Genomic DNA, 55071 nt, shown 5'->3' with positions numbered 1-55071 from the left:
AAAGACCTCGGCGAGTGCCGCAGCGCGCCCACGGAGATGGCCATCGACCTCGTGCAGGTGCCGAACCTCCGCTACGTCGACGGCGGCTACGACTACGACGCCTTCTACGAGGAGATCGGCAACAACTACCTGATCCCGCTGGAGATCGTCTTCCGCAATACGGTCCCCGTCGGCTCCAGCCTCCGGAAGCGCGGCTCTCCGGCCGACTACGGGCTCGACGCCGACGAGTGGCCGGACGAGCCGGTCGATCTCCCCGCTCCCGTCGTCGAGTTCTCGACGAAGTTCGAGGAGCAGGATCGCTATCTGAGTCGCGAGGAGGCCGACGAGCTCTCGGGTCCCGCCTCCGTCGACCGACTCGAGGAACTCGCGCTCGCGGTCAACCACATCGTCACCGACCGCGCCGAGCGGACGGGGTTCGTCCACGAGGACGGAAAGATCGAGTGTTGCTACCACGACGGGACGATCAAGGTCGCCGACGTGGTCGGCACGTTCGACGAGAACCGCTTCAGCTACGACGGTCAGCAGGTGTCCAAGGAGGTCGTCCGCCAATACTACAAGCGCGAACACCCCGAGTGGGTCGACGCCGTCGCCGCGGCCAAGGTCGACGTCGCCGACTACGACGACGTCGCCGACTGGCGCGAACTCTGCGAGGTCGACCCCGAGCCGCTGCCCGACTCGGTCGTCGCCGCCGTCTCGAACCTCTACGCCGCCGGCGCGAACGCCTACACCGAAGACGAGTGGTTCGACGCGCCCGCGATCGACGACGCCGTCGACGCGGTCCGCGACCTGTAGTCGTCACTCGACGTACGTTCTGGTCTTCTCGACGCCCTTCTTCGCCAGTTGTAGTGTCCCGAGCGCCGTGAGCACGAAAGCGCCGGCGACGACGGTCTGATGAACGACGTCGAACCGCGGGAGTACACCGAGTTGCGCTCCGACGAGGAGGACGGTCGCGCCGATCCAGACGAGATACAGTCCGATTCCGATGCTGGTGAGCGACCGTCGAACGCGTGGGGAGGGCGACACGGCTCGTCGTTTTCGTCGAAGCGACAACTAACTGTCGACGACGAGTCCGCAGTCGACACTCGTCACCGTCTGATACCGCGACGCCGACCGAGAGAAGTCGCCGCCGGTCAGTCGTCGACGGGGACCGCCTCTTCGACCTGCTCGTCGCCGTCGTCTTCGTCCGACGCCTCGACTTCGGGGTCGTCGCCCCGAAGCACGTCTCCCTTCCCGTCGATGGGACGGTCCGGCGTCGCGTCGATCGCCGCTTGCGACAGACCGAGTTGGTACTGTCCCGGGCCGGTGTCGTCGCGCAGGTTCGTGCGGCCGCGGTGAACGGTCACGTCGCCGTTGAGGTGGAGTTGCACCGCCTCCAGCAGCGCCTCGGCCTCCAGCGGTTGGCCGCGCTGTTTGAGTTCGTCGCGTTCGATACCGTCGGGGACGTCGAGCGCCCGCTGGGTGATGATCGGCCCCTGGTCGAGATCCGTCGTCACGTAGTGGGCGGTGACGCCCGTGACGCGGACGCCCTCCTCGATCGCCTGCCGATAGGCGGCCGCGCCGGGGAACGACGGCAGCAGCGAGGGGTGGACGTTGATGATGCGGTCCTCGTACCGGAAGACGACGTTCGGGCCGAGGATGCGGATGTATCGCGCCAGGACGATGAGGTCGACGTCGTACTCTTCGAGGAGTTCGAGCAACTGGTCTTCGTCCGGCGACCCCTTCTCGTCGCCGACGTCGTGGAACGGCACGCCGTAGTGGTCGGCCAGCGGCTCCAGATGGTCGTGGTTGCCGATGACGACGCCGATGTCCGCACCGAGGTCGCCGTTCGCCCACGCCTCGAACAGCGCTTCGAGGCAGTGTGACTCCTTCGTGACGAGGACGGCGATCTGTTTCGTCTCGCGGTCGGCAGGGAACCGCACCTGAATCTCGACGCCGAGATCGTCGGCGAGCTCCGAGAGGGCGTCCTTGAGCGTCCCCTCCGTACACACCATCTCGGCGGTGTCGACGTGCATCGTCATCCGGAAGAGTCCCTCCCGGACGGCCTGGTCGATGTCCTCGATGTTGATTCCGCGCTCGAACAGCAGGCTGGTGACCTCCGCGACGATTCCAGTCTTGTCCCCTCCGATGACCGTAATCTCGGTTAGTTCGCGCGTCATGCCATCACCTCCGGCTGTTCGAGCCTGGACATATCTCTGCTGGAGTAGAGGGAGGGATAAACCGCTGTCGTTTGCTACATGATTCGCACGCGAAGCGATCCGAAAACAGACAGAAACGGCGTTCGGTCGACCGGACGACAGAACTGACGTTCTGCTGAACTATATCTCCGACGGCGATGTCCGGGAGGACGAACAGAGATGAACGCATACGCCGACTCCCCTGGTCCCGTCGACCCGAACCGTCGTCCGAACGTCGAAGCAATACTCGTGTCGACGCTGCTGGTCGCTCTCGTCGCCGCTGTCGGCGGCGTCGGTCAGTTCGCCGCCGCCGTGAGCGTGCTCTCGCTGCTCGGCGTCTGGTTCCTCGCACTCGCGTCGCTCGTCGGTTTCGCATTCGGTGTGGTCCGGGTCGTCGCGCTCGTCGCCTGAACCGGCGCGCATCGGTTATTACACCCGCTCGCGTACGTCCTGCATGACAGTCGACACGACGGCCCCCCCGGAGGAAGTGTTCGCGCTCCTCGGCAACGAGATTCGGATGCAGATCCTCCAAGCGCTGTTCGAGGACCCGTACACCCCACTCTCGTTCTCGACGCTCCGCGAACGCGTCGGCGAGCGCGACAGCGGGAAGTTCAACTACCACCTCGGCAAGCTCGTCGGCCGGTTCGTCCGCAAGACGGACGACGGCTACGAACTCACCCTGGCGGGGTGGCAGATCGTCGGCGCCATGCTCGCCGGCACGTACACGAGTTCGGGTACCATCGACCCGATCGACCTCGACGTGGTCTGCCCGGAGTGCGCGGGGACGGTTCGACTCACCTACGAGGACGAACGGCTGACTGTCGCCTGCGTCGACTGCGAGGAACAGCTCTCGTCGGCGGGTGTCCCACCGGGCGTCGTCGAGGGTTACGACCGGGAGGAGATTCCACACGTCTTCGAACAGTGGATGCGCGCGCTCGTCGAACAAGCGGAACGCGGGTTCTGCATCAGCTGTTCGGGCCGTATCGTTCCCGAGGTGCTCGTCGATTGCGAGGACGAACATCTCGGCCGTGTCGACGAACCCCGCGTCAAGTACACCTGCCAGCGCTGTCCGGAAGTCGTCTCGCTCGCGCTCGGCTCCGCCCTCCTCAACCACCCCGCAGTCGTCGGCTTCCACTACGACCACGACGTCGACCTCCGGACGGTACAGACGTGGTCACTCGATTGGGCTCGCCGCGGGGCTGCCGTCACCGAGTCGCGCGATCCGCTCCGGGCGCGCGTCGACATCACGCTCGGCGAGGACACGCTGAGTCTCGTCGTCGACGACACGTTCTCCGTCGTCGAAGTTCGCGACTCTCGGACTGCCTGAGCGGAGTGTTACATGAATGTGTATAACAGCGGCCATCCAAAAGTCCTATGATGCATGACCACGCACCGTCGACCGATGACCGCCTACACCGCGACGGTGACCGTCCGCCTGAAGCGCGGCGTCCTCGACCCGGAAGCGGAGACGACGAAGCGCGCGCTCGACCGACTCGGGTTCGAACTCCAGGGGTTACGAGCGACCGACCGCTACGAGATCGATCTCGAGGCGGCCGACGCCGGCGCGGCAGAGGACCGCGCGAGTGAGATGGCCGAACGCCTGCTGGCGAACCCGACCATCCACGACTACGAGGTCGAGGTCGAGGAAGCCGAGTAATGACGATCGCAGCATCTACGACTCCGACTCTCGGTCGTGACCACACGAGGTGGTCACTGTGACCTCACTCGCGACACAGTCGCTCTCTGCTCACGCTCGCCACCGGAGGTGGCTCGCGTGACAGTCGCAGTCATCCAGTTTGGCGGGTCGAACTGTGACCGCGACGCCGTCCGCGCGCTCGCCCACCTCGGCATCGACGCCGAGCGCGTCTGGCACGAGGACGGCCTCCCGGAGGACGCCAGCGGGATCCTGATCCCCGGTGGGTTCTCTTACGGAGACTACCTTCGCGCCGGCGCGATGGCCGCCCGCTCGCCCGTCATGGCGGAGGTCCGCGAAGCCGCCGACGAGGGCGTCCCCGTCCTCGGCGTCTGTAACGGCGCGCAGATCGGCTGTGAGTCCGGTCTGACCGACGGCGTCTTCACGACGAACGAGAGCGCTCGCTTCCAGTGTGAACACGTCTTCCTCCGCGTGGAGAACGCCGACACGCCGTGGACCCGCGCCTACGACGAGGGCGACGTCGTCGAGATCCCCATCGCACACGGCGAGGGACGCTTCGAGATCACCGCCGAGCGATACGAGCGACTCGTCGCCGAGGACCGCGTGCTCTTCCGCTACTGCGACGCGGAGGGGAACGTCACCGACGAGGCGAACCCGAACGGGTCGACCGGCAACGTCGCGGGTATCCTCGGCAAACGCGACACGGTCGCCGTGTTGATGCCCCACCCCGAACGCGCGACGCTCCCGGACGTCGGTGGCACCGACGGCCAGGGCGTGCTCCGCGGGTTCGACGGCGAGTAGCCGAACGCCCCGCGTCGTCGCCCGCTGTTTTCAGCTCTCGTCGATCTCGTCGGGTGGTGTCGCATCCTCGCTCGCACGCTCGAAGAGGTCGGTCGCCCATTCGACCGCGTCGGCCGTCTCGTTCGTGACGATCCCCCGGATCGCGCCGGTGTCGCCGTAGACGAGTAGCTGCACGGTCGTCTTCCGATCGTACTCGACGAGGTGGAGGCTGAACGGCGGCACGTCGCCGACGCGGAGATCGATGCCCACCTCGAGCATGGTCTCGACGTCGTCGGTGTGGTGATCGACGAACGCTCGCCAGAGCGACTGCGAGAGGATGCCCGCGACCGTCAGGTTCTCGGTCTTGACGCGTTCGACGACGGCGTCGAGATACTGGGGGTGGGGGAGTCCGTCCGACAGCGCCCGCAGTCGGTCGGCCCCCTCGAGACTCTCGACAAGACGCTCAATCACCTCGTATGGGGCGACGTCGTCGGCGCGGTGGACGGTCGCTCCGCGGAACGCCCGACCGTCGATCGGCGTGTCCAGCGGTAGCTCCTCGAGGAGGTCCTGTACCGCGACGGTGTCGTGTGTCGTCCGGATGAACTGTCGGTACTGTTCGGCGCTCATTCGTCCGGAGAGCGTCGTCACGTAGCCGTCTTCGGTCTGGTCGATCAACCCGGCGATCTGGAGGTCTCGGACGGCCCGGTCGACGGTCGACCGCGAGTACGGCAGTTCGTCGACGAGTCGGCGTTTACTCAGCGGCGCCGCGGCGAGCCGTTCGAGAAAGTCAAGCCGTTTCGTGACGAGTCTCACCGCTTCGGCCTCTCGTCCGTCCTCCTGCCATGTCATCTACGATCCTCTGTCGTTGGATAATGTCTTCTAGCTACATCAATCTAGCTACTGACATGCGAGTCTAGGTGACTCGCTTCGGCGGTTCAGCTCCGTTTCAGCGGGTTCGAGGGCTGTCGAGCGTGACGGACGCGCTCACAGCGAGGTTGGAGGGCGGGCCAAGCACCGTCGTTTCGGAGGGTCACACGGTGACGTCGTACGGCGTGTCGGTCGCGATCCACCCCTCCGGGTTCTCCTCCTCTCGGAGTTCGAGCCACCCGCCGGAACAGTAGATCGCCTTGCACCGAGTCGTGTTCTGCGTCATGGGGTCTGTCGACACGACCGGCACGACGCTCGTGTCCGCCGACCGTGTCTACGCTGCTCTACGTCGGCATCCCTCGTCACTACTCGCTGCCTTCCGTTCCGACGCGGTGTGTGTCGAACTGACACGCCGACGGTAGTGACGGCCTACCCGCTCGGCGACGGAGGCGTGAGACGACCACGGACAGACGGGAGAGGCGGTAGTCGCCCCCTACCGCTCTCTATCGGGTCAGCGGCGCGCTGAAACTGCTCTCCTCGCTCATCACGAACTCCCACGTCGCCTCGCACTCGCAGGAGACCTGCTCGAACACGCTCGGGTCCTGCCGGAGGTCGAAGTCCTTGATCGCCTTCTGGACGAGGTCGTCGCACTCTCCGCAGTTGTGGGGACCGCGCTCGGAGCCGTGACCGACGGGGTCGGAGACGACGATGGCGTCGACGTCGGCAGTGTCTTCCAGCACCTCCGCGACCGACCAGAGCCACGGCGGGCGGTAGCCGCCGCGGAAGAACAGGTCGTCGACCATCGTGTACCGCTGGACGTTACACGGGTTCATCGACACCGTGTGTGCGTACTCTGCACAGCGGCGGATCGAGCGCTTCATGTCCTCGACGGCCTCCGGTTCCGAGAGGAACGGCGGTTTCATCAGCAGGTACGCCTTGATGCCCGCCCCGGCGGCCTCCGCCTCTTCGCTCGCGGCGACGAAGTCCTCGAAGGCGAAGTACTTGTTCACGCAGTCCTTCCGCACGCGGTCCGTGGCGGTCTCCAGACCGACGGCGACGTCCGTCTTCAGCCCCTGCGACGTGAAGTCCGCCAACTTCTCCTCGCTGACGAAGTCCGGCAGCGACTCGACGACGATGCGGTCGCGGTCGCCGAACGTCTCGGCGATGGCCCGGCGACTCTCCGCACCGACCTCGCGCTCGTCGAGGAAGCTCCCCGAGGTGTAGATCTTGATGAGTCCCGCCTTCTTCTCTGCGTTCTCCTCCTCGTGGTCGAGACAGACCTCGATCTGATCCATCAGCTGCTCGTGGGTGACGCTCCCCCCCTCGACTGATTCGGAGACGTAGCCGCACATCGTACAGCCACCGGCGCGCGCCCACCGACAGCCGCCGGTGTTGAGGATGATGGTCAACGACTGGTAGACGCCGTCGGGCGTGTTGTCTTCGTCCAGCCAGACGCGGGTGGGTTCGTGCGGGTCGTACGTCTTGTCCTTCTTCGCTCGGATGTCGCGCATCACCTTGTTGTGCGCGTCCATCCCGCGCCCCTGTTCGTACACTTCGGGACTCGGCTTGCTCATTGAGGGTGGCTATCCGGTCGGCGGGTAAAGCGCCTTCGTCTCGGCAGACGTCTCGGCGTGTGTCACAATCACGCACGGTACTAAGCCCGTTCCGGACGTACTGGACGTATGCGACGGCGTACAGTTCTCGCCGGCGTCGCCGGGTTGTCGGGACTGACGGGACTCGCCGGATGTGCGCTGTTCCCTGTCGACGGGTGGAACCCGGAAGACGCCCGCACGACACGGTCGACCGAGGCGTTCGCGCCGCCAGAGGCTTCGACCCCGTACCGCGACAGCGACCCCGCCGACAACGTCTACCGAGCGCGAGCGGTCCGCGTCGAGAACCGGACTCGACGCGAACGGTACGTCACCGTCGCCGTCGACGAGGGCGACCGGATGGTCGCGCTCCGGAACGCCACAGTCCCGGCGGGGGCGACCGTCTCACACCCCGACCTCGTCGCGAAACGCGGCAGCTACACGCTGACCGTCGACACCGAAGCCGGTGCCACCGCCGTCCGAGAGTTCGTCGTCAGCGAGGGGGTGGGCGACCTCACCCTCGTCCTCGGAGACGACGGTATCGCCACCCGTCAGACGGCCCGTTGTCGGCCCGGATGTCCGCCGCTCTCGACCGGCGGGTTCGTCGCGGAGGTGCTTCGCCCGGAGACGACCGTCCGGCGGCGGGGGGTCGGACGACTCCTCGTCCGCAACGTCGGGACAGAGACCAGACGAGTGCGGGTTCGACTCTGGTCCGACCGCGAGCGACTGCTCGACTACCGGTACCGGGTTCCCGTCGGGTTACGACTCGTCCTCCCGATCGTCGCCGTCGGTGGACGGTACGAGGTCGCCGTCTCGGTCGACGACCGGACGCTCCGGCGACCGTGGCACGTTCCGGCGGAGTCGGCCGTCGAGTTCGAGGTGGGGACGGGAGTGTCGGCGGTCTGTGACGCCGTCAGCGGGTGGTCGACTCGAACCTACGGCCCGTTCCGCCTCGGGCGTCTCGTCAACGAGGACGACGTGGACCACCATCTGTTCGTCTCCGTCCACCACCGTGGCTCCGTCGCGCTCGACGACCACTACGTACTCGAGGCGGGTGAGACGGTCGACGTCGGGTTCGAGACGCCCGCGCTCTCCGACGTCGAACTGGTCGCACGCACCGGCGACGGGGAGGACCTCGTGGCGACGTGGACCCACTGCCCACCGCCGGGCGAACTCGTGTTGGTGGTCGACGAAGACGGCCGACTCCGGGCGTACACCGACTGTCAGAAGGCGGTCGACGCGTCGTGAGTGGTGGCGACGGGAGGAGGTGGACTTTTCATGGTTCGCTGTGCAACGTCTGTATGCGCCGCCGCGCCCTCCTCGCCGCTCTCACGGCAACCGCCACCGCCGGCTGTTCCGGTCTCACGGACTTCGGCGACGACACGCCCACACCGCCGCCGCGGTCGACGTCCGGGACGCCCGGCACGCCCGAGGGCACCGACACGTCCGACGACCTCCCGTACCGCGGCGACGACGACGCCCGGACGGTCGAACCGCAGGGGTTCTTCCTCCAGAACCAGTCCGACCGCGAGCGGTACGTCACCGTCGTCGTCGAACACGACGGCGAGACGCTGTTCGTCGAGAGCGAGACGATTCCTCCCCGCAAGTCCGAGTCGAACGGGCGGCGAGAGTACGCGAATCTGATCGCCGCCGCCGGCATCTACCGCGTCGTCGTCGAGACGGGCGACGGCGGCCGGACGGTCCACGACTGGGTCGTCGGCCGCGACGTCGGGGGACTGTTCGTCGTCGTCGAGGACGACTACGTCTGGAGCCGACAGCAGATCGGTTGCGATCCGACCTGCGGCCCCATCTCTCTCGGCGGCGAGGCCGTCGAGACGCTGCCGTACGTCCCGGAGTCCGACGAAGGCGAACGGACGCCCGACTACGGCACCAGCAACCTCGTCTTCGCGAACACCGGTGAGACGCCGACGGAAGTCCACGCGATCGCCGAGTTCGACGGGCAGACGCTGCTCGACTATCGGTACGACGTCCGACCGGGACTGCAGGTCGCCGTCCCGCTCGTGAACGGATCCGGCGTCGTCGACCTGACGCTCGAAGCGGACGGGACCAGCGAGCAGTACGAGTGGCACGTCCCCGAGGAGCAGTTCGTGTTCTCCGATCTCGCCGAAGGCGTCGGCGTGGACTGCCGTCTCCCCCGACAGTACCGAAGCGAGACCGACCAGCGAGGCGTCTCGCTGCGGAACGCGCGCAACCGCTCGACGGAGTCCCGGACGCTCACCGTCACCGCCCGCGCAGACGGCGAACGGACCGCAGACGAGGAGTTCGAGTTGGCTCCGGAGACGCGAACGCCGCTCGGCGTCCGACTGCAGGCCGACGACAGACTCGACCTGACGCTCGAACTGGCGACCGACGACCAAGCGACCGACGACCAGGTGACCGACGACCAAGCGACCGACGACCAGGTGACCGACGACCAAGCAACCGACGGCCAAGTGACCGACGACCAAGTGACCGCCGTCACCGCCCAGTGGACCGTCTGTCCGTCGCGGCCGCAGGAGTTCTCGGTCGACGTCGACGCCGACGGGGCGCTCGCGCTCCTGCGGTGGGACCGCCCCGTCGCGACGAGCGACGGGTGGACCGACGGTCGAGCGGAGACGGAGACGGACGAACCGACGCCGGTGACGACACAGCCGGACGATTCGACGTCGACGCCAGCGGGGACACCTGGGGGAACTCCCGAGTCTCCGTCGACCGGGACCCCCGAGGGGAACTCGACGGGAACGCCCGGAACGACCCCGACCGAGACACCCACGGACCGGTGACGCTCGGCACGGGACAACCGCTGACGCGACTCTTTTGTACGTCGGGACCGACACACGACCGATGCACCGCCGGCGACTGCTGACGACGCTCCCGCTCGTGGCTGGACTCGCCGGCTGTGGCGGACTCTCGCTCGACGCCGACGAACGGACGCCGACGGCACGACCGCCCGAGACCACTCCGCCCGTCGAGACGCCCACACGGACAGACACTGACTCGTCCTCGTCGACTGGACAGTTCGTCTCCGTGAAGAACAGCCGTCCGTCGACGGTCTACCTCACGCTCGTCATCGACGGCCCGGCGGCGGTCGTCGAGAGCTTCGAACTCTTCCCCGGCGAAGAGGTCCGTCTCGACGACGTCGCCGCCTCGGGCGCCGACCGCGATGTCGTCCTCGAGACGGCCGCCGGCGAACGCGCGAGCTTTCGGTGGCACGCTGACCCGGCGCTCGACGGACTCGCGACCTACCTGACGGCGGACGGCGTGGCGTTCTGGCGGCACGCTCGCTGTCGCCCCGACTGTGCGCTCGCGCTCTCGGAGCGCGTCGACGGAACCGACCTGCCGCTCGCCGGCGACGGAACGGGTCGGTGGTACGCTCCGGCGGGTGTCGTCGTCCAGAACCCGGCGTCAACGGCGCGGACCGTCGACCTCGGGGTGTCGCTCCGCGATCAGTCACTGCTCTCGACGCGCTACCGACTCCCGAGTGAGACACAGCTGTCGGTTCCAGTCGCGTACCGCAGCGGCGAGTACGCCCTCACCGTCGGCGTCGACGGGCGGGAGGTGACGGACGCGTGGCCCGTCCCGCAGGTACCGGAGCGACACGTCCTGCTGGGCGAGTCGGTCACGTTCGGTTGTGGCCCGGCGAACACCACGCTGACGCTGTCGAACCGCAACACCGTCGCACACACGCTGACGGTCGAGATCGTCCGCGCGGGCCGGACGGTGTTCGAGCGTCGACTGTCGGTCGAGGCGGGGACCGACCGCCGACTCGTACCGGTCGACGTCTCGGGGCCGTACGAGGTCACCGTCGAGGCGGCGTCGACGAGAGAGACGACGTCGACGGCGACGACCGCGACGTGGTGGGCGTGTCCGCCGCGGGGGCCGGCGACCGTGCTGATCGACGCGACGGGGAGCGTTAGACTCCTTCAGGGTGGGCCACAGCCGGGGTGAGCCGTGCTACTCGTCGCGCGCGTCGACGCCGGCGTCTCGACCGACGACCTCGCTCGCGTCGTCGGCGACGAACGGCGTGGACAGCCGACGCGCGAGGAGTCCCGCCAGTCCGCCGAGGCCGGCACCGAGCCCGTTCGCCAGGGCGTCGGCCGAGTCCGTGCTCCGTGCCGGGAGCGGTCCCTGGACGAGTTCGATGCCGACTCCGTAGACGGCTGCGAGGACGACGGCGGCGACGAGTGCCCGTCGGGGCCGTCGCAGCGGAACCAGCGCGAGAAAGAGGGTCGCTCCGAGCGCCGCGTAGGCGGCGGTGTGGAGCCACTTGTCGAAGCCGACGAGATCGAGCGGCCCGAGTGTGGGGACGCCGCTGCTCGGCGGCGTCACGACCGACGCGACGAACAGTCCGCCCGCGACGACGGCGACGGCCAGCCAGCGGAGCCACCGTGGGGGCGGCGGGAGACGAAGCACGTCCGGGGAGTCGAAACTGAGTCCCATAAACGGCGCGACACGCGTCCGACAGGTTTCGGAGGACGAGCGTCGTTCGCTCCCAGTAACCGATTTTGGTTACGCCACCGTGGCAACGACTAACGGTATTCGGAACCAACATAACCAACGTACATTACAATGACTTCACTGGGTGGCTTTCAGGACCACGTGGCACGGATCGACCTCACCGAAGGCGACGTGCAGTACGAGGGTATCGACGAGGAGGACGCGAAGAAGTACATCGGCGCACGCGGCCTCGGTGTAAAGTACGTGTTCGATCAGGGGGCCGACGTCGACCCCCTCGGACCCGACAACATGCTGGCGTTCATGAACGGCCCTCTGACGGGGTCGCAGGTGACGATGAGCGGTCGAATCGCGCTCGTCACCAAGTCGCCGCTGACCGGCACGGTCACCGACTCCCACCACGGCGGGTGGAGCGGTGCCCGACTGAAGTGGTCGGGTTTCGACGGACTGCTGTTCACCGGCAAAGCCGAAAAGCCGGTCTACGCGCTCATCGAAGACGGGAAAGTGGAACTCCGCGACGCCTCCGACGTGTGGGGGAAAGGCGTCCGCGAGACGATCGACACGCTCGGCGAGGAGGTCGACGGCGAGATCGGCAAGAACCTCAGCGTGATGGCCATTGGCCCGGCCGGCGAGAACGAAGTCCGCTACTCTGCGGTCATCAACGAAGACGACCGCGCCTCGGGCCGCGGCGGCACTGGCTGTGTGATGGGGTCGAAGAACCTCAAGGCCGTCGTCGTCAAATCCGGCACGAGTATGCCGAAGCCGCAAGACCCCGAGACGTTCAAGGAGGGGTACCAGCAGGCGATGCAGCTCATCCGCGAGTCGGACGTCACCGGCCCGAACGAGGGCGGTCTCTCGGTGTACGGGACGAACGTGCTGATGAACATCGGCGAGGAGATGGACGGCCTCCCGACGAAGAACGGGAAGTACACGAGCACGGAGGCCTACCACGACGCCGAGGGCGTCGACATCGACGCCGAGCGCGTCTCCGGAGAGAACGTCCGCGAGAACATCCTCGTCGACGAACCGACCTGTCACTCCTGCCCGGTCGCCTGTAAGAAGGAGGTCGAGGTGAACTACACCCACAAGGGCGAGGAGATGAACGTCCGGACGGAGTCCTACGAGTACGAGTCGGCGTACGCGCTCGGCCCGAACTCGGGACACACCGACCGCGACGCCATCGCCGTGATGATCGACCGCTGTAACGACCTCGGCATCGACACCATCGAGGTCGGCAACGTGATGGCCATGGCGATGGAGATGACCGAGGAAGGCAAACTCGACGGTCTCGGCGAGGGCCTCGAGTGGGGCGACCGAGAGGAGATGATCGACATGCTCGACAAGATCGCCGAACGCGAGGGCGATCTCGCCGACCATCTCGCCGGTGGCGCGAACCACCTCATCGAGGAGTTCGACGCCGAGGAGAACTCGCTGGCCGTCAAGGGCCAGACCATCGCGGCGTACGACCCCCGCTGCATGAAGGGGATGGGGATCGGCTACGCCACCTCGAACCGCGGTGCCTGCCACCTGCGCGGCTACACGCCGGCCGCCGAGATTCTCGGCATCCCCGAGAAGGTCGACCCCTACGCGTGGGAGGGGAAGGGCGAACTCACCGTCACCTTCCAGGACCTCCACGCCATCTCGGACTCCTTCGACATCTGCAAGTTCAACGCCTTCGCAGAGGGGATCGAGGAGTACGTGCTGCAGTACAACGGGATGACCGGCCTCGACGTCTCCGAGGAGGAACTGCTGGAGGCGGGCGAGCGCATCTACAACCTCGAACGCTATTACAACAACCTCGTCGGCTTCGACGGCGAGGACGACTCGCTGCCGGCGCGCTTCCTCGAAGGCGGCATCGCCGGTCAAGGTGCCTCCGAGGGCGAGTACTGTGAACTCCCCGAGATGAAAGAGGAGTACTACGAGACTCGCGGCTGGGTCGACGGCGTCGTCCCCGACGAGAAACTCGACGAGCTCAGTATCGACGTCGGCCCCGGTACGGGCGTCAGTGCCGGCGGCGACTCGCAGGCTCCGGCCGACGACTGATCCAATCCGGCCACCGCGACCACGATTTCTTTCGAGACGGCTACGCCAGCGGCACGACGAACCGAAGTAGCCACAGCGCTCCCATCCCGACGGCGATGGTCGCGAAGACGTTCTCCGTCCGCCAAGCGACGGTGGCGGCGACGAGACCGGCGAGCAGTCGGTCCTGTCCGAGCGTCCCGGCGAGCGTCGACTGCACCGCCACGAGTTCTGGGACGACGAGCGCCGCGAGGACGGCCGCCGGCACGTACGCGAGCGCGCGTTCGACGCCCGGCGGGATGTCGTCGAGTCGGCCGAACAGCGCGATGAAGGAGAGCCGGATCGCGTAGGTGATCAGGCCGATAGCGAGGATGACGCCCCACACCGCCGTCGGTCCGTAGCTCGTCGTCATCGCCGCGCCTCCGTGAACATCCCGACGGCGACGCCGACGACCGCGGCGAGGATCAACCCGAGGTTGAACGGGAGTCCCGCGCCCGCGACGGCGACGACGCCGGCGGCGACCCCGGCGGCGAGCGACTCCCTGCTCTTCAGTGCCGGCACCAACAGCGCGAGGAAGACGAGCGGCACCGCGAACTCCAGGCCCCACTCGTCGGGGACGCCCGTGCCGACGACGACGCCGACGACCGTCCCGACCTGCCAGACGGACCACAGCGCCAGCGACACGCCGAGATAGTACCACCGCTGACCGGTGTCGTCGTGGTCGTACCGGGCGACGGTGAGCGCGAACGCCTGGTCGGTGAGGAAGTACGCGAGCATCGCCCGCATGCGGCCGGCGGCGGCCCGGAAGTGCGGGGCGATCGACGCCGAGTACATCAACATCCGGAGGTTGATGACGGCGGCGGTGAGGACGACGACGGCCAGCGGCGCGTTCGACCCGATGAGGTCGAGTGCGGCCAGTTGGGAGGCACCGGCGAAGACGAAGACGGACATCCCCAGCGCCTGCAGCGTCGACAACCCGGCGTCGGCGGCGGCGACGCCCGCGACGAGCGCGAACGGGACGATGCCGAGGAGGAGGGGTAGCGAGTCGCGAACCCCCGTCGAGAACTCAGCGGAGAGTCGGTCCATAGCAGGAGAGGGACGTCGGCCCGTGAAACCACTGTCTATCCGGCAACTCCGTCCGCCGGTCGAGAAGTCGCCGAGGCTACTCCGCCTCGAGTCCGACGACGACGGCCGAGCGGATCTCGAGTGCTGTCTCGAACTCCTCGCGTCGGTCGAGTCGCTTGGCGACGCGCCGCAGCTGTTCGGTGTGCGCGCGCTCGACGGCATCGGTCTCCCGGCGGTCGAAGCCGAGCCGTTCGCCGATCTGCTCCCAGTGGTCGCCGGGGACGAGGAACGTCGCCCGTTCCCCGTTCTCGGCGACGAGTTCGAACTCGCGGCGGTAGTCGTCGAGTCGCGGGCCGAGCTCCTCCTGCACGCTTTCGAGCAGTTCCGGGAGTCGATTCGGCGAGACGCTCGCCTTCGCGGCCGTCAACACGAGCAGTTGCCCCTCGATCGGGATCGTCGTCACGTCAGCCTCCGGCGCGCATCGCTTTCTGGGAGAACCGCTCGACGAGGTCGTCGAGCGTCGCCTCTACCCCCTCGAAGATGATCGTCACCTCTGTCAGCGAGACGGTCGGACCGACGCCGACCTTCTCGCTGGAGAGGGAGGCCCGCCAGTCGTCGCCGGCGACGGTGTCCTCCTCGACCTGTTCGCCGCCGAGTTTCTCGAGGTAGTGGATCGCGAGTCGCTCCGAGATGCCGCGAAACGCCTTCTCTCTGGTGACGGTGTCGCTCATCGGCCACCCGCGACGGGCGGGAAGACGCTGAGTCTGTCGCCCTCTTCGAGCTCGGTCTCGATGCCGGCTATGTGGAGCACCTCGCGTCCGTTCTTCAACACGTTGATCTGTGGTTTGAGATCGCCGTTCTTGAGCAGTTGCCCTTCGAGCCCCTCGAACTCGGTTTCGAGCGCTCTGAGTACGTCTCCGACCAGTGCGCCGTCGTCGTACTCCCGTTCGATGGTCTTCGACCCGACGGCCTCCCGGAAGGTAGCGAAGAACCGCAGTTCCAGTCGCATACCAACTGATGGGTCCGCCTGAATAAAAAAGGGCGCGGCGTCAGCGGGTTTCGCGCACGACCGCCAGCGCGACTACGACAGCGACGGCGCCCGCCAGGAAGGAGACGGCGCCGCCGGTGACGCTGCCCCCGAGCACCGTCGTCCACACCGACGCGGTCGGCAGGGCCGTTCCGCCTGTTCGACCCGTCGACGGCATCGACGACTGCTGCGCCGCCGAGGCGGGCGTGCCGTCGGCGACGACGACCGTCGTCGTGGCGAGCGTCCGTCCGTCGAGCGACACCGACACGTTCAGCGTCGTCCCCGGTCGGACGTCGGCGAGATCGAGTCGTTCGTCGAACCGGCCGTCGGCGTCCAGTTCCGTCTGCAACGAGAACAACACGGGTCGCGGCCCGTCGTCGTGGAGTCGGACCGTGACCTCCGTCCCCGGGGGGAGGTCGACTCGTCCCGAGAGACGTCCGTCCTGCCGTCGCTGGAGGCGGGCGGTGTCGTCTCCGGTGGTACCGTCGAGACGAACGTCGACGTCGGCCGCGTCGTCCGTGACGGTCCAAGCGCACGACGAGAGGTTCGCCCCGGAGACGTGAGTCCCGAGCACCCCCGTCCCCTCGTCGACGGCGACGGCGTTGTCGTCGTAGACGAGCACGTACCGCCCGTCGAGCGACGCCGTCGAGATCCTGGCGATGCCGCTGGCGTCGAGCGTCACCGTCTCGACCGGCGGGCCGAGCGTCCCGTCCGCGTGGAGGGAGTGGACAGTGAAGTTCCGGTCGGTCCGCGAGATCTGTCGCAGTCCGGCGTCGAGCGACTCCTCGACGACGTGCGACCCGTCGAAGTAGAGCGTCTGTCCCTGCCAGGCGGCCCGATCAGAGTCGAGGCGGGCGTCGTGGGGGACGGTCGGTTCGACTGCGGTCGCGCCGCCGGCGGCGACGAGCGTCGCGAGGACGACGGCGGTGACGAGTCCGAGTGTGAGTGGGCGTGGTGGGCGTGGTGGGCGTATCATCGGGGACCAGCGTCGACTGTGTTGGGAGGTAGGGGCAGGGGCGGAGGGGTGGTTCGGGGAGTCTGTTCGTGTCGACTGGTCAGGTTCCCGTCACATAGCTGTTACTCCCTCCGTCGACGGGACGCAGAAAAGCGAACGGCGTGGCGATCTGCCGACGCAACGGCGTTCAGGCCGGTTGGTACGGCGGCGACTCCGAGCGGATGACCTCGCTCAGGTCGTGCATCTCGTCTTCCAGCAGCATGACGAGGTCGTCCAGTGTGATAATACCCGACAGTTTACCGTCCTCGACGATGGGCATCCGGCGCACGCCGTGTTCGCGCATCGCCTGACAGAGTTCGAAGACGCCGTCGTCGGCGTCGCAGGTAAACACGTCCGTGTTCATCACTTCAGAGGCGGGTGTCGTCTTCGGGTCCTTCCCGGCACCGACGGCGTTGAGGCAGATGTCGCGGTCCGTGACGATGCCGATCGGTTCGTCGTTCTCCTCGATGACGACGCTACCGACCGTCCGGTCGTTCATCAGTTTCGCGAGGTCCTGACAGGACGTGTCTCGGCTCGCTGTCACCAGTTCTTCCTTCGGTCGTACGATGTCCTTGAGGGGCATGGCTATAGTGGCGAGACTCCTCTCGCGGGGGGTCACGACGCGGCCGTCGTAACGCTAGAACTATCGCTCAAAAGAGGCAAATAGCTGAGTGCTCGAAACACGTCCTGTCGCGTCGAACAGTTCGAACGCGTCCGGCGTTCGGCAGTGGTCGACCCGACCGTCCGGGCGACCTCAGCGGTCGCCGAACCGGATGCCGTCCTCGACGAGGCGGGCGTTGCGCTCGCGGTCGAGGCGTTCGGCGAGCCACTCGACCTCGTAGAGCTGGGCGACGAGGTCGGCCTGCAGGTTGCGCCAGGCGATGGCGTAGATCGGCGACTGTCCCCACGCGCGCAGCTCCGGGACGAACTCGTCGTAGGTTTCGTAGTTCTCTTCGAGTTGTTCGAGCGCGTCGGCGACGGCCCCGACGGCCTCCTGTTCGTCTTCTGCCCCTTCTATCGCTCTGTTGATGCTCGCTTCGATCCCTCCGACCGCTCGCATCATGTCCTGCTCTGCGGCCTCGCTTCCCTCCGGCAGCGAGTCGAGAATCGGCTGTGGGACGCCGAGTGAGATCTCGTCCATGTCGGCGAGATTGGTCCCACCGGACAAAAAAGCGTGGGAGGGCCGACCGCTCGGCGTCGACGGTCAGACGCTGATCTCGGACGGCAGCCCTCTCGGGACGACCAGGAGACCGACGCCACAGAGCGCAAGCAGGTTTAGCGCGGCGAGCAGGAGGAACCCCCCGGTGTAGCTGCCCGTAACGTCTCTGAGCGCGCCGGTGACGGCGGGGACGACGAGCGCCGCCACGTTGCCGGCGGCGACCATCGTCGCGATGGCCGTCCCCTCGCGGTCGGTCGCGGCCGCGGCGAGCGCGTAGGTCGCCCCGAACGGCAGCGACACCGCGACCATCGCGAGCAGCGGGAGGACGAGCACGAGCGTCGTCCCCGACCCGACTGCGAGTGCACCGAACCCGAGCGCCGCGACCGCCGTCGACCCGGCGACGAGCCCCTCGTCACTCACGGGCCACGTCCACACCGCGGTGCCGCCGACGGTCCGGCCGACCGTCGCCATCACTAACACCACGGCGTTCAACGGGGCGACCACGCCTAGATCGGCGTAGTAGGCCGTGATGAACGTCGAGAGCGTGACGTACGAGGAAATGATCGCGACGTAGCAGAGCGAGGCGACGGCGACGACCGGATGGGTGAGGACGCTCCGGACCGATGCCGTCGCGGTCGATGTCGTCGCCGGAGCCGTCGCGTCGGTGTCCCGGTGCCGCCACACCAACGCGAGTCCGGGCAGCGCCAGCACCGCTCCGAAGGCGTTCAGCCCGAGCGGGAGGGAGACGAGCGTCGGCGCAGAGAGGAAGCCGAGGGCACCGCCGAGCGTGAGCATCCCGCCGTAGATGCCCTGCTCGCGCGTCGCCGTCCCGCCCGTCGCGAGTCGTGATATCTGTGTCGCCCCCACGCTCAGGACGAACCCGCCCGTCAGCCCCCACAGGAAGCGGAGGGCGAGGAGCGCCTCGAACGTCGCGACGAGGTCGAGCGCCACGGCGAGTATCGCGTGGACGACCGTCCCCCAGAGCAACAACCGCGTCGCCGACCGGCGGTCGAGCAGTCGACTCGTCGGGGCCTGTGCGACCACGAACGCGCCGAGCGCCGCGCTCATCAGCAGACCGAACGCGGTGAACCCCACGTCCAGCGTCTCCATGAGCGCGTCGGGCACCGCCGCGTAGGCGAAGAGCACGTAGCCGACGGTGCCGACGACGAGATGGGGCGCGAGTCGGAGGCCGCGGGAGACGCTCATCGGGAGACGACCTACTTCTCCTCGACGTGGCGGACTTCAGCGGCGATGCCGCGCGTCGACCCGGCCATCTCCGGGCCGGACATCTCTGCACGGCCGACGGCGAACGCCTTCGGCCCCTCGACGACCACCTCGTCGCCGACGCGGATGTCGGCGTCGGCGTCGACGACGCCCGGTGCGAGCACCGACCCGTGAGGCGCGAAGTTGTCGATCTCGACGCGCTTCGTCGGGGCGTCGCTCTCGACCCAGTGTCTCGCGCCTTTCAGCGTGAAGGAGAGCACGCCGTACTGTGGCACCATCGCGGCGAGCTGGTCGCCCTCCTGGTTCCTGATCTGCAGCTTCGGATACCGACTCGTCGTCCGAATCTCGCTGTCCTGCCAGAGGGCGTCGCCCGCACCGTCGCCGAACTGGTAGTCGGCGATGGCTTTGATCGTGTTGTACTCCCGCTCGCGCTTCGTGAACTTCAACTCGCCGTCGAGCGTCGACATCAGGTTGCCGATAGACTCGGTCGTCGTCGGATGGTCCTCGACGGTGTACTCGAACTCCAGCCCCAACTCGCTCTCGACGCGCTCGCAGATGTCGCGGTAGCCGTGCTCCGGCACGTGTGCGACGACACGCGGATACTCGTTGCGCTGGAGGTAGCGTTTCAGCACCTCGGCGACGAACTCCTTCTCGTCTTCCGACCAGCGACCCGTCACGACGGAGTCGTAGTGCTGCGCCGGGTAGGTGAGTTCGAGCTCCTGCGGGACGACGCCGATAGGCGACGTCATCGAGACGGTGTGGGCGCGGAACTGGATGGCGTCGTGGTACTGCGCGTGGCTCTGTGACTCGCTGTAGGGTTTCTTCGCCGAACAGGGGACGAGCACGAGCGGGTTCTGGAACCGATTCTTGTACCGGTTCGTCACGCGCTCGGCGAAGCGCTGGATCTCGACGCGGCGAACGGAGTCCGACGTCGCCGCGGCGAGTTCGGTGTCGCGGATGACCGGCGTGCGCTCCTCGAGATAGCCGTACTGCTGGTCGAGTTCGCGGAAGGCGGCGGTGAGCCACTGGTCGTGGCGGGCCTGCCCCTCGATGTAGTCGCGGAGGCGGCCGTCGCGGATGCGCCGCCGGACGACGGCGAGTTCCGTCCGCAGCGCGTTGGCGTTGTGTTCGGCGCAGTCGCGTCGCGTGAACTCCTCGCGCGACGTCTGACAGGCCGCACAGGAACAGGGCAGTTCGTCGAGGTCCTCGAGGAAGTACTCGTTCTCGCTGGTGAGGTACCTCCCTTCCAGCCCCTTCACGCGGGCGAGTTTGGCGTCGAGGAGGTCGACGCCGGCGTAGACGAGCGTCGCGGCGTTCAGCGGCGTCGCCACACCCGAGAGGTAGAGCGCGGTGTCCGCCGGGAGCGACTCCTTCGCTCGGACGATCGCGTCTTTGAACGCGGCGGCGTGGCCGACGAACCCCTGCGAGTCGGAGAGCACGTAGGCGTCGGTGCCGACGTCGCGAGCGGCGTCGCTGGCGACGACGGCGGCGCTCGGGTAGTCGACGTCCGGATAGTCGACCCGGAACGACTCCTTGACCTCGTCGGCGGTGCCGGCGGGGAACGCCCGGTGCGGGAGGACGGTGAGCACCGAGTCGTCGCCCGCCGGAACCTCGCGCTTCTCGCTCCAGAGACTGCCGGCGTCCTCGACGTGGTCGTCCGCGAGCGCCGGCGTCGTCACCGGCGACGAGAGGCGGAGTTCGCCGATGCGGGCCGCCCCGTCCCGCGAGAGAACCTCGAAATAGTCGGTCATATGGGGGAGTCGGCGACGAAGGGTGAATTATCTTCCCTTGTCGCTGCGACCGCCGCGGTCGTTCTCCGGTCGCCCGAGTGAGACTTTTGCATCGTCCGCGCGTAGAAGACTCATGGTACAACAGAGCACGGTCGAGTTCGCGGGCGTCTGGTCGCCCGAGGAGGTCGACCGATTCCTCACCGAGACGACCGTCCCGATTCGACTCGCCTGTCGGACGCCGCGCGACGACCTCTGGATGCTCTCGCTGTGGTACGAGTACGAAGACGGCGAGTTCCGGTGTGCGACGGGAGCGGACGCCGACATCGTCGAGTTCCTTCAGTCGACCGCCGACGTCGCCTTCGAGGTGTCGACGAACGAGGCCCCCTACCGCGGCGTCCGTGGCCGCGGGACGGCGTCGCTCGGCCCCGACCACGACAAAACGCAGTTGAAGACGCTGCTCGACCGCTATCTCGGCGGCACCGACAGCACGCTCGCCGAGTCGTTACTCGCGCCGGACCGCGAGGAGGTCAAGATCCGCATCACGCCGGAGAAGCTCTACAGTTGGGACTTCTCCCAACGGATGAGCGAGTTCGACGACGCCTGAGAGAACGGAAGACTTACTGTCGGATGAGAGACACGGCCACGCATGGCCCTCCCCCGTCCGCTCGCGCGTCTCTTCACACCCCACCGTGCGTTCGACGGTGACTCGACCCCGCTCTCGGTGGCCGTCGGCATCGTCCTTCTCGTCGCCGCCGCCAGCGCCGTCAGCCTCTCGATGGCTGCGACGCCCATCGCCGCCGCCGTCGACGGCACCGTCACCGTCGACAACCCGAGTCGACCGTCCGAGTTCGTCTGTGAGCCGAGCACCGACGACGCCATCGAGTGGAACGACGAGACGCCCGAGTCCTGTACGCAGCCGAAACAGCTCGAACGGCCGCTCGCCGGCTACGCACAGAGTGCAGTTTCCGGACTCGCCGTCCCGGCGTTCGTCTCGGTCGTCTCCGCGTGGCTGCTCTCGACCGCGTGGCTGTTCGCGTTCGGCGGCGACCGCGAGAACGGGTCGCTGGCGACGCTCGCCGGCGACACGTCGTGGGCGCTCGTGCCGTTGCTGGTGCCGGCGGCGGTCAGGCCGTTGCTCCTCGGACGGACGGCCGAACGCCACCAGTACGGTGGGACCATCGAGTCGGTCGAGGCGACCGCTCGGAGCGCCGCAGCCGGTGCACCGCTCGACCCGTTGTTCGTCGTCTCGGCGGTCGCGCTGCTCTGGAGCGGCGGCATCCTCGCCGTGATCCTCCAGCGACGACGCGACGCGACTCGCACGGAGGCCGCTGTCGTCGCCGCCGTCCCCGTCGTCGCCGTCCTCGTCGCCTCGTACGTCCAGAACCCGAGTCCGGAACCGGAGCTGACGGCGGTCGGATCGCTGTTCCTCCTGTTCGGGCTCCTCTACGCGCTGTTCCCGGTGCAACTCATCCGGTTCAACGCCCGGTTCGAACTCATCGGCTTCCGGGGCGACGTCGAACCCGAAGACTGGTACGTGGCACTCCACCGGTTCGGTGGCCTGCTCGCGGCGTGTGTCGGCTTTCTGATCACTGCTGCGCCGACGCTGCTCGTCTGAGTGCGGGGCGACGTCGTCCGGCCGCCGTCGCTCCCGCCACTACTGTCGCCAGCACGGCGTCACTCCTCGGCGTCGGCGTGACGGGGGCTGGCGAGATTTTCCAGCGCGACGCCGTCGGGGAGCGATTCGAGCGCGACGTCCGGCCAGTCGTCGTGTGCCAGCGTGACCGTCACGTCGGGGTTGGCGTCGACGAGGCGTGAGACGCCGTCGGCGGCGGCGAGATAGGCGTCGGTGTCGACGCGCTCTGGGACCTCGGCGGTGAGCGGGTAGGTCTCCGAGAGCGCGCGGGGGAACGGTCCGAACGGCGGGACGACCCGCCAGACGGCGTCGTAGTCGTGCTCCTTCGGCGTCCCGCCCTCCGTGAGCAGCACCGTCCCGTCGAGCGAGAGGCGGTCGAGTCGGTCGTGATGCCGAAGCACCTCGGGCCGGCGGGCGCTCTCGTCCGAGAGGTAGAAGAACGACCCCTTCGAGACGGGGTCCTCGCGTTCGAGCTGGTCGGCGTGCTCCAACAGCGCGCGGTAGCCGTCGAGCATCGCCGGGTGGCCTCGTGCGCGCGTCTCGACCAGTTCGAGTAGGTTGCCCGAGCGGATCGCCTGCTTGATGCGACGGATCTCCTCGAAGGTGACGTGGAGGTTGTGCTCGGCGAGCAGTCGCTCTCTCGTCTCCTCGTCGAAGCCGCGGACGTCTTCGGGCGTGTGTTCCGCACAGACCGGACACGAGCAGGGGAAGTAGTCGAGCTCTTCGAGATGTTCGGTGCTCTGGACGGTCAGATACCGGCCGTCGCGAGCGTAGAGCGCATACGCGGCGGAGTCGAACAGGTCACAGCCCATCGCGACGGCGAGCGCGAACATCATCGGGTGGCCCGCGCCGAACAGATGGACTGGACAGTCCGCGCCGAGCCCGCGCTTCGCGCCGGCGACGACGTCGACCATGTCGTCGTAGCGGTAGGCGTTCATCAGCGGGACGACCGCGCCGACGGGGAACACGTCGAGGTCCGTCGCGTCGGCGTGCCGCCCGGCGCGTTCGCGGAGGTCCGGATACGTCGACCCCTGGACGGGCGCGTTGACGAGCATGTCGCCGGTGTCGATGGCCTCGGCGTCGGCCAGCGCCTCCTGGGTGATCTCGAGATCCGTCTCGGCCTGTTCGCGGGCGACGTCCGGCGGCGTCGGAATGTCGACGGGCGTCCCGATGTCCGAGCCGACGTCCAGTTGGAACTGGATGATCTCCTCGGTCGTCACCTCGATCTCGCCGTACTCGGCGAGTTGGAACGATCCGGAGTCGGTCATGATCGCCCCCGAGAAGTCGAGCAGTTCGTGGAGGCCGACGTCGAGCGCCCGCTCGCGCAGGTCGTCGGTCTGGCGGATGATGTAGGAGTTGGTGATGAGGATCTCCGCGCCGAACTCGTCTTCGAGTCGGGCGGGAGAGATAGTCTGCAGATTCGGGTTGACGACGGGCAGGAGCGCCGGCGTCTCGACGGTGACGCCGGCTCGCGGGACGGTCAGCCGGCCGATGCGGCCGCCGACGTCGCCGTCGCGTATCTCGAAACAGTCGCGCATGGGCTGGATTTCCGGTCACGAGCGGTAAGAGTTGCGTTCGACCGGCACAGTATCGGCCGGGCGAAGGGTTGCGTTCGACCGGCACCGAAGCGCCCGGACTCGCTATCGGTCTGCCGACCCCAGCCGCCCGACGCCGTCCTCGGCCAGCCAGCGGAGGAACCGCTCGACGGTGTCCGGGTCGGGCGTCCGGTGGACGGCGGCCGTCTCCTCGTCGCCGACGTGGATGCTGACGCCGGTCGGCGCGATCGCGTGGAACGCGTCCTCGTCGGTGGTGTCGTCACCGAGGTACATCGTCGTCCACGTCTCGGGGACGTCCTCGCGGAACAGCGACACCGCCCGTCCCTTGTCCCACGGGACGGCCGGAGCGAGTTCGACGACCGCCTTCCCCGTCGAGACGTGGATGCGGTCCGGTGCGATCTCCTCGACGACCTCCTCGACCGCCGCCCGGATCTCGGGGACGGCGTTGAAGTCGGCCTGCCGGTGGTGAACCGTCGCCGTGACGCCTTTGTTCTCGATCAGACAGCCCTCGACGTCGCCGACGCGGTCCTCGACCGCCTCACAGACGGCCCGTATCTCCGAGGCCTGGCGCTCGGCGACGGGGTGGACGGTGGTCTCGCCGTCGTGGGCGAGTTCGAGTCCGTGGTTGCCGGCGTAGGAGACGCCGTCGAGGTCGACGCGCGACCGCAGGTCGTCGAGCGCGCGGCCGCTGACGACGGCGACGGCGACGTCCTCACGTCCGGCGAGGCTCCGGAGCGACTCGCGGTTCCCCGGGCGCATCTCCGGCGCGTCCGGGTCGGCGACGATGCCGGTGAGCGTCCCGTCGAAGTCGGTACACAGGAGCAGCCCCTCGGCGTCGGCCAACTGGTCGCCGACGGCCGCTTCGAGCGCCCGGAGTTCCGACTCGCGTTCGACGGGGTCGAGGTCGCTGTCGGCGTCCGTGTCGATACTGTCAGGGTCGGCGTCCGCGTCGGGAGCGTCGTCGCTCATCGTTTACTTCTCGGTGTCTCGCCGGTGTTTGACGTCCCGTGCCGTCGAGAGGCTGTCTCGCAGCCACGCGAACAGGTCGTACTGTTCGACCCGCTGTCGCATCCGCCGCATCCGTTCGCGGCGTTCGGACTCGTCCATCGTGAGTGCGTACTGGAGTTGCTCGACAAAGTCATCGACGTCGTGTGGGTTGATCGTCACCGCGTCGTCGCCGAACTCCTCGTGTGCGCCCGCCTGATCCGAGAGGACGAGGACGCCGTCTTCGTCGCGCTGGGCGGCGACGTACTCCTTGGCGACGAGGTTCATTCCGTCGCGGAGCGGACTGACGAGCGCCACGTCGCTGTGTCGACAGAGCCCGTACAGATCGGTCTCGGGGAGCATCTCCTCGGTGTAGACGATCGGGGTCCAGTCGTCGGTACCGAAGCGACGGTTGATTCGGGTGACTGCCTCCTCGACCTCCTCCTGGAGCTCTCGGTAGTCCGAGATGCGCGAGCGACTCTCGCTTCCCTTCTGGAAGAAGGTGAGCTTCTCCCGCCACTCGGGGTGTTCCTCCCACAGTCGCGCGAGCGCGTCCAGACGTTCGGGGATCCCCTTGGTGTAGTCGAGACGGTCGATCCCGACCGCGAGCTGGACGTCGTCGCCGATGCCGTAGGACCGTCTGAACTCCTCGAACCACTCCTCGTCTGCGTCGGCGCTCTTCGAGGTGATCTCGTCGTAGTCGATGCTCAGCGGGAACGACTCGACGTGGGTGGTGTGTCCGTCGTGCCGGACGCGTTTCTGGTCGCGGTCGACGAAGGCGTTCTCGAACGCTTCGTCGACGCAGTCAAGGAAGTTCTCGCAGTACCAGTCGGTGTGGAACCCGAGCAGGTCGTTGCCGAGCAGCCCGGCCAGCAGCTCCTCGCAGTTCGGCAGCGACCGGAACGTGTCCCAGCCCGGCCACGGGATGTGCCAGAAGTGCATGAGGAAGGCGTCGGGCAACCCCTCGCGAACCATCTGCGGGGCGAGTCCGAAGTGGTAGTCCTGGAACCAGACGAGCGAGTCGTCGTCGTACTCGTCGACGACCGCCTCCGCGAACGTCTCGTTGACGTCGCGGTACTGCGTCCAGAACTCGTCGGCGAACTCCGTCTTCCACATCCCACCGTGACAGAGTGGCCAGAGCACCTGATTGCTGTACCCGTAGTAGTAGTCGTCGACCTCGTCTTCGGTGAGCCACACTCGCCGCAGCGTGTACGCCTCGGACTCCGGTGGGACGCGGACGCGGTCGTGTTCGTCGACGACGTCGGAGTCGGCGTCGCCGTCACCCCACGCGATCCACGTCCCGTCGGTCTCTTGCATGACGGGATCGATGCCGGCGGTGAGCCCGCCGGCCGGCCGGTCGACGGTGATCGACCCATCTTCGTCGTAGCTGTGTTTGTACGGTTGTCGGTTCGAGACCACGAGCAGGGAGTCGCCGTCGAGAACCGTTTCGGCGTCGTCGGACATGTCGTCGTTGGGAACCATCGCTTTGTGAACTCAGTTGGAGAGGGCTACGAAGCAATCACACAAAGGGATGCGGGCCAAACCTGTTGGAGACCGTCTGTCTGCACCGATTAACCATGTTCGATATCCAAGTTCGACCGACTATCTCCCGACGCTCGTTCGTGTTCGTGAACACAGATCCGCCGCTCGTGGAAAACGACCGGCGACGGGGAGGAGCCGACGCGAGGTCCGACGGGCGACGGTCGCGAGCGGGTCAGGAGCCGAGTCGCTCGGCGAACTGCTCGACGGTGTCGTTGAAGACGGCCGTGTTGTCCAGATTCGACAGGTGGCCGGCGTCGGGGACGACGGTCGTCGTCGCGTCGTCGATGCTCCGTGCCAGTCGTCTGTTCTGGGCGACGACCGCTTTCGCCTCGTGGTCGCCGTACAGCAGCAACGTCGGCGCGGTGATGTTCTCGACGTCGCGGGGGTCGGCGTCGTAGAGCGCGTCGAACACCTTGATGAACTCGGTGATCGGGAACCGGTCGACCTCCGAGAGCGCGTACTCGCGGACGTCGTCGTCAAGTGCGAGCCACGCGGAGCCCTCGACGGCCCGGACGCTCTGCAGCAGCATCCGGAACGAGGCTCCCGAGCCGAGCATACGGAACGTGGGGTAGATCGACAGTTTGGGGAAGAGGAACTGTTTCTGCAACTGCGTCATCGGCACCGGCGGCAGCGACTCGACGGTAGCGGCGAGCACCAACCCCGCGAGGTCGTCGTCGGTCGTCGCGGCGTAGGTCCGAGCGACCAGACCGCCGAGCGACAGCCCACAGAGGATCGGAGCGTCGACGTCGAGCGCCGCCATCGTCTGCTGGAGGTCGTCGGCGAACAGTTCGATGGTGTAGTCGCGTTCGCCGGTCGCGCCGGTCTGTCCGTGCCCCCGAAGGTCGACGGTCACGACGCGGTAGTCGTCTGCGAAGTGGTCGATCTGTGGTCGCCACATCGACCCCGAGAGCCACCCGCCGTGGACGAAGACGATGGTCTGGCGGTCGTCGCCGTCGCCGTCGCCGTAGACGGCCGTATGAAGGGGAACGTCTACGATCGATCGGCCGTCGTCGAGAGCGTCGGCGTTCGGAGCGTCGGAACCGGGTGGGGTCGGACTCATCGTCATAACAGCATCGCCGCAGACTGTTCAATACTTGGGCCGTAGGTGATCACCACGTAGAGCAGCGAGAACAGCGTCGCGTTGTACGCGCCGTGGATGAGCGACGGGACGACGATGTTGTTCGTGTACTCGTAGGCCGCACCGAAGACGAGACTCGGGAAGAACAGGATGGCGATGGTGGTGAACCGGGCGGCCGACGGCCCCGAGAGCGCGACGTAGTGGATGACGGCGAACAGCGTCGCCGAGATGACGATCGCCGGCGCCGGGCTGAACGCTTCGCGGAGGCGACGCTGGACGATGCCGCGGAAGAGAATCTCCTCGCCGGGACCGATGATGAGGAACGACGCCGGGATGAGCACGAACAGGATCTCGGGCGTCTCCTGAGCCATCTGGGCGGTCGTGTTCTGGGCGGTCGGGGTGCCGAGCGCCTGGATCACGACGCCGGCGACGGTGACGAGACCGAACGCGGCGAGATAGCCGCCGAAGACGACGAGGAGGTCCCGAAGCGACGGGACGCGGACGCCGATGTAGTCCAGCGAGAGTCCGCGGTACTGCAGGTAGCCGAGGGCGACGCCGCCGAACGAGAGATACTGGTTGACGAACAGCATCACGACGATGGTCGCGACGGCCGAGAGCTGGACTCCGGTGAGCTGTATCCCGGTCGCGACTGCCAGTACGAGGACCAACGAGACGAGGATGCCCGCGAGTCCGGCACCGACGCCGACCCCGAGGGCGCGCAGTTTCGAGGACTGCGTGACGTTCGACATACCACCACTCAGGGCCGCCGGTGTCAAATCGGTTCCGTCCGCGGAGAGCCGCGGCGACGGACTCCGTCGGTCTCGGCGACGCGCCTCAGCGCTCGGTCAGCTCGTACCGCATCACGCCGACCGCGGTCCGGCCGTCGACGACGCCGTTCGCGTCTCCGTCGCCACCCTCGGCTCTGTCACCCTCATCGTCGGCGTTCTCGCCGCTGACGACGGCGGCCAGCAGACGCTCGTAGTCGGTCGTCCCGACACGGATGCTCTCGTTGAAGTCGAGCTCCTGTTCGCCCGTCGGTTCACAGCCGCGGGCGACGAAGTAGTGGTGGACCGTATTGGCGATGCCGTTTGCGGGTTCGACGGTCGTCAGCGGCTCCATCTCGGCGGCCTCGTACCCCGTCTCCTCGCGGAGTTCGCGGTGGGCTGCCGCCCGCAGGTCGCCGTCTTCGGGTTCGGTCGTCCCCGCCGGCAACCCGCGGTTGACGCGGCCGACAGCCTGCCGCCACTCCTCGATGACGACGACGTCGCCGTCGGCGTCGAACGGCAGTATCACGACCGCCGGCGGCTCGTCGACGTAGTGGTAGTCCGTCTCCGTCCCGTCGGGGAGTCGCACGTCGTCCCGCCGAACGTCGAACCCGGGACAGCGGTAGTCGATGGCCGTGCCCGTCGTCTCCCACGACAGCGGGTCGGGGTCGTCGCTCATGGTCGACCGTCGCCGCGGGCGAGGAAAAGCGGCCCGGTCGGCGGCGGGAGAGGGACCAGTCGGCGACGAGAGACGGGAGGTGGCGACCGTGGCCGTGACCGTCGACGCGCCGCTCCCTCGTTCGCCGCGGGCGTCACATACTGGTGGCTCTCGCCGCAACGTCGAGGCGAGATGCCATCGGAGATGACCGCCTACGTTGTCGAGGAGCACGGCGACCCGGACGTCTTCACCGAGGAGACGGTCGAGGTTCCCGAACCGGCCGCCGACGAGATCCGCGTCGCCGTCTCGGCGAGCAGTCTCAACCCGGTCGACTACAAGATCCGCCGCGGCGATCTGCCCGACTTCACCCCGGCGTTCCCCGCCACGCTCCACTGCGACGTCTCGGGCGTCGTCGACGCCGTCGGCGACGACGTCGACCGGTTCGACCCCGGCGACGAAGTGTACGGGATGCCCGGCGGCGCAGGCCGACAGGGGGCGCTGGCGGAGTTCGTCGTCGGTCACGCGGGGACGTTCGCACACGCACCCGAGACGCTGTCGCTCGAAGAAGCCGCCGCGCTGCCGGTCGTCGCGCTCACCGCGTGGGAGATGCTGGTCGACGAGGCGACGGTCGACATCGACGACGACGTGCTCGTCTACGGCGCCAGCGGCGGGGTCGGCCACGTCGGCGTCCAACTCGCGCGCTGGCTGGGTGCGAACGTCGTCGCGACGGGGTCGACCGAGGAGAAGCGCGCGCTGGCGGCCGACCTCGGCGCGGACGCGACCGTCGACTACACCGACACCGACGTCGAGAGCTACGTCGACGAGTTCACCGACGGCGGGTTCGACACCGTCTTCGACCCGGTCGGCGACGACCACCTCCAGACGTCGTTCGAGGCGGTCCGGCCGTTCGGCACCGTCGTGACGACCGAGTCGAGCTCGACGCAGGACCTCTCGGCGATGCACGCAAACTCCCTCGAGTTGGGCGTCGTGCTCGTCATCCTCCCCGTCCTCCTCGGCGACCGCCAGGAGCGAATCGGCGAGGAACTCGCCGACATCGCCGCGCTCGTCGACGACGGCGCGATCGAACCGCACGTCCACGACCGGTTCGGCTTCGACGAGGTCGCCGACGCGCATCGACTGGGCGAGTCCGGGGGGTTCTCCGGTAAACTACTGTTGGTCAACGAGTGATGTGGGTGACTGTGTCGGCGTCGACCCGTCGCGTCGAACCGCGGGTTGGCGGTCGCTACGTCCGCCGTCGCCGCCGGACGACCTCGCTGAGGTAGAGGCCGCCGCCGCTCAGCACCATCCCGAGAGAGACGAGCGTCAGGAGGACGTGTACCTCCGAGAGCCAGAAGGGGAGCGGGTAGCTGCTCTTGGCCGCTCGAAGCAGCAGCGAGAGGACGGGCACCTCGTTCGTCTCGCCGGCGTTCTCGTCGGCCTCGTAGCGCTGTCCGCCGACCGTCTCGCCCTCGGGGAGGCGTTCGGCCTCGTAGGGGACGAGCGGCGTCTGGTAGCTCCAGACCGTCGCACCCGACTCGTTGACTTCGACGATGCGACTGTTCAGCGAGTCGGTGATCAACGTGTTGCCGTTCTCGAGGCGGTCGGCGTCCCGCGGCCAGCGGAAGTCGACCTCCTCGGCCGACGACAGCGACCACGCTATCTCCCACTCGCCGGACTCGTTCGAGCGGTGAAGTTCGACGACGCGGTCGTTCTCGCTGTCGGCGACGAGCACCGCGCCGTCGCCGAGCCACTGCGGGTTGTGTTGTCGCTCCAGCAACGCGGGGTCGCCACGGCGGTCGCCGTCGTTCGGGGTCGGATCCTCGTTTATCACCTCGACGACCTCTGCGTCGTGCTTCCCCTCGCCGCGTTCGACGACGAGCAGCTGGTTCGCGTTGCGGACCGAGACCAGATACCGGTTCTCGCCGACGACGTCGACGTCGTTGATGTGGAGCCAGTCGGTCCGCGTCGGGTCGGGCGGGGCCTCGTAGAAGCTGCTGGCGTTCCACTGCCAGGTCACCTCGCCGTCCTTCACGGTGAACACGCGTTCGGCGTCCATGTCGGTCACGAGATACTCGCCGGAGGAGAGCTTCTCGACGTCGTGGACCTCGCTGTTGCTGCGCGTGCGGACCGGGAAGCTGTACTCCGCGAGGACCTCGGGGTCGTCGCCGGGTTCGACGATACGGAACCCGGTGCGGGTGCACGGCGAGTCGTAGGGGCCGCAGTCGGTGTACCCGCTGTCCATGAACCCCGCCATCACGCTCCCGTTGTCGAGTTGCGTCACGTCGAAGTAGCTGTCGGCGTCGGCCAACCGCCACTCCATCTCGTCGCCCGACACGAGATAGACGCTGCCGTCCTCGTGAAGCCCCGGACCGCCGCCCTGTGACCCGACGAGCGTCTGTCTCGACTCGTCGCCGTCGGCGACGGCACCGAGCGTCGGTGCCAGCGCCGCGCTGACGAGGAGCGTCACCACGAAGAGGGCGACGCCACCGCCGACCAGTGCCGTCCCTGCAGTGTCTCTCGAAACCATCGACTGTCGACTGAACGGTACCATGTGGCGTGGATAAGCTTTCGGAAAGCGCGTTGACAGACCGCCCGACCGTCTCGTCTCCGCCCTCCGCCACGCGGTAGGGCCGACTGGCGAACACGTCTATGTGACTGGCGAACGCTGCTACTAGTATGCACATCGCACGCCACGACTCCGGCGTCGGCGGCGCGCTCCGCGCGCTCGCCTCCCAGATCCACCCGGTGTTCATGCTCCCGCCGGTGGCCGCGTCGGCGTTCGGCGCAGTCCTCGCCGGACTGACGGCCCCCGGACTGGCGCTGCTCCACGTCGCGACGGCGTTCGTGGCGCTCTACACGGCTCACGTCAAGGACGGCTACGTCGACTTCTACGGTCGCGGCGAGGACGACGACCACCCGTTGACGGCCGCCGGCTGTCGATTCGCGTTGGCGGGGTCGACGGCGCTGTTCTTCACCGGGTTGCTCGCCGTCGGCGTACTCGTCGGGCCGGTCGCCGCGCTGCTCACCCTGCCGGGGTGGCTGTTCGGCTACCTCCACGCGCCACACCTCGACATGAACCCGGTGACGGCGACGATGGGCTACCCGACCGGCATCGGCTTCGCGCTCGTCGGGGGGTACTACGTCCAGGCGGAGTCGCTGTCGGCCTCGGTGGTGGCGTTCGCCGTCGTCTTCGTCACTATCCTCTCGGGCATCAAGATCATCGACGACTCGAAGGACTACGAGTACGACCGCTCTATCGACAAACGAACCGTCGCGGTCGTCCTCGGCCGACGACGGGCGCGGACGACGGCGTTCGCGGTCATGACGCTCGGACTCGTCGCCGCCGTCGGGTTCGTGCTCGTCCGAGCGTTCCCGCCGAGTGCGGTGGCCGCCCCGCTGGTCTTCGGCGTCGTCGCCGCCTTCGCCGCCCGTGGCGACGACGAACTCGCCACGATGCTCCTCATCCGTGGCTCGTACGTCTTCCTCGCCCTGCTCGTCGTCGCGGTGTGGTTCCGGCCGCTGACGTGACTCGGCGGCAGCTCCCGACCGTTTCGTCCGGCCCGCTGCTAACAGGTTTTTACTCGTCGGCGACGAACGCGGCGTATGGTACCCGACATCGGCGTCTTCGGCCCGTACACGTATCTGGCGACTGAACTGCTCTGGGGGACCGTCGCGTTCGTGTTGGTCTCCTACGCCGACGTGTGGCGGGAGGCGGTTCGAACCGTCGCCGTCCTCTACCCCTTCGCCTACCTCTGGGACTGGTACACGCTGGAGGTGGGCGTCTTCGCCATCCCGCTGCGGACGGGCGTCGAGTTCCTCGGCATTCCGATCGAGGAACACATCTTCATGCTCGTCGTCCCGGCGATGGTCGTCGGCACTCACGAGACCATCCGAACGCTCGCGGACGACGAGTAGGGGTCGTTCGCGCCCACGAGGAAGAGGCTCGTTTGCGCCCACGAGGCACGACACCTGATCGCACGGCTCGGGGACTCTCGAAGGGAAAGACGGTTATCCGTCGGGGACTAACCCGGAGGCAAGCGTGCCCTCTACCGAACTGATGACGAAGCAAGCCGACACCGATCCGTACGACCTCGACCTGCCGAGCGAGTGGTGCTACACGGTCGAGGGCGGCCGCGTCGTCTACGAGAACGAGGCGTCGACCGTCCGCGTCTCGATCACCGAGTTCTCCCGCCATCTGCAGGTCTACTGGTGGGTCGACGTGTTCACCCGCGAGGAGACGGACGCAGAGTGGACGAAACGGGAGGCGGGTCTCGGCGACTCGTTCCGCGATCCCGACGACGCCGTCCGCGTCGCGGAGGTGCTCGTCGAGTCCGTCAAGGACGGCGACGACTTCACCGAACTCCCGGTCAGCGACGTCGTCTGAGTCCGTCCCTGTTCTCGTCGTCGTTCTCTGCGTGACGAGCGACGGCCTCGCTCACGTCGTTCGCTGGATCGCGCGGAGGTCGACCTCGCCCATCTCGCTGAAGACGCGGAGCCGGGAGCCGCCGCGGTTGAGTTGTCCCGAGACCGCGCTTCGGTCGGCCCGCAGCCCCGAGAGCGCGAGGTTCGACGAGACGCGTCCGCCCGACTCCGCGAGCAGGTCGAGGTCCAGGTCGTCGGCGACGCCGACGGCGACGCTCCCCATCCCGGTGCCGACGTCGACGTCGCCGCGGAGCCCGAGCAGATCGACCGTCACCTCGCTCAGCTCCGTGTAGACGTGGTCGAGTCCCGTCACGTCCGTGGCTTCGATAGTGCCCAGACTCGACGTCAGCGACAGGTAGCCGTCGACGTTCGAGGCGACGATCCGAAGGACGCCCTCAGTGAGCGTCGTGCCGACCGTGACGGCGTCGAGCCCGCGCCGTCCGGTCTGCGACCGCTTGTCGATCCGAACCGCCACCGCGTCCGTCGCGGTTCCGCGGACGCTCACGCGGCCGACGGCGTTCCGCACCTCGATCGACCGAACGTCGTCGGAGGGGAACGACTCGGCAGTCGACTCCGCGACGTCGTCGCCGAACCCTCGCCCGAGACAACCCGCGATCGCCCCGACCGCAAGCACCGCCCCGGTGCCGAGAAACGCTCGTCTGCTCCCGCTGTGTCGTGTCGTCATCGACCGATAGAGACGCGAAAAGAGGAGATAAACCGTTGCAGAACTGTGCTTCTGTGTGCGATCGCGTGGCGCGTGCGACACGGCAGCGCGGACCACTGGCCTCGCCTCACGCCCGCCGTCGACACTCGAACGCCGTCCGTCTCAGGCGCTCTCGACGACGACGAAGCCCAGCCGTTCGTTGTCGTGTCCCGTCTCGGCGTCCTCGCTCTGTTCCTCCTGGAGACGCACTTCGACGCTGTCGCTCGTCAGGTTCCGGTAGCGGACGACGACCGAGTTCCAGCCGTTGTACGTCTGGACGTCCGCGAGGAACCGCGGTTCCTCGTAGTCGTTCTCGAACTCGATCGTGTACCAGTCCTCGTCGACCGCCTCGGGCGTCCGCCCGACCTCGAACTCGCGGCCGTCGACCGTCCCGGTGCCGGGTTCGACGGCGACGTAGCCGACCGTCTCGACGTAGTGGTAGCCGCCGTGCTCCTCGCCGTCCTCCTCCTGGACGCGGACGTCGAACCCCTCCGCGGAGACGTTCGCCGGTCGCGTGACGATGGGGTCGGATCCAACGCACGTCTGCGACTGCGAGAGGACGACCGGCGTCGTCCCGAAGGACTGCTCGAACGCCACGTCGCTGAATCGGTGGTTCGTGTCGACCGTGCCGACCGTCGCCGGCAGACCGCCGAGAGAGGTGACGTCGCCGTCGAGCACGAGGTAGTGGGCCGTCTCCGTCCAGTGGTCGCCGTCGAGATACAGCCACTCCTCGAGTTGGAAGTCGAACCCGTCGCTCCCGACGTTCTGGAGGCGGACGTCACACGGGTGGGGCCCCTCCGACGACAGGGGCGTGGCGACGGCGACCGGGTCGTCGTAACCCCCCTGAAGGCTCACCGAGTGCCACTCTCCGCGGTTCGCCTGGTCGGTCCGCACCGACCCGGTCTCGCCGGGGAACTCGTCGCCGGGTTCGACACCGTCGTCGCCGTCGTCGCCGCCGGCGTTCGACGGGAGCGGACAGCTCCCGGACGTGGCGATGCCGTCCGTCGCGACCGACGACCCCTCGATCTCGCGGACGGGGTCGTCGGTGACGTCGATCGTCGAGTCGATCACGACGTTGTCCGTCGACGATTCGAAAACGATCCCGTCGCGACCGGTGCCCGACTGCTCGATACAGCAGTTCCTGATCGTGTTGCCGTCCCGCCGGAATCGCATCGCGCTGCGGTAGGTCCCGCCCCCGGTGACCGAGACGCCGTCGAACGTCCGCGTGCCGGGGTCAGTCGTGGTCGCGTCGTCGACGAACACTGCGTAACTCGTCCGGGAGCCGTCGGAGCCGATCGTCGTGTAGTCGGCGCCGACGTGGATGCGCGTGTCCGTCACGGTGAACGAGCCGCCGGAGTACGCACCGACGATTGCACCCGTCCCCTCGCTGTTCTTCATCGTGATGTCGCAGTTCTCGATGGAGACGGGACCGGGGCCGTCGGCGATACGGACGCCGCGCATGTTGCGCACGTCGTCGCCGGCGACGGGGAGCGGTTCGTCGACCGCGATGTCGGCGTCGCGAACGACCGTGTTCGGACTCCCGACCCGGATCTGTGAGACGTTGTTGTTGCGGTACGTCCCGCCGTCGACCGTCACTGACCCGCCGAGGTTCGACACGTAGAGGCCGTTGTCGTCGAACCGCTCGATACGACAGTCACGGACGGTCAACGACCCGTCGCCGCCCGCGTAGACCCCGACCGACTTGCCGCCGTCGGTGGCGACGAACCGTTCGAGCAGCGCCGACCCGCCGCCATAGATGTCCAGCGCGGTCGACGGACCGCCTGCGTCGTGGCTTCCGACCTTCGTGACGTCGCGCACGACGAGCCCGTCCTCGACGCCGATGTCGACCTTGGGAGTGACGTCGTCGCCCCGGTGGTCGAACGTGAAGTTCTCGATGCGAACGTCTCGCGTTTCCGCGCCCGCCAGCCAGAGGTCGGTATCGTAGTTCTCTCCCGGTACGAGGGTCACGTCGCCCTCGCCGACCATCGCGAAGTTCGTCAACCCGTAGATGATGAGCCTGTTCGCCTTGTACGTCCCCGGGGGGAACGTCACGAGGGTGTCGTCGCCTTTGACGTCGTCGAAGACGTCGTCGATGGGGTCCTCACCGCCGCTGTCCGCACCCGCCTCCTCGATATCTACGACAGTACCGTAGTCGGATTCCGCCGCCGCCACGACGGAGCTGCCGGCAACCGCAGAGAGGCACGTGAGTCCGACCGACCCGAGGAGGGTCCGTCGACTCAGGGAGCTGTGACCCGTTCGGTCTCGTACCATTGCGTCCGGGCGAACATCAAACTAGACAATAAACTCCGCGGCAGCAGAATGGCAACAAGATTTATATGTCTTTCATCGAGGCATGCCAGTCATTCAGCCAACGACCCCACGACGGCGAGGGGACGAACCGCGGAGAGCGATGTTGATATACCACACGCCGCTGTGGTAGGAGACGATGATTGACTCGTCGGTGCGAGTTGGGTGTCTCCATCTCGACGACCTCTCTCCGGAGCAACACGCTGCGTACGACTGGTGTGCGGAGACCGGTGTGGAACGCGACTATCTACCGGTCGACGACGTCGTCCAGGGCACGACGGAACTCTCGTCGTACGACGTGCTGTGGTGGCACTGCGACGAACCGGTCGACGCCGACCGGGTGACGGCGCTTGAGGGCCCCGTCGGCGCGTATCTCCGCGACGGCGGCGGACTCCTCCTCGGACTCCGCGCGCTCGCCGCGGTCGAGGCGCTGGGGATCGATCCGGTCGGACCGGACGCGACGGGCGTAGAGGAGGTGCCCGAGTCGACGGGACTACTGGTCAAACGACTGCACGCCGCCCACCCCGCCTTCGACGGGTTCGACGGCCTCCGCGTGCCGACGCGCGGCCCCGGCGGTGCACAGCCGTTCGCCCGCTACGAGGGCCGACTCCCGTCGACGGGAGACGTCCTCGCGAGCACCGTCCACGGCGACGCCGACCATCCGCGGCAGGTGTCGACGCTCTCGTGGACGGTCGGTGCGGGCACCGTCGTCGGCGCGGGCGCGGGCGTCACGTTCGACGTCCCGCCCGAGGAGGACCACGCCGGTCGGCGCGACAGGTTCGTCGGCAACGTGTTGAGCTACCTCGCCAGCGAGACGGAGGCGACGTCGACGACTCGCCCCCAGACGCGCGAGGGGTTTCAGCGCCTCCGCGACGCGCTCGCGGGGGACCACAACCGACCGCGGTACCACCTGTCGCCGCCGGCGAACTGGCTCAACGATCCCAACGGACTGATCCACTGGGACGGCCAGTACCACGTCTTCTACCAGTACAACCCCGGTGGGCCGTACCACAGCACCATCCACTGGGGGCACGCCGTCAGCGACGACCTGCTACACTGGCGGGACGAACCGGTCGCGCTCGCACCTACGCCCGACAGCCCCGACGCCGACGGCTGCTGGTCGGGGTGTGCCGTCGACGACGACGGCACCGCGACGCTGCTCTACACGGGGGGGCAGGACCGAAAGCAGCTCCCGTGTCTGGCGACGACGACCGACCCCGACCTCCGGACGTGGGAGAAACTCGACGCCAATCCCGTCATCGAGGAGCCGCCGGCCGAACTCCACGTCCTCGGCTCCGACCACTGGGAGGCGGAGTTCCGCGACCACTCCGTCTGGTTCGACGACGGGACGTGGTACCAGCTGATCGGCTCTGGAATCGTCGACGTCGGCGGCACGGCGCTTCTGTACCGGTCGGAGGACCTCCGCGAGTGGGACTACCTCGGGCCGCTCCTCACCGGCGACGTCGCGGAGACGGGCCACATGTGGGAGTGTCCGGAGCTGCTGGACTTCGGCGACCGACAGCTGTTACACGTCTCGAACTACGACACCGTCCCGTACTACGTCGGCGTCGTCCGCGACGGCCGACTCGACCCCGAGCGGTCGGGTGTCCTCGACTACGGCGAGTTCTACGCCCCGCAGTCGATGCAGTGCGACGACGGCCGACAGCTCACGTGGGGGTGGGTGAAGGAGACGCGCGAGGAGTCCGCCCAGTGGGACGCCGGCTGGTCGGGGCTGCTCTCGCTCCCGCGCCTGCTCGACCTCGACGAGGACGGGACGCTCCGTCAGCGACCCGCCAGAGAGCTCCGACAGCTCCGCGGCGAACACGTCCACCACGAGGGAGTGACGCTCAGCCCGACCGACCCGAGCGTCCTCGACGTCCGCGGCGTCGCACTGGAGTTCGACGTCGAGCTCGAACTCGACGGCGCCGAGGAGTTCGGCCTCGTCGTCCGCGAGTCGCCCGACGGGGTCGAACGCACGCCGATCCGGTACACCGGCGACGAGATCGTCGTCGACCGTGCACACGCGAGCCGGAGCACCGAGGTGGCGACCAGCGCGCAGACGATGCCCGTCGACGACGGCGGGTCGCTCCGGCTCCGGGCGTTCCTCGACGGGTCGACGCTCGAACTGTTCGCCGACGACCGCCGCTGTCTCACGACGCGGGTCTACCCGACCCGCGACGACAGCGACGGCGTCTCCATCTACGCGAAGGGCGGCGCCGTCACCGTCGACCGCCTCGACGTCTGGCAGCTGGAGGCGACGTGGCCCGAGTTCGGCTCCGGCCCCGAGTGACAGTCGATCGAAAACTCCTCTATAAGAAATTCGAACGGTAACGCATGGACGGGCCTCACCCCGTCGAAGTCGTCGTCCCAGCCACGCCGACGGCGACGGACTCACGGACGCTGGTCGCGGGACGGACGACCGGAGCGGGTAACCGCCGTCAGTACCCGCCGGAGCGACGATCGCGACGCGGCTCGAACGGTTCCTCCAACTCCTCGTCTTCGGTCGGAACGTGACCGTGGGCGAGCGTCCCGCGGATCCACGTCCGGTCGCCGTCGACGCCGAGTCGGAGCGTCGGCGCGAAGCTACCGCCGAAGCGACGCTGCTGTTCTTCGGGCGGGAGGTCGGCGACGTCGTCGAGCGATCGTCCGCCGAGGTCGTAGTAGTTGAAGAAACTGTGGACGAGGATCTCCTCGCGGTGCCCGAACGCCAGCCACGAGTACGCCTGGAACGGCGCGTTGCCGGGGTTGGCGACGACGAGCCCCGACCCGTTGAGCGGTTCGTACTCGCCGTCCAGCGAGTCGGCGACGAACCCGTACAGGCCGTCGAACCCGTGCAGCCCCGGTGCGAACGTGTGTTCGTGACTCGGGGTGAAGAGATAGTAGCGGTCGTCGTGGACGACGACGTGTGGTCGTTCGAGCTCTTGGTTCACGCAGGTCCCCTCGACCAGCGGCGGTCGGAGTTCCCAGTCGGTCGGATCGCCGCTCTCGGAGGTGGCGATTCCGATACAGCCGTTGAACTCCTGTTGGGCTGCGTCGCCACCACAGGCGTCGCTCCCCTCGGAGACGGGCGCGTTCCCCTCGAACAGCAGGTGGGTCTTCCCGGTCTGGGGGTCCTCGAAGAACCACGGGTCGCGGAAGGTGTAGATCATCCCGCGGGACTGGTCTTCCGTCTCGTAGAACTCGCCGTCGGCGGTGAGGAGGATCTCGTGGTCGAACGAGCCGCCGACGTCGACGCCGTCGTCGCTCGTCTCGACGGTTCCGCCGTGGCCGACGGCGAGGCGCTGTTCGTAGGTGAGCTCTCCCTCGTCGCGGCGGCCGGACGCCGTGTAGAAGAAGTACAGCTCGCCGTCGTCGTACAGCGCCGACCCGGCCCACTGCCGCGACCCGAACGCAGCCCCTTCTTCGAAGACTCGCCCGCCGCGGTTCCACTCCTGGCCGTCGCGGGAGTAGAAGTACCGGAGGGCGGCGACGTCGTGACGCTTCCCCGGCAGGAGGTCCGCGGGGGCAGTCAGCGAGACGAGGACGCGCCAGCCGTCCAGATCGGCGATACTGCCGTCGCGGGTCCGGAGGAGCCACGTGTCCCAGATGTGGAGCTCCGGGAAGGCGTCCTCCGCGGGCGGGTAGATGATGGGAGCGACGTTGTCGGCGGTGCGCTCGATCCGCTCGGCCTGCTCGCGCGTCCACGAGGTCGGCCGTCGGCCGCCGTCGGCGGCGGTGTCGAGTCGGTGCGTCATACTGTGACATCTCTGTGGGCGGTCGAAAACTCCCTCGGTCCGCGACGGGAGACGTCTGAGGCGCTGTCGGACGAGTTCCGAACGTCCGTCGGCTAGTGGTCGCCGACGAACGCCAGTAGTTCCTCGTTCACCTGCTCGGCTGCGTCCAACTGGACCCAGTGGCTCGCGTTCGGGATTCGCCGGACCGTCAGCTCCGACACCCACTCGTCGAGTCCCTCGGTCAACGCATCGGTGAGCGCGAAGTCCTCCTCGCCCCAGAGCAGCAGCGTCGGTACGTCGACGTCGCGTGCGGCCACGTCGCCCTCAACGAACGGGAGGTGGTCCTTGAGTTCCTCGCGGATGACCGACCGGTAGTAGTTGATCGCGGCGGTGGCGGCTCCCGGTCGAGCGAACGCCTCCCTGTACCGCTCGACGTCGGCGTCGGTGAAGGCGTCCGGCGTCGCCGATCCGCCGCGGAGAACCTCGTCGAGCGCCGCGCAGTCACGGCGAGTCAGATACCATTCGGGGAGCCACGGGAGTTGGAAGTAGAACATGTACCACGACTTCCGTCGCTGCTCGCCGTTGCGCCGGAGTTCACGCTCGAACGCGCCCGGGTGCGGTGCGTTCAGGACGGAGAGCGTCTCGACGGCCTCCGGGTGACGAGCGGCGACGTTCCAGGCGATGCCGCCGCCCCAGTCGTGGGCGACGAGGTGGGCGCTGTCGCCGAACTCGCCGATCAGGTCGACGACGTCGGCGGTGAGCTCGGAGATGCGGTAGGCGTCGACACCGGGCGGTTTCTCCGAGCGGTTGTAGCCGCGGAGATCCGGCGCGACGACGTGGTACTCGTCGTCGAGTGCGGGGATCTGTTCGTGCCACGAGTACCAGAACTCGGGGAACCCGTGCAGGAGCACGATCGTCTCGTCGTCGGGGTCGCCGGCCTCGACGTAGTGGAGTCGGACGTCGTTGACGACCGTCTGGCGGTGGACCAGTCGAGTGTGTTCCGTCACGCCCGACGGTTTGTGGGGCAGCCACTAAACCCCGACCGGTTCCCGTTCGTGTCTTGGTACCTGCCAGTCATACGAGCAACGATTCCAAAGTTTGAGGTAGTGATAGGTTGTCTCTCTCGCAGATGAGCCGCCACCGATCCCGATTCACCGGCGACTCGCGGCTCCTCCACCGGCAGGCGATACGGATCCCGCTGTCGAACGAGGAGGCCGAGTTGGGCCTTCACCGGAACATGGCGACCGTCGCCGCCGCCCAAGAGCGGAAAGCCGAGATGATCGCGGACCCCGACGTCTCGATGCTCGACGTGTACGAACGGCAACTCGAGGGGCTCGAACGGAGCTACCGGGCGTCGGTCGAACGGGACATGGGCGACGACTTCGAGGCGGCGGCGCTCGCCTACGCCGGAGGCGATCGCGACGACGGCGTCGCGGCGACGGCAGCGTATCTCAACGAAGCCGTCTGGCGCATCCAGCAGATGTTCACGGTGTCGGACATGGTCGTCTTCCCGTTGATACTGCGCTACCCTCACTGTTGTACGGTCAACGTTCGGTTCGTCCGGGGACACGTCGACGAGAACGTTCTCTGGTACGAGTCCCCCGAGCACTCGGCGGAGGAGCTCGACGACGAGTACACCGAAGTCTACCACTGCGAGAGTCGCTACTCGCAGCGACAGGCGGCCGAGCGCATCAGATCCGGAGCGCAGACCGTCCGCGACCAGTTCCCCGACCCGCGCGAGACGCCGTTCGAGGAACGCTGTCTCGGCGGCGTCGTGAGCGCGTTCGGCCGGCGCGGGTCGGCGTTCTGTTCGGGACTCGAAGCCGTCACCCCCGACCCCGACCGGTTCGGCGACTCGTCCGCTCTCACGACACCAGAGATCGTCGAGGAGAGTCCGCTCGCCCGGGAGACCAAAGAGTCCTGGCTCGGCAACGACGCCGTCGTGCTCTGAGGCGATCTCCCGGCGACCTCCGGCACTGTCGCTCCCTCGCACACCACCGACAACGGGTTGACGGACTCGCCGATCTGAGAGGGGTCAGTCAATCGACAGACAGCGGCGGGCCGAAAGCGAGCACTTTTATATCGACGACCGACTCGCTCGAAGCGAGACAACGAAATGAGCGACGGCCCCGAATCCGACTTCGTGGAGTACGGCATCGAAGACAGACCACCCCTGCCGACGTCGCTGCTACTCGGGGTCCAACACTACCTGACGATGGTCGGGGCGAACGTCGCCGTCCCGCTCATCCTCGCGGGTGCGCTCGGGATGCCGGAGTCGGTCGTCCCGCGGTTCGTCGGCACGTTCTTCGTCGTCTCCGGCGTCGCCACGCTCGCACAGACGACGTTCGGGAACCGCTACCCGATCGTTCAGGGCGCGCCGTTCTCGATGCTCGCGCCCGCCCTCGCCGTCGTCGGCGTGGTACAGGCGACGCCCGGTGGGGACTGGAACACCGCGTTGGTGCATCTCCAGGGTGCGATCGTCGTCGCGGCATTGGTCGAGGTCGCCATCGGTTACTTCGGTCTCCTCGGCCGCCTTCGGCAGTATCTCTCGCCGGTCGTCGTCGCTCCCACCATCGCACTCATCGGTCTCTCGCTGTTCGACACGCCGCAGATCGTCACCGCGACGCAGAACTGGTGGCTCCTCGGGTTGACGCTCCTGCTCATCACGCTGTTCTCGCAGTATCTCGACGGCGCACATCCGGTGTTCAAACTGTTCCCGGTGCTCCTCGGGGTCGTCGTCGCCTACGTCGTGGCGCTCGCGCTCTCGCTCGCCGGCGTCTACCACCCCGGCGCGCCCGGGTTCGTCGACGTCGCGGCCATCTTCGAGAACCCCGTGGTCGTCCCCATCTACCCGCTCCAATGGGGGATACCGCAGGTCGAACTCTCCCTGGTCGTCGGGATGCTGGCCGGCGTCGCCGCCAGCATCGTCGAGTCGTTCGGCGACTACCACGCCGTCGCCCGCCTCTCGGGCGTCGGCGCACCTTCCGAGCGACGGATCAACCACGGTATCGGCATGGAGGGGCTGATGAACGCCTTCGCGGGCGTCATGGGTGCGGCGGGGTCGACGTCCTACTCGGAGAACATCGGTGCCATCAGCCTCACCGGGGTCGCGAGCCGCTACGTCGTCCAGGTCGGTGCGGGCGCGATGCTCGTCTTCGGCTTCTTCGGCTTCTTCGGCGGGTTCGTCGCCTCTATCCCCGATCCCATCGTCGGCGGGCTCTACGTCGCCATGTTCGGCCAGATCGTCGCAGTCGGCCTCTCGAACCTCAAGTACGTCGACCTCGACTCCTCGAGGAACATCTACGTGCTCGGCGTCTCGACGTTCGCGGGACTGGCGATTCCGACCTACGTAGGCAATCTCGAGGGGACGTCCGCCCTGCAGGAGGGGCTCGCTCAGGTCGCCGTCCTCGGTCCGGTGCTCGGGACGCAGGTGGTCGCGGACACGCTCTTCGTCGTCGGGGGGACGGGGATGGCCGTCGGCGGCCTCGTCGCGTTCGTCCTCGACAACACCATCTCCGGGACGCGCCAGGAGCGCGGCCTCGAAGAGTGGGAGGAGCGCGCCGAGAGCGACGAGGAGTTCGCTTCCGCCTACGACCGGTTCGTCCGTAGCGACGAGTCGAGCGTGAACGCGGACTGATAAGGGTTAGCAAAAGGATTCAGGCAGTCCCGTTTACTCTCGGATGATTGTCAGAAATGCTGTGCTGAATATAGAGGACGGATGCAGCATAGCAGTGTGAGTCTGATACACGACGTTCGGCACGAGAAGCCTAGATTGCGAGTAGAACCAGTCCACTCACGACAACGACGCTTAGAACGATGGAGACGAGTCGTCCGAGCCGATAGGTGCCCAGGAGCCACGCCAATACAGCCTTGACGAACGTGTTTGCGATGGCCGCAATGACGATTCCCGTGGTTGCAACCTGCGTCGAAACTGCACCCTCAGCTGCAAGTTTGCTCAACGTAATAGTTATCGCATCTACATCTGCCAGACCAGAGAGGAACGCCGTGGCGTACACTCCTGATGTGCCTAGCCACTCGTGTGCGTATTCAGAGACGAGGAGCACAACCGCGAAGATCACACCGAAGAGGAGTGCTGGCCCAAGTCGAAACGGATTTTTCAGTTCGCCGGGTTCGACTGTCTCGTCGGACGTAGTCCACCAGTACAGCGTTCCAGCAGCAACTATCCCGACGACGGTCATGGCTCCCAGTGGAAGGGCTACACTCGAGAGTAGATTCGGATTGACGACCGCAACTTCGATGAGTGCTCGCGGGAACATCACTATAGACGCAGTGACGACCGCAAACGCGCAGACGTGATACAGCGTCTCGTTCTGCGCCGTCTTCTCCGCCATCGAAACTGTCGTCGCCGTCGAGGAGACGAACCCGCCGATGATCCCGGTTAACGCGATGCTCTGTTCCGGCCCGAGGAATTGCCCGAGCAGGTAAGCGACGAACCCAAGCCCGGTGACGAAAACTACCATCAACCAGATAAATCGAGGATTGAGCCCATAGAGAACGTCGAGTGAGCGGTCTGGAAGCGCCGGCAGAACGACGAGGACGACGAGGATGAACTTCACCGAGGCCAGGCGTTCAGTCTCTTCGATCTGGGCGGCGAATTCGTGGATCGGATCTTTGACCGAGAGGAGCACCGTGATGGCACCGCCGACGACGATTGCAGTAACTGCGCCGGTATCAGAATGCATCGCCGTCGCTCCCAGTACTGCGGTGAGAAGTGCAGCCATCAGCGTTGTCAGACCGATATCCTGTGTGTGCCAGATTTTCCCAGCGTATGCGACGGTAAGCGGGACGACGAGTACACCGAGGGCAACAGAAAGGATCGTCGGGAAAAATGCCGCGACAAGCGCCCCATAGAGCGCAAACAGGGGGAAAGTACGACTCCCGGCGAACGTCCCACCTGACTCGCTTTGCTCTCGTTCTAACCCGATAAGTGCGCCGAGTCCAACACCGACGAAGAGATGTAAGAGAACCTCAACGAGTGGGTCGGTTACAGGATCGACCATCGCTCAGAGATTCGATGAGGCTCAACGTCAAACTACGGGACAGAAGAGATCGACGTACTCGCACCCGCGCTCACCAACCGGATCATCCTTGCTGACTATGCGCGCTGTATTCAGCACGACCACAGAAACCTCCCCGGATGCTGTCAGGAGTGGCGTGCTGAATAGAGAGTATATGTCCAACATACTTGGTGAAATAACTAATACGCTGAAAATACAGCCAAAAAGATAACATTCTCTGTGCCCGAAATGAGTCGTGCCACCGCACAGGGCGACCAGTTTTGTGTCGGTGCGCGCCTTTGACGTCGCATTGTGGGCGAGTCTGCCCGGCTCACCCACAGTGCTTTCGACGACGTCTGTGCTTCTACTCAGTGAGCGAACAAGAGGCATTGAAGCGTGTGACTCATGTTACTAATACCTTGTTGAGATATAGAGATTCCTTTGACAATCTATTTTTCTGTGATTGACACCCTGCTTGAGGAACGGCCAAGTCACAGTTGTCTCACTGACCGACTTGCGCCCTGCGTCCTCTATTCAGCACGCAGATTTCAGCAGGTAGGAATCTTGAGGCGTTGAAGAGTACGAAGACTTCCGCTAATCACTATGTGTAGTCGCTTCGGGCGTGGTTCGCGGTAGAAGTGGGCCGTCCCGGATTCGAACCACGGTCGCTCCCGTTCGCTCGCTCTCTGGTTCGAATCCTCAGTGTTCCATTTCGGCAACTCACGTTGTTGTTCACGTACGTCTCGCTGTCGCTCGCCGACGCTCATTGAAATTGAGTTGCGGAAAATGGGCCGTCCCGGATTTGAACCACGGTCGCTCCCGTTCGCTCGCTACGCTCGCTCACCTCCCGCTCCCTGGTTCAAATCCGAGAGTGATTCACACAACCGCGAATCTGGTCGTAACTCGCACACGCCTCGCTATCGCTCGGCGGTGCTCAGATGGAGATTCGCGGTAGAAGTGGGCCGTCCCGGATTTGAACCGAGGTTCCGAGCACCCGATGCTCGAAGGATACCAAGCTACCCCAACGGCCCGCACTCTATCGGATGCGAGGGTTCCGTTTAACAGTTGTGATACGTCGTAGGCTGAGCGACCCGTTACCGTACTGCGACCCTGCGCCGTCGGTCGTTCAGTACGTCGTGTAGCCGTCGGTGTCGAGGTAGTTGTGGACCACAGTCATCGAGTGGTCGGCGTGGAGTACCTTCGGCCCGATGCGAACGCGTTCGTCGACCGCCTCCGCCAGCAGCCGCTCCTCCTCGTCGGTGAAGTCGTTGTGGTCCGAGAGGACGAAGAGCGGCTTATCCGGAGGTTCGACGTCGACGACGGGGTCGCCGTCCTCGTGCAACTGGACGACCGTCGCGTCTCTCGCCGCCGCTTCGAGCGTCTCCTCGAAGCCCATCCGGTAGACTGACACACCGGGCGACGACTCGGCGGGCATGTGGCCGATGGCCTCCCCCTTCTTCTCCAGCGCCTTGCGGATCAGGGCGGCCGTGCTCCGCTCGTCGGGGTTGAGTCGCCGGAGCTCGCTCCCCTCGAAGCGGACCGTGAGTTCGTCGCCGAGCACGAGGTGGACGCGGACGTCCTCGCGGATGTCGTGCGAGAGGAAGAACGCGGAGTTGACACAGCGACACAGCACGTCGAGTCGACCCGCGCCGCCCGCGATGTCGTCGAGTGAGAACGACGGGTCGGTGGGGACGTCGTGACCGAGGACGATGAACTGACGCATACCGGAGAGTGCCGCGAGCGGGTAATGGCTCTGTCCACTCGCGGACGCGTACCGAAGGCGCTGTCGTCGGCGCTATCGCTATGTCCTCGCGGCACCTGTCTCGGGTATGATACGGTTCCTGCTCATCCTCGTCCTCCTCCTGTCGACGACGGCAGTCGTCGCGGGCGTGCCGGACGTCAGACTCACCGTCGCCGACGTGGTCGTCGAACCGACGACGCCGCTCGTCGGCGAGACGGTCACCGTGACCGCGACAGTGCAGAACTCCGGCGGCAGCGCCTCGGCGGTCGACGTCTCGCGGGTGATCCTCCGTGGACCGGACGGCCGACTCGACACCGCCGAGGACGTCGGGTCGCTCTCGCAGGGCGACTCGGTGACCGTCCCGCTCACTGCACGGTTCGACGACCCCGGCGTGCGAACGCTCGAACTGCGCGTCGTCGGCACCGACGAGAACCGAAACAGCGTCCGCATCTCCCGGCCGGTGCCGGTCGCCGTCGAACGTGCCGCACCGCAACTGACGCTCGACGTGTCCGACCCCGCCGTCGACGCCGAGAGTCGCGTGCAGGTGACGCTTGCGAACCCCGCCGCTGCCCCCGTTCGGAACCTCGTCGTCGACTTCGACGGATCGTTCGGGGAGGCCGTCAACGGTCGACAGGTCGTCCCCTTCCTCGACGCCGGGGAGACGACGACGGTGAACCTCACCGCGGTTCCGACAGCCGCGGGCGAGCGCGAACTCGCCGTCCGTGTCGACTACACGACCGCCTCGGGCACCGAAGCGACGACGACGCTGTCAAACGTCGTCTCGGTCGCCCCCTACGTCGACGACGTCGGTCTGGAAGTGCGACCGGTCCGCCCCACCGAGTCCGACGGGACGACCGACGTCGGTGACCTGCAGGGATTGCTCACCGGCGGCGGGGCCGTCACCGACGCCGGGAGCGACGCGGAGACCGCCGACCCGGACCCGACGCTCGTCGAGGTGGTCGTCACGAACTTCGGCACCGTCCCCCTCGACGACGTCGTCGTCACCCCCGAGACGGCGAACCAGACACTCCCGCGACAGGCGGTGGCGGGACTGATCCTCCCCGGCGAGAGCGCGACGGCGCTCGTCGACCTCCGGGAGGTCCGACAGACCGAGAGCCTCCGGGTCGTCGTCGACTACGAGGCCGGCGTCCGCGAGAGTCGGGCGGAGACGACGTACGCCTACCGTCCCCTCGTCGGCGACGTCCGCATCACGGACGTCCGACTGACTAACGAGGACGGAACGGTCACGCTCTCGGGGAACGCCGCCAACGTCGGTCGCGGGGAGGCGACCGGCCTCGTCGTCGCCGTCGTCCAGACCGATCTGGTCGAGCCGACCTACCCGCAGCGTGACTACTTCGTCGGGACGGTCGGCGGAAGCGACTTCGCGCCGTTCGACCTCACCGCCGAGGTGAACGAGTCGGCGACGACAGTGCCGGTGCAGGTCACCTACCAGGTCGACGGCGTCCGCTACAACCACGTCTACGATCTCCCGTACGAGGTCGGCGACGACGGACGGAACCGGAGCGGACTCCGACTGCCCGCACTCGGAACCGCGCTCGTCCTGCTCGTGGGCGTTCCCGCCCTCCTCGTTCTCGCCCACCGCTCGGAGCGGTTCGCCCCGTTCGAGCGGCTCCGCCGATGAGTCGACGCTCCGGCTCGACGTCGTTCGCCGACCGCTCGCCGTCCGTCCTCCTCGCACGGCGGAATCTCACCCGGAACCGACTCCGATCTGGACTCGCGGTGCTCGGCATCGTCATCGGCGTCTTCGCCATCGCGGCGCTGGGTATCCTCGGAACCGTCCTCGAACTGACCGCGACGGAATCGCTGGGCGGCCTCGGCGATCAGGTCATCGTCACGCCGAACGCCGAGACGGGTAGCGACAGCCTCGACTCCCGCGACGTCCAGCAGATCGAGCGCATCGCCACGGGTGCGGAGGTGGTCCCGCTCGTCACGGGCGGCGCGGTCGTAGAGCGCGGCGAGCGCCGCTCGTTCGTCACGCTCTACGGGACCGAGGAGCCGGCCTCGCTGTTCGTCGCCGCCGACGGCGAACTCCCCGAGCGGCACGTTCGCGGGGCGATCGTCGGGTCGGAGGTCGCCGACGACCTCGGCGTCGGCGTCGGCCGCACGCTCGGCATCGAAGGCCGGCAGTACCGCATCGTCGCCGTCCTCGAACCCGCCGAAGGGATCTCGCCCGTCTCGCCGGACGGTGCCGTGATCCTCCCACCGGCGGCGTTCGTCCAGGAGGAGGTCACGCAGGTCATCGTGCAGGCGGACTCCGGCGCGGAGGCCGCCCGCATCGCCGGCGACGTCAGAAGCCAACTGAACGCCCGCGAGGACCGCGTCGACGTCTTCGAACTCTCCTCTATCATCGATCAGATCGGCGACTTCTTCGATCTCCTCTCGGCGTTCCTGCTCGCTATCGGCTCTATCTCGCTGCTCGTCGCCGGTGTGAGCATCCTGAACGTGATGTTGATGAGTACGAGCGAACGCCGCGAGGAGATCGGCGTCTTCCGCGCCGTCGGCGTCCAGAAGCGAGACGTGATGCGGATGATCCTCGTCGAGGCGACCTTGCTGGGCGTCGTCGGCGGACTCCTCGGCGTCGCACTCGCCGTCGCGGGCACCGCCGTGCTCTACCTCCTCGTCGCAGAGGTGACGCTCTCGGCGGTCCTCGCCGCTCAGAACGGGTTCTATCTCCTCGTTTCGTTCGGCTTCGGCGTCGTCGTCAGCCTCGTCTCGGGGCTGTACCCGGCGTGGACGGCGGCAAACGAGCGACCGGTGGACGCGCTTCGGGGGAGTTAGGACCGCTCGACCCGGAGCGAGAAGCCCCAATCGAACTCAGCTGTCGGCTCGTCGGTGCCGGTCGCCTCCGCGTCGTAGATAGCGACCGGGACCTCCCATCGGTACGTCCCCGGTGTCATGTACTCGTCGACGCAGTAGTCCGACCACACGACGTACTCCGTCGTGACCGACTCCCCGGAGTCGTAGGGTCGCGGGGAGCAGGCGAAGTTGGCGGAACCGTGGCTACAGTCCCCGGTCTGGTCGTCGTCGGCCACTCGTCGCCAGCGCGTTCCCTCCCGCTCGAAGGACTCTGTCTCCTCCGTCCGGTACAGCCACAGCCCCTGGGGACTGCTCTTGCCCCGTGACCGATTGAACAGCCCACATCTCTCCTCACCCCCCCGAGAGCAATCGCCGCTCGCCCAGGTTGGTCGTCGTGATTCGGAGTCGGGCGGGCTGGTCGGTAGTTATCCGTCCGGTGACGAGACCGACGTCGATGTTGACGTCGTGCGTGTCGTCGACGTCGTCGATGGAACCGAGCGTGACCAGTCGCTGGAGACCGTCTTCGGCGGTAACCGGCGGTGTCGGGGTCGTCCCCGACGACTGTGGCGCGCTGGCGAGACATCCTGCGAGGAGAGAAGACGAAGCGATACTCGCGAGGAGGGCACGGCGACGCATACGTCGTCCGTTTCGGTGGTTAGCTAATGTGTGTTGTGCCACACGCCCTCTCGCCCGCGACGGAGGTTTATTAGCGAGAACAGAACCACCGACTCTGTGCGCTAAACCACGCACGGAGCGTCTCGCGGGAGTATGGCACAGCGCTCCGTGATCCGCCGTATGCTGTGTGCCGTCTGTTCGCCCTATCCACGACTCGCCTTTGTTCAGTCCCCCGTCGACGCAACACCCGGAATCCGCGCTCTCGTCTCCGCCCAGACGCCGCTGTCGAAGTCGATAGCGTCGTGCCACTTCGCGGCGAGCGTCGTCACCGCGAGGTCGCCGGTGACGTTGTTCATCGTCGCGATCCGGCCGAGGATCGCGTCGACGCCGGCGACGAGGCCGACGATCTCCAGCGGGAGGCCGAGTTGGTTCAAGATGAGAGTGAGCATCACGAGTCCCGCGCCCGGCACGCCCGCAGTACCGATGCTGACGAGCACGGCGATGGCGAGGACGGTCACCTGCTCGCCGAGCGCCAGCGACTGCCCAACGACGTTGGCCGCGAAGACGGCCGTCACCGCGAGACGAATCGCCGCACCGTCCATGTTCGCCGTCGCACCGAGCGGTAGCGAGAAACTGTAGATCCGTTCGTCGATCCCGAGGTTCTCCTCGGCGTCCGTCATCGTCACCGGCAGCGTCCCGCTCGACGATCGGATGCTGAAGGCCGTGACCATCGCGTCCTTCGCACCGCTCAGGAACGCCAGCGGCGACTCGCCGACGAGTCCGATCACGATGATGCCGAGATAGGTGACGACGATGTGAATCCCGATAGCCAGTGCGATGGTGGCGACGAGCATCGCGAGATCGAACAGCGCGCCCACGCCGTTACCACCGATGGACGCTGCCATCAGCGCGAAGACGCCGATAACGCCGTACTCCATCACCCCCCAGACGAGTTTGAACAGCGTCTTGCTGACTGCCTCCATCGCCTGAAGAATCGACTCGATCGACGAGGCGATCTCGGGGTCGTCGGTCGTGTCACGGACGAGTGCGAGTGCGACGCCGAAGACGACGACGAAGAAGATCGTCGCCATGAGGTTCCCTTCGACCATCGCGGCGAGCGGGTTCGTCGGGATGGCGTTCATCACCACTTCGACGACGCTCGGTGCTTCCGCGGAGTTCGCCTCCGCATTCTCCAAGACGGCACCAGCGCCGGGGTCGAGGAGATTCGCCAGCGTCAGCCCGATTGCGGCCGCGATGGCCGTCGTCACCATGTAGAGCCCGACGACGGTCCCACCGACGCGTCCGAGTTGCGACGGTGAGAGTCGTTGGACGCCCGTGAGGAGCGTCGCGACGATGATCGGAATCACGAGCATCTGGAGCAGTCGGAGAAAGATGTCGCCGAACGGGCGAAGCGTCGTCGCCGGCTCTCCCACGAGGAGTCCGACGAGGGTACCGAGCACGAAGGCGACGCCGATTCGGTAGACGATCGGAATCGACCGATAGCGGTTCCAGATAGTTGTGATGCCTGACATCACAAGCGGATTTTCACTGCGGCTACCAAGTAGTAACGGCCGGCTGGTAATCTTGCTCGAAGGGAGTACGAGGTCGTCGCGGTGACAAGGGAGAGCCGAACGTTACACGGAACCGCTGTAAGTAGAGCGAGACAGCACGACTCAGTCGAGTTCCTTCACCACGGTCGCCGGGTTCCCGCCGACGACGACGTTCTCGGGGACGTCGTTCGTCACGACGGCACCCGAGGCGACGACCGCACCGTCGCCGATGGTGACGCCGGGGTTGACGACGGCGCGCCCACCCAGCCAGACGTCGTCGCCGACGTCGACGGGTTCGCCGTACTCCGGACCGGCCGCCCGCGTGTCGGCGTCGAGCGGGTGTGTCGCAGTGTAGATGTGGACGCCGGGTGCGAGCATGCAGTTGTCGCCGACGGTCACCTCACACACGTCGAGGACGACGCAGTCGTAGTTCGCGTAGAACTCGTCGCCGACGTGGACGTTGTAGCCGTAATCGCATCGAAACGGCGGCTCGACGTAGCAGCTCTCGCCGACCGATCCGAACAGGTCCGTCAGCAGTTCCCCCCGACGGTCGTGTTCGGTCTCGGTCGTCTCGTTGTACAGACGCGTGAGTCGCTTCGCCCGCTCGCGTTCCTCCACGAGGACGGGGTCGGAGGCGTCGTACAACTCGCCGGCGAGCATCTTCTCTTTCTCTGTCGGCATACCACGTACTCACCTGGAGTCATGAAAAAAGAGTCGTCCGGGTCCTCGCCCGGGGTGCTTCTCTCCGGTGTTCGACTGTCGAGACACTGGTTGCGGAAGCGACGAGGAACTGCCTGTCACCGTGGGGTGTTCGTTCCGTCGGTCGCCTCGAGGTACTTCTGGAGCAACGCCGGGAAGTCCCGGCCTTTCAGATATCGGAGACCGAAGTCTTCCGCCCAGGCGATGATACCGGTGTCCTCGGTGACGACGCCGGCGTCCAACTCGCGGGCGAGGATGAGCAGGTCGAAGTCCTCCCGCGAGTCGAGGACGCCGCGCCGGAGCGTCGTCCGGTACTCCTGTCGGAGATCGGAGATGACCTTGTCGATCTCGGTCATGTACTCGTGTTCGTCGAGCGGCTTGTCGCGGGAGTCTTCGACCTTCCTGACGGCTTTCTCCGACACTCTGAGCCCGCGGTTGACCCGGTCGCTCATCTCGTCGATGAACCGGAAGACGATCTCCGCGGGGATCGACACCTCGAAGCGGTCGGGGTTCTTCTTGATGACCCAGGTGTTGAGCTTCGAGATTATCTCGTCGTCGACGTCGCGGTCGGCGAGCATCTCCGTGAGTTCCTCGTACACCGACGGCGGGATGTAACAGGAGATGTTGAGTTCGAGCTTCGCCCGAGCGACGAGGTCCAACAGGCGATCGACCGCCGCCTCCAGATCTTCGTCGTCCTCACGTATCTCTTCGGTGATGAACACCGACGTGTCGAGGACGAACCGTTGCTTCAGTGGATGCTCGACCATCACTCTCACTTTGTGCTACGTTACCAAAGCGTTCTCGCCTGTCGACGGCGTAGTCGACGAGCGAACGCTTAATCTGATAGCTACACTCTAGCACGGCATGGAGTACCACGAGCTGCTCGGGGTCGGCCCCGAGGAGGCCCCCGACGTTCTCGAACACTTCGAGCGGGCCACGTACGAGGGTCGAGAGTATCGTCACCTCCCTGACACGCGTCACTCGATCGAACGTGGGACGGTGCTCATCGAGGGGACGGCAGTCCGTGGGTTCCCGAAGATCATGCGGACGCTCGTCCTCGACCCCGGCGTCCGGCGTTTCTTCGACGCGCCGTTCGTCGCCGAAGAGAAGCTCAACGGCTACAACGTCCGTGTCGCTCGAATCGACGACGACCTCCTCGCGTTCACCCGGAGCGGCTACATCTGTCCGTTCACGACGCGAACCGTCCCCGAACGGGTCGAGTTGGACCCCTTCTTCGACGCCCACCCCGAGTTGATGCTGTGCGGAGAGATGATCGGCCCAGAGAGTCCCTACACAGATCACGACTACCCGACGGTCGACTCCCTCGAGTTCCGTGTCTTCGACGTCCGACACCGGGAGTCGGGCGATCCGCTCCTCGTCGACCGCCGTCGTCGTCTGTGTGAGGCCTACGACCTCCCGCAGGCGACGTCGTTCGGCGTGTTCGATCCCGAGACGGCCGCCGCCGAACTCCGGACGATCGTCGACGAACTCGACGCCGGGGACCGAGAAGGGGTCGTGATGAAGTCGCTCGACGGCCGTCACCAGCTGAAGTACACCACCGCTGCGGCCAACCAGGGGTCGCTCGCCTACGCCTTCGCCGTCCCGTTCGACTACGGCCCGGACTTCCTCTTCCCGCGTATCATGCGCGAGGCGTTTCAGTCGGTCGAGTTCGGAGAGAGCGAGGCCGAGACCCGTGAACGAGCGCACGCGCTCGGCGAGGCGATCCTCCTCCCGGCCGTCGATGCGATTCGGGAGGTCCAGCGCGACGGTGAGACCGGTGAGGAACACACCGTCCGCGGTCCGCCGGAGGCCATCGACGCGCTGTTCGACCATCTCGACCGGATGAACCTGCGCACGACGGTGCGGCGCGACGAGACGGTCGACGGCGAGCGCGTCGTCACGTTCCTGAAACACTCGGCGGCGACGACGGACTCGGTGAAGAGCTATCTGGACGGACAGACGTTCCGGACCTGAGGTCGGGTCGTCGTCGGCGAGTCACTCCTCTCTCTCGTCGTGGTCCGTCGCTTCCACGCGGCGGTTGACGTCGAGGTGATAGTGTCTGAGGATGTCGCGCCCGACGAGCACCGGATGCGTCATGTGGCCGCGGTCGACGACGTTGGCCGCGACCGTGTGTCGTGTCCCGCCGATGCCGACCACGACGTCCACCACCGGTCTACTCTTCTCTCGCTTGACGCTCCCCGAACGGACGCGACTCACCGTATGGATGGGGCCGGCACCGATCTCGGCGGCGAGACGAAGGTCGATACTTGTCCGTTCAGCACCCGTATCCGCCTTTCCGACGACGGTCTCCGTCCCGGTCGTCCCGCTAACGACGATCCGTTCGGTGAAGCCGACGACGACCGGCCGTTCGGGAACGTGTGAGAGCGGCGTGGGCGCACAGGAAGGCTCGGAGTCGTCGAGCGTCGCGGCGAGTTCCGAGACGCGTGCGTGGTCGACGTCGCCGCCGACGCGCTCGACGGCGAGGCGAGCGATGTGCGGGGCAGGACTCCGGCCCGTCGCCCGGTAGAGGCCTT

56 protein-coding genes and 1 tRNA gene (2 of these 57 cut by a window edge) are annotated in these 55071 nt (G+C 66.9%); 21 read left to right on the top strand and 36 right to left on the bottom strand.

Annotated elements, in window-relative coordinates:
- Positions 1 to 792: the 3' portion of a phosphoribosylaminoimidazolesuccinocarboxamide synthase gene (locus BSG17_RS01585; protein ID WP_089820710.1), read on the top strand. Its footprint begins 282 nt before the window's first position; the window shows 792 of its 1074 coding nt (coding positions 283-1074); its start codon lies off the left edge, out of view; it ends in the stop codon at positions 790 to 792.
- A gap of 3 nt (positions 793 to 795) precedes the next feature.
- Here BSG17_RS01585 and BSG17_RS01580 read toward each other — a convergent pair whose 3' ends face one another.
- Positions 796 to 1023, bottom strand: coding sequence for a hypothetical protein (locus BSG17_RS01580; RefSeq protein WP_089820709.1), 228 nt, complete (start codon positions 1021 to 1023; stop codon positions 796 to 798).
- A gap of 107 nt (positions 1024 to 1130) precedes the next feature.
- Positions 1131 to 2156, bottom strand: a complete 1026-nt coding sequence (locus BSG17_RS01575; RefSeq protein ID WP_089820708.1) for a formyltetrahydrofolate deformylase — start codon at positions 2154 to 2156, stop codon at positions 1131 to 1133.
- A 198-nt stretch (positions 2157 to 2354) separates the two neighbouring features.
- On the opposite strand from BSG17_RS01575, the gene BSG17_RS01570 reads away from it, so the two are divergent.
- The 4 genes from BSG17_RS01570 to purQ all read left to right on the top strand — a co-directional run bounded on the left by BSG17_RS01570 (position 2355) and on the right by purQ (position 4629).
- Complete coding sequence (locus tag BSG17_RS01570; protein WP_089820707.1) at positions 2355 to 2585, top strand: hypothetical protein; 231 nt, start codon at positions 2355 to 2357, stop codon at positions 2583 to 2585.
- 43 nt (positions 2586 to 2628) lie between these two features.
- On the top strand, positions 2629 to 3501 hold the full coding sequence (locus BSG17_RS01565; protein WP_089820706.1) for a winged helix-turn-helix domain-containing protein: 873 nt from the start codon (positions 2629 to 2631) through the stop codon (positions 3499 to 3501).
- 75 nt (positions 3502 to 3576) lie between these two features.
- On the top strand, positions 3577 to 3831 hold the full coding sequence (gene purS / locus BSG17_RS01560; protein WP_089820705.1) for a phosphoribosylformylglycinamidine synthase subunit PurS: 255 nt from the start codon (positions 3577 to 3579) through the stop codon (positions 3829 to 3831).
- Between the two features lie 117 nt (positions 3832 to 3948).
- Positions 3949 to 4629, top strand: coding sequence for a phosphoribosylformylglycinamidine synthase I (purQ, locus tag BSG17_RS01555; protein ID WP_089821009.1), 681 nt, complete (start codon positions 3949 to 3951; stop codon positions 4627 to 4629).
- Positions 4630 to 4659: 30 nt separating this feature from the next.
- Here purQ and BSG17_RS01550 read toward each other — a convergent pair whose 3' ends face one another.
- From BSG17_RS01550 to BSG17_RS01545, 3 genes are all read right to left on the bottom strand, one after another.
- Positions 4660 to 5457, bottom strand: a complete 798-nt coding sequence (locus tag BSG17_RS01550; RefSeq protein WP_089820704.1) for a helix-turn-helix transcriptional regulator — start codon at positions 5455 to 5457, stop codon at positions 4660 to 4662.
- Positions 5458 to 5638: 181 nt separating this feature from the next.
- Positions 5639 to 5761 (bottom strand): hypothetical protein, encoded by a 123-nt coding sequence (locus tag BSG17_RS28180; RefSeq protein WP_280141148.1) that lies wholly within the window; start codon positions 5759 to 5761, stop codon positions 5639 to 5641.
- Positions 5762 to 5978: 217 nt separating this feature from the next.
- A complete protein-coding gene (locus tag BSG17_RS01545; RefSeq protein ID WP_089820703.1) occupies positions 5979 to 7049 on the bottom strand; it encodes an archaeosine biosynthesis radical SAM protein RaSEA in 1071 nt (356 codons plus the stop codon).
- A 108-nt stretch (positions 7050 to 7157) separates the two neighbouring features.
- On the opposite strand from BSG17_RS01545, the gene BSG17_RS01540 reads away from it, so the two are divergent.
- From BSG17_RS01540 to BSG17_RS27715, 3 genes are all read left to right on the top strand, one after another.
- The gene (locus BSG17_RS01540; RefSeq protein WP_089820702.1) at positions 7158 to 8312 is read left to right on the top strand and encodes an Ig-like domain-containing protein; all 1155 of its coding nucleotides are present in this window, start codon (positions 7158 to 7160) and stop codon (positions 8310 to 8312) included.
- Between the two features lie 53 nt (positions 8313 to 8365).
- Positions 8366 to 9847, top strand: coding sequence for an Ig-like domain-containing protein (locus tag BSG17_RS26705; protein ID WP_089820701.1), 1482 nt, complete (start codon positions 8366 to 8368; stop codon positions 9845 to 9847).
- Positions 9848 to 9908: 61 nt separating this feature from the next.
- Positions 9909 to 11012 carry an Ig-like domain-containing protein gene (locus BSG17_RS27715; protein WP_244531463.1) on the top strand — a complete coding sequence of 368 codons (1104 nt, stop codon included), beginning with the start codon at positions 9909 to 9911 and terminating at the stop codon, positions 11010 to 11012.
- Between the two features lie 6 nt (positions 11013 to 11018).
- Here BSG17_RS27715 and BSG17_RS01525 read toward each other — a convergent pair whose 3' ends face one another.
- Positions 11019 to 11504 (bottom strand): VanZ family protein, encoded by a 486-nt coding sequence (locus BSG17_RS01525; RefSeq protein WP_170864683.1) that lies wholly within the window; start codon positions 11502 to 11504, stop codon positions 11019 to 11021.
- A 129-nt stretch (positions 11505 to 11633) separates the two neighbouring features.
- Between BSG17_RS01525 and BSG17_RS01520 the strand changes: the two genes are divergently transcribed.
- Positions 11634 to 13562: an aldehyde ferredoxin oxidoreductase family protein gene (locus BSG17_RS01520; protein WP_089820700.1), complete on the top strand. Its 1929-nt coding sequence runs from the start codon at positions 11634 to 11636 to the stop codon at positions 13560 to 13562.
- A gap of 40 nt (positions 13563 to 13602) precedes the next feature.
- Here BSG17_RS01520 and BSG17_RS01515 read toward each other — a convergent pair whose 3' ends face one another.
- From BSG17_RS01515 to arcS, 10 genes are all read right to left on the bottom strand, one after another.
- Positions 13603 to 13950, bottom strand: a complete 348-nt coding sequence (locus BSG17_RS01515; protein WP_089820699.1) for an AzlD domain-containing protein — start codon at positions 13948 to 13950, stop codon at positions 13603 to 13605.
- Positions 13947 to 14624, bottom strand: a complete 678-nt coding sequence (locus BSG17_RS01510; RefSeq protein ID WP_089820698.1) for an AzlC family ABC transporter permease — start codon at positions 14622 to 14624, stop codon at positions 13947 to 13949. The genes BSG17_RS01515 and BSG17_RS01510 overlap by 4 nt, the downstream gene beginning before the upstream one ends.
- A gap of 76 nt (positions 14625 to 14700) precedes the next feature.
- Positions 14701 to 15066: a DUF8048 family protein gene (locus tag BSG17_RS01505; protein ID WP_089820697.1), complete on the bottom strand. Its 366-nt coding sequence runs from the start codon at positions 15064 to 15066 to the stop codon at positions 14701 to 14703.
- 1 nt (position 15067) lies between these two features.
- Entirely contained in the window at positions 15068 to 15334 is a 267-nt protein-coding gene (locus BSG17_RS01500; protein ID WP_089820696.1) for a MoaD-like domain-containing protein, read from the bottom strand.
- Positions 15331 to 15612, bottom strand: coding sequence for a ubiquitin-like small modifier protein 1 (locus BSG17_RS01495; RefSeq protein WP_089820695.1), 282 nt, complete (start codon positions 15610 to 15612; stop codon positions 15331 to 15333). Before BSG17_RS01495 ends, BSG17_RS01500 begins: the two co-directional genes overlap by 4 nt.
- Before the next feature lie 40 nt (positions 15613 to 15652).
- Positions 15653 to 16606 carry a BGTF surface domain-containing protein gene (locus tag BSG17_RS26700; protein WP_089820694.1) on the bottom strand — a complete coding sequence of 318 codons (954 nt, stop codon included), beginning with the start codon at positions 16604 to 16606 and terminating at the stop codon, positions 15653 to 15655.
- Positions 16607 to 16772: 166 nt separating this feature from the next.
- The gene (locus BSG17_RS01485; RefSeq protein ID WP_089820693.1) at positions 16773 to 17207 is read right to left on the bottom strand and encodes a CBS domain-containing protein; all 435 of its coding nucleotides are present in this window, start codon (positions 17205 to 17207) and stop codon (positions 16773 to 16775) included.
- 171 nt (positions 17208 to 17378) lie between these two features.
- The gene (locus BSG17_RS01480) at positions 17379 to 17765 is read right to left on the bottom strand and encodes a DUF7971 family protein (RefSeq protein WP_089821007.1); all 387 of its coding nucleotides are present in this window, start codon (positions 17763 to 17765) and stop codon (positions 17379 to 17381) included.
- Between the two features lie 63 nt (positions 17766 to 17828).
- Positions 17829 to 18989 (bottom strand): MFS transporter, encoded by a 1161-nt coding sequence (locus BSG17_RS01475; RefSeq protein ID WP_089820692.1) that lies wholly within the window; start codon positions 18987 to 18989, stop codon positions 17829 to 17831.
- A gap of 11 nt (positions 18990 to 19000) precedes the next feature.
- Positions 19001 to 20758, bottom strand: coding sequence for an archaeosine synthase subunit alpha (arcS, locus tag BSG17_RS01470; protein ID WP_089820691.1), 1758 nt, complete (start codon positions 20756 to 20758; stop codon positions 19001 to 19003).
- 112 nt (positions 20759 to 20870) lie between these two features.
- On the opposite strand from arcS, the gene BSG17_RS01465 reads away from it, so the two are divergent.
- Positions 20871 to 21341, top strand: a complete 471-nt coding sequence (locus BSG17_RS01465; protein WP_089820690.1) for a pyridoxamine 5'-phosphate oxidase family protein — start codon at positions 20871 to 20873, stop codon at positions 21339 to 21341.
- A gap of 42 nt (positions 21342 to 21383) precedes the next feature.
- Positions 21384 to 22352: a DUF6199 family natural product biosynthesis protein gene (locus BSG17_RS01460; protein WP_089820689.1), complete on the top strand. Its 969-nt coding sequence runs from the start codon at positions 21384 to 21386 to the stop codon at positions 22350 to 22352.
- 59 nt (positions 22353 to 22411) lie between these two features.
- On the opposite strand, the gene tgtA is transcribed toward BSG17_RS01460, so the two are convergent.
- The 6 genes from tgtA to BSG17_RS01430 form a co-directional block, all read right to left on the bottom strand.
- On the bottom strand, positions 22412 to 23908 hold the full coding sequence (tgtA, locus tag BSG17_RS01455; RefSeq protein ID WP_089820688.1) for a tRNA guanosine(15) transglycosylase TgtA: 1497 nt from the start codon (positions 23906 to 23908) through the stop codon (positions 22412 to 22414).
- A gap of 102 nt (positions 23909 to 24010) precedes the next feature.
- Positions 24011 to 24895 carry a trehalose-phosphatase gene (gene otsB / locus BSG17_RS01450; RefSeq protein WP_089820687.1) on the bottom strand — a complete coding sequence of 295 codons (885 nt, stop codon included), beginning with the start codon at positions 24893 to 24895 and terminating at the stop codon, positions 24011 to 24013.
- A gap of 3 nt (positions 24896 to 24898) precedes the next feature.
- Complete coding sequence (locus tag BSG17_RS01445) at positions 24899 to 26392, bottom strand: alpha,alpha-trehalose-phosphate synthase (UDP-forming) (protein WP_089820686.1); 1494 nt, start codon at positions 26390 to 26392, stop codon at positions 24899 to 24901.
- A 232-nt stretch (positions 26393 to 26624) separates the two neighbouring features.
- On the bottom strand, positions 26625 to 27512 hold the full coding sequence (locus BSG17_RS01440) for an alpha/beta fold hydrolase (protein ID WP_170864682.1): 888 nt from the start codon (positions 27510 to 27512) through the stop codon (positions 26625 to 26627).
- 2 nt (positions 27513 to 27514) lie between these two features.
- Positions 27515 to 28279, bottom strand: a complete 765-nt coding sequence (locus BSG17_RS01435; RefSeq protein ID WP_089820684.1) for a CPBP family intramembrane glutamic endopeptidase — start codon at positions 28277 to 28279, stop codon at positions 27515 to 27517.
- Positions 28280 to 28364: 85 nt separating this feature from the next.
- Entirely contained in the window at positions 28365 to 28973 is a 609-nt protein-coding gene (locus tag BSG17_RS01430; RefSeq protein ID WP_089820683.1) for an NUDIX hydrolase, read from the bottom strand.
- 171 nt (positions 28974 to 29144) lie between these two features.
- Between BSG17_RS01430 and BSG17_RS01425 the strand changes: the two genes are divergently transcribed.
- The gene (locus BSG17_RS01425) at positions 29145 to 30140 is read left to right on the top strand and encodes a zinc-binding dehydrogenase (RefSeq protein WP_089820682.1); all 996 of its coding nucleotides are present in this window, start codon (positions 29145 to 29147) and stop codon (positions 30138 to 30140) included.
- Positions 30141 to 30195: 55 nt separating this feature from the next.
- Here the strand turns inward: BSG17_RS01425 and BSG17_RS01420 are convergent, their stop codons facing one another.
- Entirely contained in the window at positions 30196 to 31479 is a 1284-nt protein-coding gene (locus BSG17_RS01420) for an aryl-sulfate sulfotransferase (RefSeq protein ID WP_089821006.1), read from the bottom strand.
- Between the two features lie 149 nt (positions 31480 to 31628).
- On the opposite strand from BSG17_RS01420, the gene BSG17_RS01415 reads away from it, so the two are divergent.
- From BSG17_RS01415 to BSG17_RS01405, 3 genes are all read left to right on the top strand, one after another.
- Positions 31629 to 32480 carry a UbiA family prenyltransferase gene (locus tag BSG17_RS01415; RefSeq protein ID WP_089820681.1) on the top strand — a complete coding sequence of 284 codons (852 nt, stop codon included), beginning with the start codon at positions 31629 to 31631 and terminating at the stop codon, positions 32478 to 32480.
- 75 nt (positions 32481 to 32555) lie between these two features.
- Positions 32556 to 32867 (top strand): lycopene cyclase domain-containing protein, encoded by a 312-nt coding sequence (locus BSG17_RS28430; RefSeq protein ID WP_089820680.1) that lies wholly within the window; start codon positions 32556 to 32558, stop codon positions 32865 to 32867.
- A gap of 124 nt (positions 32868 to 32991) precedes the next feature.
- The gene (locus tag BSG17_RS01405; protein ID WP_244531462.1) at positions 32992 to 33336 is read left to right on the top strand and encodes a hypothetical protein; all 345 of its coding nucleotides are present in this window, start codon (positions 32992 to 32994) and stop codon (positions 33334 to 33336) included.
- 51 nt (positions 33337 to 33387) lie between these two features.
- Here BSG17_RS01405 and BSG17_RS01400 read toward each other — a convergent pair whose 3' ends face one another.
- Positions 33388 to 34059 carry a hypothetical protein gene (locus tag BSG17_RS01400; RefSeq protein WP_089820678.1) on the bottom strand — a complete coding sequence of 224 codons (672 nt, stop codon included), beginning with the start codon at positions 34057 to 34059 and terminating at the stop codon, positions 33388 to 33390.
- A gap of 141 nt (positions 34060 to 34200) precedes the next feature.
- Entirely contained in the window at positions 34201 to 36348 is a 2148-nt protein-coding gene (locus BSG17_RS27440; protein WP_211609041.1) for a right-handed parallel beta-helix repeat-containing protein, read from the bottom strand.
- Between the two features lie 175 nt (positions 36349 to 36523).
- Here BSG17_RS27440 and BSG17_RS01390 point away from each other — a divergent pair, with 175 nt between their 5' ends.
- A complete protein-coding gene (locus BSG17_RS01390) occupies positions 36524 to 38674 on the top strand; it encodes a GH32 C-terminal domain-containing protein (RefSeq protein WP_089820677.1) in 2151 nt (716 codons plus the stop codon).
- 148 nt (positions 38675 to 38822) lie between these two features.
- On the opposite strand, the gene BSG17_RS01385 is transcribed toward BSG17_RS01390, so the two are convergent.
- Entirely contained in the window at positions 38823 to 40118 is a 1296-nt protein-coding gene (locus BSG17_RS01385; RefSeq protein WP_089820676.1) for a glycoside hydrolase family 68 protein, read from the bottom strand.
- Between the two features lie 92 nt (positions 40119 to 40210).
- Positions 40211 to 41104 carry an alpha/beta fold hydrolase gene (locus tag BSG17_RS01380; protein WP_089820675.1) on the bottom strand — a complete coding sequence of 298 codons (894 nt, stop codon included), beginning with the start codon at positions 41102 to 41104 and terminating at the stop codon, positions 40211 to 40213.
- A gap of 122 nt (positions 41105 to 41226) precedes the next feature.
- Between BSG17_RS01380 and BSG17_RS01375 the strand changes: the two genes are divergently transcribed.
- On the top strand, positions 41227 to 42048 hold the full coding sequence (locus BSG17_RS01375) for a hypothetical protein (RefSeq protein WP_089820674.1): 822 nt from the start codon (positions 41227 to 41229) through the stop codon (positions 42046 to 42048).
- 165 nt (positions 42049 to 42213) lie between these two features.
- The gene (locus BSG17_RS01370; RefSeq protein ID WP_089820673.1) at positions 42214 to 43734 is read left to right on the top strand and encodes a uracil-xanthine permease family protein; all 1521 of its coding nucleotides are present in this window, start codon (positions 42214 to 42216) and stop codon (positions 43732 to 43734) included.
- A gap of 130 nt (positions 43735 to 43864) precedes the next feature.
- Here the strand turns inward: BSG17_RS01370 and BSG17_RS01365 are convergent, their stop codons facing one another.
- From BSG17_RS01365 to trmY, 3 genes are all read right to left on the bottom strand, one after another.
- Positions 43865 to 45118, bottom strand: a complete 1254-nt coding sequence (locus BSG17_RS01365; protein ID WP_089820672.1) for an MgtC/SapB family protein — start codon at positions 45116 to 45118, stop codon at positions 43865 to 43867.
- A gap of 955 nt (positions 45119 to 46073) precedes the next feature.
- A tRNA-Pro gene (locus BSG17_RS01360) sits at positions 46074 to 46146 on the bottom strand.
- Positions 46147 to 46241: 95 nt separating this feature from the next.
- Entirely contained in the window at positions 46242 to 46838 is a 597-nt protein-coding gene (gene trmY, locus BSG17_RS01355) for a tRNA (pseudouridine(54)-N(1))-methyltransferase TrmY (RefSeq protein ID WP_089820671.1), read from the bottom strand.
- Positions 46839 to 46944: 106 nt separating this feature from the next.
- On the opposite strand from trmY, the gene BSG17_RS01350 reads away from it, so the two are divergent.
- Positions 46945 to 48498, top strand: a complete 1554-nt coding sequence (locus BSG17_RS01350) for a CARDB domain-containing protein (RefSeq protein ID WP_089820670.1) — start codon at positions 46945 to 46947, stop codon at positions 48496 to 48498.
- Positions 48495 to 49655, top strand: a complete 1161-nt coding sequence (locus BSG17_RS01345) for an ABC transporter permease (RefSeq protein ID WP_089820669.1) — start codon at positions 48495 to 48497, stop codon at positions 49653 to 49655. Before BSG17_RS01350 ends, BSG17_RS01345 begins: the two co-directional genes overlap by 4 nt.
- Here BSG17_RS01345 and BSG17_RS01340 read toward each other — a convergent pair.
- The 5 genes from BSG17_RS01340 to BSG17_RS01320 form a co-directional block, all read right to left on the bottom strand.
- Positions 49652 to 49909, bottom strand: coding sequence for a hypothetical protein (locus BSG17_RS01340; protein ID WP_089820668.1), 258 nt, complete (start codon positions 49907 to 49909; stop codon positions 49652 to 49654). The genes BSG17_RS01345 and BSG17_RS01340 overlap by 4 nt on opposite strands.
- Before the next feature lie 115 nt (positions 49910 to 50024).
- On the bottom strand, positions 50025 to 50309 hold the full coding sequence (locus tag BSG17_RS01335) for a YajG family lipoprotein (protein WP_089820667.1): 285 nt from the start codon (positions 50307 to 50309) through the stop codon (positions 50025 to 50027).
- 203 nt (positions 50310 to 50512) lie between these two features.
- Complete coding sequence (locus tag BSG17_RS01330) at positions 50513 to 51820, bottom strand: dicarboxylate/amino acid:cation symporter (protein ID WP_089820666.1); 1308 nt, start codon at positions 51818 to 51820, stop codon at positions 50513 to 50515.
- Positions 51821 to 51961: 141 nt separating this feature from the next.
- Positions 51962 to 52519: a sugar O-acetyltransferase gene (locus BSG17_RS01325; RefSeq protein ID WP_089820665.1), complete on the bottom strand. Its 558-nt coding sequence runs from the start codon at positions 52517 to 52519 to the stop codon at positions 51962 to 51964.
- A gap of 116 nt (positions 52520 to 52635) precedes the next feature.
- Positions 52636 to 53304: an RNA ligase partner protein gene (locus BSG17_RS01320; protein WP_089820664.1), complete on the bottom strand. Its 669-nt coding sequence runs from the start codon at positions 53302 to 53304 to the stop codon at positions 52636 to 52638.
- Positions 53305 to 53401: 97 nt separating this feature from the next.
- On the opposite strand from BSG17_RS01320, the gene BSG17_RS01315 reads away from it, so the two are divergent.
- Complete coding sequence (locus BSG17_RS01315; RefSeq protein ID WP_089820663.1) at positions 53402 to 54511, top strand: RNA ligase; 1110 nt, start codon at positions 53402 to 53404, stop codon at positions 54509 to 54511.
- Positions 54512 to 54532: 21 nt separating this feature from the next.
- Here the strand turns inward: BSG17_RS01315 and BSG17_RS01310 are convergent, their stop codons facing one another.
- Positions 54533 to 55071, bottom strand: partial view of an ATP-grasp domain-containing protein gene (locus BSG17_RS01310; RefSeq protein ID WP_089820662.1) — the final stretch only. 793 nt of this gene lie beyond the right edge of the window; the window shows 539 of its 1332 coding nt (coding positions 794-1332); its start codon lies off the right edge, out of view; the stop codon is at positions 54533 to 54535.

This window comes from Halogranum amylolyticum (genome assembly GCF_900110465.1).
Taxonomy (GTDB): domain Archaea; phylum Halobacteriota; class Halobacteria; order Halobacteriales; family Haloferacaceae; genus Halogranum; species Halogranum amylolyticum.
The sequence above is the reverse complement of the archived record's forward strand: the minus strand, read 5'-3'. Positions and strand labels throughout refer to the sequence as shown.

Excerpts from the sequence above, each read along its gene's own strand:
- BSG17_RS01575 (WP_089820708.1), bottom strand. The coding sequence starts at position 2,156 with ATGACGCGCGAACTAACCGAGATTACGGTCATCGGAGGGGACAAGACT.
- BSG17_RS01570 (WP_089820707.1), top strand. The coding sequence starts at position 2,355 with ATGAACGCATACGCCGACTCCCCTGGTCCCGTCGACCCGAACCGTCGT.
- BSG17_RS01565 (WP_089820706.1), top strand. The coding sequence starts at position 2,629 with ATGACAGTCGACACGACGGCCCCCCCGGAGGAAGTGTTCGCGCTCCTC.
- purS (WP_089820705.1), top strand. The coding sequence starts at position 3,577 with ATGACCGCCTACACCGCGACGGTGACCGTCCGCCTGAAGCGCGGCGTC.
- BSG17_RS01550 (WP_089820704.1), bottom strand. The coding sequence starts at position 5,457 with ATGACATGGCAGGAGGACGGACGAGAGGCCGAAGCGGTGAGACTCGTC.
- BSG17_RS28180 (WP_280141148.1), bottom strand. The coding sequence starts at position 5,761 with ATGACGCAGAACACGACTCGGTGCAAGGCGATCTACTGTTCCGGCGGG.
- BSG17_RS01545 (WP_089820703.1), bottom strand. The coding sequence starts at position 7,049 with ATGAGCAAGCCGAGTCCCGAAGTGTACGAACAGGGGCGCGGGATGGAC.
- BSG17_RS01540 (WP_089820702.1), top strand. The coding sequence starts at position 7,158 with ATGCGACGGCGTACAGTTCTCGCCGGCGTCGCCGGGTTGTCGGGACTG.
- BSG17_RS26705 (WP_089820701.1), top strand. The coding sequence starts at position 8,366 with ATGCGCCGCCGCGCCCTCCTCGCCGCTCTCACGGCAACCGCCACCGCC.
- BSG17_RS27715 (WP_244531463.1), top strand. The coding sequence starts at position 9,909 with ATGCACCGCCGGCGACTGCTGACGACGCTCCCGCTCGTGGCTGGACTC.
- BSG17_RS01525 (WP_170864683.1), bottom strand. The coding sequence starts at position 11,504 with ATGGGACTCAGTTTCGACTCCCCGGACGTGCTTCGTCTCCCGCCGCCC.
- BSG17_RS01520 (WP_089820700.1), top strand. The coding sequence starts at position 11,634 with ATGACTTCACTGGGTGGCTTTCAGGACCACGTGGCACGGATCGACCTC.
- BSG17_RS01515 (WP_089820699.1), bottom strand. The coding sequence starts at position 13,950 with ATGACGACGAGCTACGGACCGACGGCGGTGTGGGGCGTCATCCTCGCT.
- BSG17_RS01510 (WP_089820698.1), bottom strand. The coding sequence starts at position 14,624 with ATGGACCGACTCTCCGCTGAGTTCTCGACGGGGGTTCGCGACTCGCTA.
- BSG17_RS01500 (WP_089820696.1), bottom strand. The coding sequence starts at position 15,334 with ATGAGCGACACCGTCACCAGAGAGAAGGCGTTTCGCGGCATCTCGGAG.
- BSG17_RS01495 (WP_089820695.1), bottom strand. The coding sequence starts at position 15,612 with ATGCGACTGGAACTGCGGTTCTTCGCTACCTTCCGGGAGGCCGTCGGG.
- BSG17_RS26700 (WP_089820694.1), bottom strand. The coding sequence starts at position 16,606 with ATGATACGCCCACCACGCCCACCACGCCCACTCACACTCGGACTCGTC.
- BSG17_RS01485 (WP_089820693.1), bottom strand. The coding sequence starts at position 17,207 with ATGCCCCTCAAGGACATCGTACGACCGAAGGAAGAACTGGTGACAGCG.
- BSG17_RS01480 (WP_089821007.1), bottom strand. The coding sequence starts at position 17,765 with ATGGACGAGATCTCACTCGGCGTCCCACAGCCGATTCTCGACTCGCTG.
- BSG17_RS01475 (WP_089820692.1), bottom strand. The coding sequence starts at position 18,989 with ATGAGCGTCTCCCGCGGCCTCCGACTCGCGCCCCATCTCGTCGTCGGC.
- arcS (WP_089820691.1), bottom strand. The coding sequence starts at position 20,758 with ATGACCGACTATTTCGAGGTTCTCTCGCGGGACGGGGCGGCCCGCATC.
- BSG17_RS01465 (WP_089820690.1), top strand. The coding sequence starts at position 20,871 with ATGGTACAACAGAGCACGGTCGAGTTCGCGGGCGTCTGGTCGCCCGAG.
- BSG17_RS01460 (WP_089820689.1), top strand. The coding sequence starts at position 21,384 with ATGGCCCTCCCCCGTCCGCTCGCGCGTCTCTTCACACCCCACCGTGCG.
- tgtA (WP_089820688.1), bottom strand. The coding sequence starts at position 23,908 with ATGCGCGACTGTTTCGAGATACGCGACGGCGACGTCGGCGGCCGCATC.
- otsB (WP_089820687.1), bottom strand. The coding sequence starts at position 24,895 with ATGAGCGACGACGCTCCCGACGCGGACGCCGACCCTGACAGTATCGAC.
- BSG17_RS01445 (WP_089820686.1), bottom strand. The coding sequence starts at position 26,392 with ATGGTTCCCAACGACGACATGTCCGACGACGCCGAAACGGTTCTCGAC.
- BSG17_RS01440 (WP_170864682.1), bottom strand. The coding sequence starts at position 27,512 with ATGAGTCCGACCCCACCCGGTTCCGACGCTCCGAACGCCGACGCTCTC.
- BSG17_RS01435 (WP_089820684.1), bottom strand. The coding sequence starts at position 28,279 with ATGTCGAACGTCACGCAGTCCTCGAAACTGCGCGCCCTCGGGGTCGGC.
- BSG17_RS01430 (WP_089820683.1), bottom strand. The coding sequence starts at position 28,973 with ATGAGCGACGACCCCGACCCGCTGTCGTGGGAGACGACGGGCACGGCC.
- BSG17_RS01425 (WP_089820682.1), top strand. The coding sequence starts at position 29,145 with ATGCCATCGGAGATGACCGCCTACGTTGTCGAGGAGCACGGCGACCCG.
- BSG17_RS01420 (WP_089821006.1), bottom strand. The coding sequence starts at position 31,479 with ATGGTTTCGAGAGACACTGCAGGGACGGCACTGGTCGGCGGTGGCGTC.
- BSG17_RS01415 (WP_089820681.1), top strand. The coding sequence starts at position 31,629 with ATGCACATCGCACGCCACGACTCCGGCGTCGGCGGCGCGCTCCGCGCG.
- BSG17_RS28430 (WP_089820680.1), top strand. The coding sequence starts at position 32,556 with ATGGTACCCGACATCGGCGTCTTCGGCCCGTACACGTATCTGGCGACT.
- BSG17_RS01400 (WP_089820678.1), bottom strand. The coding sequence starts at position 34,059 with ATGACGACACGACACAGCGGGAGCAGACGAGCGTTTCTCGGCACCGGG.
- BSG17_RS27440 (WP_211609041.1), bottom strand. The coding sequence starts at position 36,348 with ATGGTACGAGACCGAACGGGTCACAGCTCCCTGAGTCGACGGACCCTC.
- BSG17_RS01390 (WP_089820677.1), top strand. The coding sequence starts at position 36,524 with ATGATTGACTCGTCGGTGCGAGTTGGGTGTCTCCATCTCGACGACCTC.
- BSG17_RS01385 (WP_089820676.1), bottom strand. The coding sequence starts at position 40,118 with ATGACGCACCGACTCGACACCGCCGCCGACGGCGGCCGACGGCCGACC.
- BSG17_RS01375 (WP_089820674.1), top strand. The coding sequence starts at position 41,227 with ATGAGCCGCCACCGATCCCGATTCACCGGCGACTCGCGGCTCCTCCAC.
- BSG17_RS01370 (WP_089820673.1), top strand. The coding sequence starts at position 42,214 with ATGAGCGACGGCCCCGAATCCGACTTCGTGGAGTACGGCATCGAAGAC.
- BSG17_RS01365 (WP_089820672.1), bottom strand. The coding sequence starts at position 45,118 with ATGGTCGATCCTGTAACCGACCCACTCGTTGAGGTTCTCTTACATCTC.
- trmY (WP_089820671.1), bottom strand. The coding sequence starts at position 46,838 with ATGCGTCAGTTCATCGTCCTCGGTCACGACGTCCCCACCGACCCGTCG.
- BSG17_RS01350 (WP_089820670.1), top strand. The coding sequence starts at position 46,945 with ATGATACGGTTCCTGCTCATCCTCGTCCTCCTCCTGTCGACGACGGCA.
- BSG17_RS01345 (WP_089820669.1), top strand. The coding sequence starts at position 48,495 with ATGAGTCGACGCTCCGGCTCGACGTCGTTCGCCGACCGCTCGCCGTCC.
- BSG17_RS01335 (WP_089820667.1), bottom strand. The coding sequence starts at position 50,309 with ATGCGTCGCCGTGCCCTCCTCGCGAGTATCGCTTCGTCTTCTCTCCTC.
- BSG17_RS01330 (WP_089820666.1), bottom strand. The coding sequence starts at position 51,820 with ATGTCAGGCATCACAACTATCTGGAACCGCTATCGGTCGATTCCGATC.
- BSG17_RS01325 (WP_089820665.1), bottom strand. The coding sequence starts at position 52,519 with ATGCCGACAGAGAAAGAGAAGATGCTCGCCGGCGAGTTGTACGACGCC.
- BSG17_RS01320 (WP_089820664.1), bottom strand. The coding sequence starts at position 53,304 with ATGGTCGAGCATCCACTGAAGCAACGGTTCGTCCTCGACACGTCGGTG.
- BSG17_RS01315 (WP_089820663.1), top strand. The coding sequence starts at position 53,402 with ATGGAGTACCACGAGCTGCTCGGGGTCGGCCCCGAGGAGGCCCCCGAC.